This is a genomic window from Novosphingobium sp. BL-S-19 (assembly GCF_055521675.1).
On sequence record NZ_CM145497.1, the window covers coordinates 1,809,792 to 1,867,462 of the forward strand.

The following is a 57,671-nucleotide window of genomic DNA, read 5'->3' on the forward strand; positions in this document are numbered from 1 at the left end:
CTGGTTGCGAGTGCCCAGATAGTCGTTGTGGTAATAGCCCTTGTCCTCAAGGTGCGTGGCGGAAAGCTGCAAGGCGGCATCGGCACCCAGCGGCACATTGACGCGCGCGGCGACCTTCCAGTGGCCGAAGTTGCCGTACTCGCCCTCGAACTCTCCGTTGGCGTCGTGTGAGGGCTGGCGGGTGGTGATGCTGATCGCCCCCGCATCGGTATTCTTGCCGAAGAGCGTACCTTGTGGGCCGCGCAGCACATCCACCTGCTGGATGCCCAGCAGCGTCTGGTTCATCATCCATGATCGGCTGAGATAGACCCCGTCGATATAGAGGCCGACACGGGAATCGTAGCCCGCATTGCGCGAGTAATCGATCACCCCGCGAATGCCCGCACGCCCCTGTTCGCTGCCGTCGCCGAACGTGAGCGAAGGCGCGGCGATCTCGATATCCTGAAGCTTGGAAGCATTGATCTCGGCCAGCGTCGCGGCGCCGAAGGTCTGGATCGAGATCGGCACTTTCTGTGCACTCTCGGTCCGTTTTTGTGCCGTTACGGTAATCTCGCCGATACCGTCCTGCACGGCCTCGTCAGAAGCGGGTGCCTCTGCCGCCAGCGCCGGAAATGCGAGCGCCGAAGCACCCAGGAATACTACCACCCTCAAGCAAGGGCGAACCGACTTTTTCGTGAAACAATTCATTGCCATCACCCCCATGGAAAGTTTCTGGAGGCACCCTCACCCGGAGTTCCGGCATCCCCGCCGACCCGTTCGTTATGGGTCGATAATGCCGCACCACAGCACAAAGTCTTGGTCCAGTCGGCCACGAACGATAGTTCCAGAATTCGGTAAAATACAATAAAAACAAGGGCGTTCGTCATGCGAACGCCCTTGAAATATGTTGCGGTGCAAAATGGCCAGAAAGGCTATGCAGGCAGCGGCTGCCGCCTTCGAACCAGACCATAGCCGAGCGAGATGATCGCCAGACTTCCCGCCCCCATCAGGAGCGGCAGCTGCTGGTCGGGAATGAACGCCATCGCCGCCAGGATCGCGAGCATCCCCGCAATCGCCAAGTAAGTCAGCCAAGGGAACAGCCACATCCGCACGACCAGTCGCTCAGGGCTTTCAGCCTCCAGCCGCCGGCGCAAGCGCAATTGCGAGAAGGCAACCAGCAGATAGACGAAGAGCGCGACCGTCCCATAGGAATTGACCAGAAACGCGAAGACCGTGTCCGGCGACACATAGGACATGAACACCGCGACGAAGCCAAAACCGCTGCCCGCCAGCGTCGCCGCCACCGGCACGCCGTTCCCGCTCACCCGTGCCAGAAACGCCGGGGCATGGCCGTTGCGGGTCAGCGCGAAAAGCATGCGCGAGGAGGCATAGAGCCCCGAATTGAGCGCGGAAAGCACGGCCGTCAGGATGATCGCATTCATGATCTGCGCCGCCGCCGGAATTTTCATCGCGGATAAGGCGCTGACGTAAGGCGTGGCGATCGTCGCCGAGTTCCACGGGATGATCGCCACGACCAGCACGATGGAGCCGACATAGAACAGCAGCACGCGGCTGATCACCGAATTGGTCGCTTTCGCGACGGCCTTGGCAGGCTCGTCGGCTTCGGCGGCGGCGATGGTGACGATCTCGGCGCCGAAGTAAAACCCGGTCGCCGCAACGGCGCCGGTCAGCACCGGCAAGACCCCGTTCGGCGCGAAACCGCCATGTCCGGTCAGATTGGCGAGCCCCGGCCCCGGGGTGAACCACATGCCCGCAACGAACAGGGAGCCTAGCACCAGAAAAACCACAATGGCGGCCACCTTGATCGAGGCGAACCAGAACTCGAACTCGCCATAGGAGCGGACCGAAAACAGGTTGCTCGCTGTCAGGGCCAGCATGAGCGTCAGAGCCAGCAGCCATTGCGGCACTTCGGGCAGCCAGAAGCGGATAAGGTCCGCCCCCGCGATCGCCTCCAGCGCGACGACGATGACCCAGAAATACCAGTACATCCAACCGGTCAGGAACCCCGCCATGTCACCCAATGCGATCCGCGCGTATTCGTAGAACGAACCGATCGTCGGCATCGCCGTCGCCAACTCGCCCAGCATGCGCATGACCAGAATGACCAGCAGCCCGGTCAGCAGGAACGAAATGCTGGCCGCTGGCCCGGCCGACTGGATCACCACCCGGCTGCCAACGAACAGTCCCGCACCGATCACGCCCCCCAGCGCGATCATCGTCATGTGCCTTTGCTTGAGCGTGTGACGCAGGTCGGGCTGCGCCTCCGGAACAGGTACATCGTGTATCAAGGCAACCCCCATCTGCGCGGCCCGCGCCTGCATGACGATCAATCGGCGAGTTCGGTCAGCACATCGCGCAAGGTATCCACCAACCTATCGATCTGGCCGGTCTCCATCACGAAGGCCGGCGCAATGATCGCGGCATCACCTGTGGTCTTGAGGTGCAGGCCTGCATCGAACAGACGCTTCTGGACGATATGGCCGCGCAGCCCCGGCCGCTCCGATGGTGCCAGATCGACGCCTGCAAGCATGCCGTAACCACGCACGTCGGTGACCAGCGCGAGATCCTGCAAGGCCTCGATGCGGTCGAGGAAGTAGGCAGATGTCTGCCGCGCGCGATCGAACAGTCCCTCGTCGCGGTAGATATTGAGCGCGGCAAGGCTGGCGGCGCAGCTGGCCGGATGGGCGGAGAAGGTATAGCCGTGGAAGAACTCCACCTGCCCTTCCGGCGCCTTGTCGACGATAGTGTCGTGTATCTCGCGCGAGACTGCCACCGCCGCCATCGGCTGGGCCCCGTTGGTGATCGCCTTGGCCATGGTGATGATATCCGGCACGACGCCGAAAGCCTGCGCCGCATAGTTGTGGCCAAGCCGCCCGAAGCCGGTGATCACTTCGTCAAAGATCAGCAGGATGCCATGGCGCGTGCAGAGTTCGCGCAGCCGTTCGAGATAGCCCTGCGGCGGCACCAGCACCCCGGTCGAACCGGCAATCGGCTCCACCACGCAAGCCCCGATATTCTCGGCCCCGTGGAGCGCGACCAGACGTTCGAGATCGTCGGCCAGTTCGGCGCCATGCACCGGCTGTCCCATCGTACCGCGATTCTGCTCCAAAAAGGTGTGACGCATATGCACGACGCGCGGCCCTGCTGGACCGAACGCGCGCCGGTTCGGCACCATGCCCGACAGCGCCACGCCGCCGAAGTTCACGCCGTGATAGGCACGCTCCCGCGAGACGAACAGGTCCCGTCCGCCTTCGCCCCGTGCCCGGTGATAGGCCAGCGCGATCTTGAGTGCAGTCTCCACCGCTTCCGAGCCGGAATTGCCGAAGAAGATGCGGTCCATGCCTTCCGGCGTCAGCGAGGCGATGCGCGATGCCAGCCGGAACGATTGCGGATGGCCGCGCGTGAAGCTGGGCGCATAGTCGAGCGTCAGCAACTGCTCGCGCACGGCATCGGCGATCTCGGTCCGTCCGTGCCCGGCGGGCGTGGTGAACAGGCCCGAACAGCCGTCTAGGATCTGCTGGCCCTGCTCGCCGTAATAATGACAGCCCTCGGCGCGGCAGAGCATCTTGGGTTCGAGATGAAAATCCCTGTTCGCCGTGAACGGCATCCAGTGATGCGAAAGGTCCGGCCGGTCTCCGGAAAGCGGTGCTTGCGTATCCATGGCAATCATGATTGGTTGTGCAGCGCAGCATTTGTAGTTCCAGACGGCAACAAAACGATGGGTACAGATGCGACAGGGGACGCATCCACGTGCTTGACCAAACGGCCAAAAGACGACGCCAACGATCCGACCCGCTGATGTGGGCGCCGCTGTTGGGCATCCAGGACGACAGCGCCCGCACGCTGCAATTCCAGATCCGCAGTCGGATCGTTGATTCGATTCTCGACGGTACTCTGCCTGCGGGCACACCGCTGCCATCCAGCCGCAAACTGGCCACCGAGCTGAAAGTTTCGCGCAACACCGTCATCCTCTCGTACCAACAATTGGTCGACGACGGGTTCCTCCTCGCGCGCGAGCGCAGCGGATTCGTGGTATCCTCGCAGACGCAGGAAAGGCGCGTCGCGCCTCCAGTCGAAACGCGGCTCCGGCCGCCGCTCGCCGAGGACCTGAATTGGGAAACCCGGCTTCGTTCGCAGTCCTCTCGCTATCGCAGCATCGAGAAGCCCACCAACTGGCAGGCCTACAAATATCCATTCCTTTACGGCCAGTTCGATTCCTCGGTTTTCCCGATCAATGCCTGGCGCCAGTGCTGTCGTCAGGCGCTGGGCGTACTGGAACTGAGCGACTGGGGACGCGACACCATCGACGAGGATGATCCCCTACTCATCGAGCAGATCAGGACGCGTATCCTGCCCCGGCGCGGCATCTGGGCTGACAAATCGGAGATCATGATTACGCTTGGCGCGCAGCAAGCGCTGTTCCTGTTGTCCGAAGCACTGTTCTGCGAAAAGACTGTCATTGGCCTGGAAGATCCCGGCTATCCCGACATGCGCAATATCGCCCGGATCAAGGGCGCGCGCGTGCAGGCGCTGCCGGTGGATGGGCACGGGCTGATCCCTCAGCCGGACCTTTCGACCTGCGACTATGTCCATGTCACGCCTAGCCACCAGTGCCCGACCACGGTGACAATGCCGCAGGAAAGGCGGCGCGAGCTGCTGGACTATGCCCGTCAGAGCGGGGCAGTGCTGATCGAGGACGATTACGACAGCGAAACGAGCTTCGACAACGCGCCGCAGACCGCGCTCAAAGGCCTCGATGGCAGCGGACGGGTGATCTATGTGAGCAGCCTGTCGAAAATCCTTGCGCCCGGGCTGCGGCTGGGGTTCGTGGTGGCCGACGCGGCGCTGATCCGCGAACTGCGCGCCTTGCGCCGCCTGATGGTGCGCCACCCGCCGCTCAACAACCAACGGGCCATCGCGCTGTTTCTTTCGCTGGGGCACTACGAACCGCTGATCCGCCGATTGACCGGGCTCTACCGCCAACGCGCACGGGTTCTCGGCGATGCCCTCGGCCATCATATTCCTTCCGCGAAGTTCCGCCCGGCGACCGGCGGTTCGTGCATCTGGCTCGAAGCGCCAGAGGGGTTCAACGCTGCCGAATCCGCCCCCCAATGGCGCAGCGAGGGACTGCTGTTCGAACCCGGCGATGTCTTCTTCGACGATCGTAGCGCAGGCCGCTCGCACATTCGCCTCGGCTATTCAGTCATCCCCGAAGCGCGGATCGAAACCGGCGTGCGGCTGCTTGCACAAGCCATCGGAGGCTGACCGCCCGCAAGCGGCGTGGCTCACCGGAATGCGCTAACTGGCCCTACGCCACTGGAACTACCGCGAGGCAGTGAAGCGTAACCAACAGGAGGTTACGCCATGCTTGCCGACAATGCAGACCTGATCCAGCCCGCCCTTTCCAACGAAACTTATGCGGGCGGCCATTTCATCGCCGGACAGGTGGTTGCAGCAGCAGGCGGTGCAACGTTTTCCGTCATCAACCCCGCTTCGGGCCGCGAAGTAGGCCGTGCCGCGCTGGGCGATGCGCGCGATGCCGAAAAAGCCGTCGCCGCAGCAGCTGAGGCCCGCCAGCAATGGGCGGCCGTCCCCGTCCGCGAGCGCGGCGCGAAGCTCGCCCGAGGTGCCGCCCGCCTGCTCGAACAGGCCGAGGAGATCGCCCGCCTACTGGCGCTAGAAACCGGCAAGGCGATCCGTACGGAATGCCGCCCCGAAGTCCTGACCGCCGCCGATATCGGTACGTTCTACGCCGGGCTCGGCTCCGAACTGAAGGGCGAGACGCTGCCCTTCCGGCCGGACCTCCTCTCGCTCACCATCCGCGAACCGCTGGGCGTCGTCGCTGCGATCCTACCGTGGAACGTTCCGCTGGTGCTGATGATGCTCAAGATCGCGCCCGCCCTTGTCGCCGGCAACACAGTGGTCGTGAAAACTGCCGAGGAAGCCCCGCTCGCGACGCTCATGGCAGCCCGGATTCTGGCCGACGAACTACCCGCCGGCGTGCTCAACGTGATCCACGGCTTCGGCCCCGAATGCGGACAGCCGCTGGTCGAGCATCCGCTTGTCGCCAAGGTGACGTTTACCGGCTCGCAGCCGGTGGGCGAGATGATCTATGCCAGCGCAGCGCGCAAGCTGATCCCAGTATCGCTGGAACTGGGCGGCAAGAGCCCTATGATCGTCATGGCCGATGCCGATCTTCCCAAGGCGGTCGCAGGCGCAATCGCCGGCATGCGCTTCACCCGGCAAGGGCAGAGCTGCACCGCCGCCAGCCGCATCTATGTCCATGAGACGATCTACGAGGACTTTCTCACTCGTCTCGCAACCGAAACGCGCAAGCTGAAGATCGGCGATCCTCTCGACGAGACGACCGATATAGGCACCATCATCTCGCAGGATCAGATGGACCGCATCGCCCAGTTCATTGCCATCGGCCGCGCAACGCCAAACGTGCGTATGATCGTCTGCGGCACGGCGCCTGACGACGCCAACCTCGATACCGCCCTCTTCGCCCTGCCCACGCTCTTCGCCGACATTCCCGACGAGAGCCCGCTGATGCGTGAGGAGATCTTCGGCCCGGTCGCCTGCGTGGTGCCCTGGAGCGATTACGAAGACGTGCTGGAAGCCGCCAACGACAGCGAGTTCGGCCTTGCCGCCAGCGTCTGGACCAACGACCTCGCCAAGGCGCTCGACGCCACGCGCAGGCTCGACGCGGGCTATGTTCAGGTCAATCAGAACCTGACCATCCAGCCCAACCTCAGCTACGGCGGTTTCGGCAAGTCAGGGCTCGGTAAAGAGGCTTCGCTCGAAGCCATGCTGGAGCATTTCAGCCGCAAGAAAACCATCGTGTTCGCTGGATAAGTCAGAGCATCGACGATGGGCGGCCTCGACCTCCTCACCCTGCTAGCCACGAGCGCGATGGTTTTCGTCGCCGCCCTTCTGCGCGGGTTCACCGGCTTCGGCTTTGCTCTTGCGGCAACGCCGTTGCTGGCGCTCTTGCTGCCACCCGCGCAAGTGGTGCCGACGGTGCTTTTGCTGCAAGTCGGCTCCAGCCTGATTGGGCTGCCGGCAACCTTGCAGAATCACGATCACCGCTCGACATGGTGGATTGGCCTCGCAGCCTGCATCACGACGCCAATCGGCGTCAGCCTGCTGACCATTATCGCCGCGGACGACGCCCGTGTAGTAATTGCGCTCGTGTCTCTCGCCGGCCTGGCAACGCTCCGGGCAGGCTTCCAACTTGGGAACCCACCAAAACGGCGGATTGCCTTAGCGTCTGGGCTAATTGCGGGCCTACTGGGTGGGCTGTGCGCGATGTCGGGCCCGCCCATCATTTCCTATTACCTTTCCAGCTCTACGCAGTCGCAGCGCGCGCGAGCCTCAATGATCCTGATCTTTCTGATGACCGGTTTAGTGGGGCTCTTCTCGGCGGCAATTGCGGGACTGTTCACCATGGCAATCGTCGTTCAAGCAGTTCTCTTGGCTCCCTCAATGATGCTGGGCACTTGTCTGGGGGGCCTTATCTTCAACAAGGCACCGGACGTCGCCTTTCGCAAAGCAGCCTTCGCCGCTTTGGGTCTGATTGCCGTGATGAGCCTGCTCGCTGCTATCCGTTAGTGCGCTGCCCAAGCTCGCCGAACGGAGACGCAGAGATATCGGCAACAAGGCTCGGCAGATTTACCGCAGCCCGGCACACGACATGTGTTTAGGCGGCCCCATCCGTTCGGATGCAGACATGTCATCTGTTGCGCGATCAGTTCAGCTCGAGTCTCGCCGACGTAGCGGTCATAGACCACCTCATCTCGGCTCCCTGATAGCTGCCATCGGTTCACTGAGGTGCAAATGAACCTGAACAACTCGATTTGGGGCCTAGCCGGTAGGCGGCATTGGGAGAGAAAGCCAATGAAGCGGTCATTGCCCAGTCGCTACGCAGTCCGAGATCAGTGACCTGCCCGAGCCACTTCTCAGTGGCATCAACAGCGATGAGACTCGGGGGACTCTTGCACCTCAGGAAGATTGCACCGCCTCCCGGTTCAGTTCGCTTGCCCATAAGAGCGTGCGAGCGCCTGAATTGCATCAGCAATCGGCCCCTGAGCGGTCTCCTTGCCCTGTAGCTTGTGAAAGCTGTCGATCATCAGCTCCTGGAGTGAAAAATAGTTGTAGTGGTACGCTCCCTTCGCACTTCCGTTCTTGACCACGATCGAAACCAGATTGAACCCGGGACCCTGCACTGCGTACCGCTCTAAATGATCATCCCAGCAATCGAAATTGGGATGGACGAAGGCATAGTTCGCACCGGTATCGCTAGGCCCGGCGGCAGCCTCGTCGATCAGAAACGCAATGCAATCCTTTTTGAACTGCATGTTGCACCGCTTGCATGAAACCGAAAGGTTCCATGGCTCATACGTGAAGGGTTTGAACTTCTTTTTCGGCAGGATGTGCTCGCGGTCGATCATGAAGTAGCCGCCACCTTGCAGAATCGTACGGCAGTAACAGCACTGCTGGCCATGTCGCTCTAAATGGTATTCTAAGATACGCTTCTTCGCACTGCGGATAGCCGCCTTGTGAGATGGCGCCTCGTAACTCCACGGATCATCGTCGAGCATGGCCGCTGCGATCGCCGCGCTTTCTTCCAGCGTGAACACGAAATCAGCAAGCAGAGGCGTATAAGCATCCGTCATGCGCGCGGCCCATCCGAAGCGGACAGGCCATCCTCGATCTTAAGGACAAGCCGAGCCACGGCCTCGAAGAAGCCCTGCTGCTTCGGATCGAAACTGGCCGATTTCATATTCTCGATGAGGGCGAATACCTCAGCCCTCGTGCTCTTGCCCTTCTGAAAATCGGTAACGGCCGCGACGAGCTCTTCGCTAACGAAATGACTGGCCGGCGTGACCACCTCAAAAGCTTTCCACAATAACGCTTCGATGCTTTCGGTTGCCCCTGTTTCGTCGAGTTCGATACGGCTTGGTATGCCCTTCCGAACCTGAAACACGCCGACACTCCCTGGGTTCTGCGTCCTTGCCCCTGTCACGACCAAAGGGGAATGCGTGGCGATCACGACCGTCGAGCTGTGATAGCGCAACGTCGTCATGAGCGTATTGACGTACTCACGTTGCCACGCCGGATGAAGGCTGTTCTCTGGCTCATCTATGACCACCAACGCGTTGTCGCGAAGGTTCGCGACCAGAAAAAGCATGGTTGAGATCAGCGAGAGTTCTCCGGAGCTAGCCCGGTGAATCTCGATACGGTCCCCACTGTTCTTGATCGCCAGTTCGACATCGACGCTGCGCAGCACCTTGTCTTTCCTGAGCTGCGGCTCGAAGACAAGTAACTCGTGAAGGTTTATCCCTGGAGGCTGGCGCGGATAAGATGATGAGACATCGATCCAGATCATGGTTCCGTCCGGCATATTTTCGAGCCGGTCCACCAGTTCGCGATAGGTATCGTTTGAGAAGTACAGGTCGGAGAGCTTGCGTTCTCCGTTCTGCGCCAGCCGAACCACGAAAGCGAAACCGGGTGCATAATTGCAGTATTCGAGAACCGATCCCATCTGGAACGAGCGCGAGTCCTTTGCACCAAAACTTGCGCGTACTGCCCGCTTGATGACCGCGATGGGCGACTGATAACCTCGACCTGCGGATATGCGCTGGATACCTTTCATGCCTTTGAAGCGGTCGAAGGCGGTGTTACAGATGACCATTACCTCGCAATAGCCGTGATTGCGTTGGACCAGATTACGTAGCAGCGTGCTCTTACCAGCCCCATTGGGTCCGACGAGGATGGCGACCTCCTCGCCTCTGCGAAGGCCAGCCTCCAGACCAAGCTCCGAGCGAAGCATCTTGCAGTTCCTTTATCGAGGTGGGAAGAGCAGCCGTAATAATCGGCTGCGGGATCAGTCGTCCATGCCTTATCAGCATATCGCGGAGAAGCTCGTCAGGCATTAAGTCCTCGGTGACGCAGGGGCGCCTGCACTCGGCAATCTGTGGATTCCATGTTCGCAATTCTCGACACGATCTTTGGCCAAGAGCGAGCTTTCCCTTGGAGGCAACAGCGAATTGTTCACCCGGTTCGCGCCGTCTTCACGAAGAGGCGATCTCCCGCTGTTCCAGATAGACTTGGCTGAAGAGATCGCGGCCCAAGAAGCCGCTTCGCCAGCCGTTGCGTCCGTGCCTCTCGGAAGCTGCCACCTTGTTTATCTATTCAACCGCGAACTAGGCGTTTTGCGGAGTGTGATGTACTGAGAGCTTTTCGAGTGGCAGCGCTGGAAGGCCCCCATGACTGCTTCGCAGCGGCTGCGGCTTAAGAGGCAGTGGGCGACGACGAGCTATGCCCATCGACAGCAGCGATCTCCGCATCGATCTCAAGGACCGCCTGGATGAGAGCGGGCAAGGCCGTCGCTTGAAAGTCGGACCAAGCAAGTCCGACATTGGCTTCCTGCTGCTCAGCCGTGAGGGTTTCGGCAAGCTTGGCGGTCATGAGGTCGCGGCTGAAGATGGTTGACCATTTGACACCCATTGGCTTCACTAACCCGACGAACAGCTCCGGCCGTCTCTTTGCCCCCTCGTAGAGAGCCGACCGACCAGCAGCAACACCTGGCCCTATCACCAGCGAAAGCATAAGTCGTCCGGGTTTTGCGGAATCCCGCTTCACCTCGAATAAGAGTCCGCGCCCGGTGCGGCTCCAGTCCTTGGGATCGGTCTTGTGAGCCAACGTGCCCTCCCATTGCACGGGGAGAAATCGGAGCATTGATGGTCCATCCGTGTCGGGGATTAGTCCGTCCACCGAGCGCACCCGCTGTGAAATGAACTCTACGAGATTACCGGTCTGCGGGCGGCAATCAAAGATAAAGTCAAGAGCTTCCTTGTGTCGCTCATAGAGCTTGGCAGCTAGGTCACGCAGATGGTCATCGTCCACGATGTTCTTCCTCAGCATATCGACATAGTGTTCGATGATCAGGCGAGTGGCATCGCCAGCGGTGGGTTCGGCCGCGATTGCCTCCAGTGTTTGCGCGACGGCGGAATAGCTCAGCGGCCAATAAGCGTCGTCATCAGCCGGCGTACCGGCGGGGGTCAAATACAGATAGAGCTTTCGGTAGTCGGGATACTCGACAGCGACCCTCTCGCGGTAGCGGACAAGCTGACCGTTGCCCGGCTTGGCGTGAACCTTGTTTTCGATGACGACGACTAGTTTCAATTCCTCAACCTCGATCAAGAGATCGATAGCGTAACGCTCACGGTGCACGACGGCGTTGTCAAGATCGCCGACAATGAGAGCCAAAGTGCTGATCGGTCGGGCCTCTGCCGGGACCGCCTCCAGGGCGTGGCGCAGAATCCGTTCGAGTGGCTTGGAACCAAGACCATGCGGCCGACTTGGGGAGAGGAGATAGCCCAGGAAGTTGGAATGCTTGAGCTCGCCATGCACCGCTCCTAAGGCTTCGAAAAGGTTGAAGCGGCTCATCCGGCCCTGAATTTCGTGGAATTCCGGGGCGTCGAGCAGCGCACTCAATCGGTCATCAATCATGTATCGCCCCGCAATTCCCCGTGGGCCAACGATAGAGGGAACATCTGAGCCAAGGTCAACCAGGAAGAGAGAAGGCGCTGACAAAGTTCGCTGACATAGCCGACGCCTGTCACCTCATCTGTGCGGCCGGGAGGCTTTCCTCCGTTCACCGAGATTTGGGCGCCCGCTGAGGATCGCCGCCATCGTGACCATTCCAACGCTTGGCCCCCGAAAGCTACAGCAGCAACAGGCGACGTCCATGAGTTGCGAACCCGACCCCGCTCAATCTCTCGCGAGCTAGCGTTGAGGATGTTCTTGCAATTTTAGCAACGGTCTCGGTTTGATTGGAGGCTGAGATGCTCGGGAATCCGCTCGTGGGACCGATCGACATTTGCGACAAATTATGCATTTTTCACTTGCCATTATGCAATTTTTCAAGATATAGAAGCACTATATACAAAGGATATGCATAGCTGTGGAATATTTAGCGGTCGTTCAATCTCTCTGCCGGGTCGGACTGGCCACTGGGGATGAGAAGTTCCGCAAGCAAGTGGAGCGGTTACGCGACCGCTTGCGTAAGGCAAATGACGCCGAGGCGGCTGATGTGATCGAGAGTCTGCTTGCAACAGGGCTGCGAGCGACGACTCTTCAACCGAGCCGAATTGAACTGTCGCGGAGCCTTGCCGGTGAACGGTTGACCGCTGCAGTCAACCCCCCGTTCGATAAGGAGAGCGGCGCCCCGCTTGCCCAAATCTACATCACCCCTGGAGATGCGGCCCTGCCGCCGGTTTTGACCGACGAGCTTGAGAACGCATTGGAGTCGATGATTCGTGAATGGATCGACGATGACAAATTGCGCGCGCTCGGCATAACACCCACGCATAGTTGCCTAATCTTCGGCGCACCGGGCACCGGTAAGACGGTCACTGCCATGCATGTGGCCGCGCGGCTCGGTCTTCCGGTAGTGCTAGCTAGGCTCGACGGCATCATGAGCTCGTTTCTCGGCACGACCGCACGCAACATTGGCACTTTGTTCGAGTTCGCCAATCGTTACCGCTGTGTATTACTTCTCGATGAGTTTGACGCGTTGGCCAAGCTTCGCGACGACCCACAGGAAGTGGGCGAGATCAAGCGTGTCGTAAACACATTGCTGCAGTCCCTAGATGTGCGTGGGCCGCTGGGCTTGACGATCGCCATCACCAATCACCCCAATCTGCTTGATCCGGCAATCTGGCGCCGCTTTGAAGTCAAAATCGAAATGCCGCTTCCACCCACAACGGCCCGTGAGCGCTTGATAGTGGAATTCCTCGCGCCCGTAACGGTTCACGACAGCGCACTTCATCTGCTTTCCTGGGCTTCGGACGGGGCGAGCGGTTCGGATGTCCGTTCGATGGCCCATGCGGTTAAGCGCTATCTCGTGCTTGAGAAGGCTGGCTCTGAACAACTACAACTAGATGGTAGCGACGCGCTCGCCGCCCTGCGGCGCTATCATGTGACGAGTGCAAACCTAGAGGATCGTACACGTCTGGCAGCTTTGCGCGAGGAACCTCGATCGATCGCCCGGATGCTCCTCAAAAGCGAAGGCAGTTCATTCACACAGGCATCTGTAGCACAATTGCTTGGTCGAGATCAGTCAACCATCGGCCGCTGGGTCAAGGAGGAGGCGGCGTAGCCGCTTGTGAATTATGGCGAACAACCCGGTCCAAATTGTTCTGAATGATGGCGATTATGTCGTCGCACCGGAGGGAAAGACAGGCGGACCGCCGTACGACTTCTTCGCTGGCAAGGATGACGAGTTCATCAAACACAAGGCAAAGATCGCCGCTGGAGTACAGAAGGCCGCAGCTCTGCTTGCGGCCAAGCAGACAGGCGGCATGGGTTACGTTCGCGTACGCCTCCGCGAGCGAGCACTAGCAAAAACACACCGCCCGGTAAGGGCATTGTTCACTCCGGACAGTTTTCCCTGCGTCGGAGCCTCGGGTGTCGGAGAACTCTTCTATTTTGCGCAGGCCGATGTGCTGGCGAAGCTCGTTGATAGGATATCTGAAGCTGAGCGGGACACACATTGGGTGGAAAACAACAAGGGCGAGATGGAGGCGCGGCCGAGCGTTATTCGTTCAGATGTCGGAGCAATAGAGGAAATTTCGATCCCCGACCCGAGCGCGAAACGCCGGTTCGACGCACAAACCGCGGTGAGCTGGCTTTCCGATCCACGCACAGGCGGGTTTTACTTGCTCGAGTTGTTCGAAAACCCCGCGGCTGCTCAGCGGCGAATTGCCCAAAACGACGGAAGCCTTTCGGAAAGCCTTGATAACCTGATCAAGGAGCTCGGTACCGGTATTGTCGCCTGGAGATTGCCCGAAGCGGGTGGTGAAACACCGATCGCACTTCGGTTAACAGTCCGTCCCGCACCGGCCTTACTGATGAGCAGCCGTCCACCCGATACAACCGTCGCGCGAATTGATCCCGATGCGACCCGGCACGAAGCGGCACTCCAACGGCTGGCACAACATCCATCAGTGCGCCGCATTTCACTTCCGCTGCGGATTGAGCTTTCCGATGTGCCCGCCACTACGTCGAACACGGCCTTCACGCTTCCGCAACCATCTCAAAACTCACGTTACCCTCGTGTCGGAGTCGTTGACTCAGGACTTGGCACTGCTCTGGCATCATGGACTATCGGACGGCACGATTTTCTCGAGCCTGATGAAGTCGATGCCGAACATGGCTCATTCGTTGGAGGGTTGATCGTCGGTGCGGCGGGCCTCAATCCAGACCTGCCCGCGCTCGAACCCGATGGTTGCGAACTTATCGATCTAGCGCTTTTCCCGAAGGGGGATTTCCTAGACACCTATACCAATGGGTTTGACGATTTCCTCGCCGAGATGGATCAGGCAATTGGCGAGGCGGTGCAGCAGCACGGCGTGCGAGTAATTAATCTCAGCATAAATGCCGTCGCGGCGGTCGATGCCGATCATTACAGTTATTATGCTGCCCGCTTGGACCAAATCGCAGGGAAGCATGACGTCATCATCGTCAATTCCGCGGGCAATTTGGCCCCCGGTGCATTTCGCGCGCCGTGGCCAAAACGGCCTAGTGACGCCGTCAAATATTTCGCCGCTCGGGTGGAGCCGGACACCATTTTTGTGCCGACCGAAAGTCATCGCACCATTTCGGTCGGCGCGATCAACCCCCCGGGTTGCTCTACTCATCATGGCGGACTACCTACCACCTACACGCGCCGAGGCCCTGGCCTCAAGGTCGGATGCAAGCCTGACGTAGCTCATTTTGGAGGTAACGACGGAAGTGCGTCTGGTGCCAATCATCGCCTCGTATCAATTACACCTACTGGCGCCACTATTACCAGCTGCGGTACAAGTTTTGCCGCGCCATTGGTCGCAAAGTCACTCGCAACCCTCGAGAATGCGATCGATGGCCGGCTGCCCGCCCATACGTTGCGTGCGCTGATGATTCACGGCTGTTCACCGCCGGATGCGCTGACATCCCGTGGACTCTCGACACTGGCACGCCAATTTGTTGGCTTCGGTGTGCCAGTGCAAACTACTGAAATGCTAGTGACCGATGACAGTTCGATCACGCTAGTATTCTCGAGCTGCATCCCTGATGATGACAAGCGCCCTAAGGTCCTCCGCTTTGAGTTCGACTGGCCCCAAGCACTGGTCGATCCAGCAACCGGTGCGTGTCTGGGTGAAGCGACTGCCACGCTCGTGTATGATCCACCGGTGGACAACGCTTACGGTGCCGAATTTGTGCGGGTTAACCTCGACGCAAAGCTTCAACAGCGGCAACCGAAGGATCGCAAGGACGGACTTCCAAGCTACCTTGATCGATTCGAGCAGGCGTTCTTACCCAAGACCGCAAACCAACCGGTTCCCGAGAAAGAGCTGATAAAACAGGGCCTAAAATGGTGGCCCACAAAGCGTTACCGCACAAAAATTTCCGCGAGCGGCATCGGCGAGATGTCGCGCTGGCGGATCGAGGTTTCAGCTGTGAGGCGAGCCGAAGCACGCTTCCCCAAGGAAGGCATCCCGTTTAGCCTTGTGGTAACTATCCGCGATCCCGACGGTGTACAGCCTGTATTCCAGCAATTGCGACGCGCGCTTCAGACAGGGCGAGTGCAACTTGAGGAACTGCGCACGCACCAGCGTATTAGGGCCAGCGGAGGTTGACACGTACGCCGCTCGGTTTCGCAGTTCAAATATACTTCAAACTGCCCCCCCCCCCCGGCGTGCCCTCACCGGCTTCTCACCGAATCCCCTCGGCTGGCATTGATGGTATTTTTCGATTAGCGTGTCTTCGCAGGAAAATCGGTACACCATTCACGCGCCTGTAAAGCTACGCGGAGATCGGCTGAATGCAGACTTCACGCGAACGCGTGACATTGACACAAGCTTACCCTTCGCATCGCCCAGTAATTATGACAAAGTCGTATATAACCCGGCGACAATGCAGCGCGGCGGAAGACAGCTCACTCAAAAAAGATTATGCCCTCCCGCAACAAGGGGGATGAAGTACTACCGTGTATATCAAAACGCTGAAGCTTTGGAATTTCCGCGGATTCCATTCGACCGAACCGGGCCTCGAGATGTTCGGACACTATCCCGTTACCGTCGATCTTGCTGCCGATACGACCATTTTCATCGGACGCAATGGCGCGGGCAAAAGCGCACTTCTTCAGGCACTGCTTCGGCTTTTCGGGGAAACCCGTGAAGAGCGTACAATCCAGGCGGCCGACTTTTTCATTGCGCCCGGACAGCGGCTTGAAAGCCAGTCTGAACGCCAGCTCTTTCTCGAAGCCCTGATTGCCTTCCCAGAGCTCGAAACGCCAGGCGCCGATGCGGAGAAGACCATCCCCTCAGTCTTTCGTCACATGATCGTCACCGGCCCTGGCGAAACACCCCATGCGCGACTGCGGCTCGAAGCAACTTGGGAACAGGGCGGAACACTCGACGGCGTGATCGAGGAGAAGCTCTACTGGATCCTCACTATAGACAGTATTGGGTTGGGCGACCAGAATCCGGCGCTCAAGAAGCGGGTGACGCCGGCTGAGCGCAGCAACATCATGGTCCGTTACATTCCGGCTTCGCGCGATGTCACAGCTCTCACCCAACTTACCGTGAAGAGCCTCGGACGCTCGCTGATGAATGCGGTCGTATGGGAGCAAAAAGATGAAATCTCGAAGCTCATTCAGGATGCTGCCGACAAACTTGACACCGAGGCTGCGCTTGGACGCGTCAATGCCTCCATCAACAATTGCTGGAGCGAACTCAATACCGCCGAGACAGGGACAAGCGCCCGTCTTTCGGTCTTAACGCCGGATCTGCAGCAGATCATTCGCTCTGCCAGCATCCAGCTCACCCCATCTTCGCTTGGCCGCACAATGGGCATCGAGGAATTGAGCGACGGCCAGCGCTCACTATTCCATTTCGCGCTCGTCAAAGCCCTGCTCGATCTCAAGCTCGAACTCGAGGCCGAGGTTCGCGAGAAGAAGGAACCGCCATTCGAGCAGACCTTCGCGCGGGCGCCTGCACTGACGGTTTTCGCTTTCGAGGAGCCCGAGAACCATCTTGCCCCGTACTATCTCGCGCGCCTGCTGACCCAGCTCGAACGGCTGACCACCACTAACCGAGTTCAAGGCGTCATTACCAGCCATGCGCCGGCAATCGTTAGCCGCATCGAACCCAAGGCAATCAGGCACATCCGGCGTTCGCAGAAGACCGGTATCTCGACGATCTCGGCGCTTTGCCTTCCGACCGACGGCACCGAGGCCGCCAAGTTCGTTCGCGAGGCGGTTCGCGCACATCCGGAGATCTACTTCGCGCGACACGCCATCTTCGGCGAAGGCGCTTCGGAAGAGATCGTTATTCCTTGGGTTGCCGATAAGCTGGGCGTTCCGGTCGACCGTTCGTTCGTCGCCATCGTTCCGATCGGCGGGCGACACGTCCAGCATTTCTGGCGGCTCGTCGAGCAACTCGGTATTCCCCATACCACTCTGGTAGATCTCGACCTCGGACGAAGCAGCGGCGACGTCGTGACGTTCAAGACGCTAGCCTCTGCGCTGCTGGAGCGCGGCGGCCATGACGCGGCGACGATCGGCAACCTTCAGCGCGCCATTCATTTCACACGTGGGAAATGGGCCGAAGACGACTGGACACTGGAGTGCATCCGGCAATGGAAGGACTGGTTTGAACAGTTCGGAATTTTCATGTCGAGCGAAATCGACCTCGATATGCTGATGCTCCAAGCTTTCCCCAAGCATTACAAGATCCTTCCCGAGGGTGCCCTCGGTCCGCGCAAGCCCGATGATGCTGCAGCGGTTGAGAAAGCAGTCAAGATCGTTCTCGGCGACGACGGTTATGGGCCGGCCTGCTACGACGGGCTGGAAGTCCGAAAACTGTTCGTCTGGTATAAGTACCTGTTTCTCGGCGACCGCGGCAAGCCTGCCACGCATATGTTCGCGCTGTCGAAACTCGAGGAAGACAAGACAATCGATTTCGCGGCGCAGACACCACCCCTGTTGCGTAAGCTCATTGCCTATGTGCAAGGCAAGCTCGAGGAGGGTATGGTGTGATCTGCCCGGGAGATTGGCAGCCGATCGGGGTCGCTTCTCTCGAAGCAACCGCTCTTGCCGCTGTGAAAGCAAGCGGCAACACGCTGGTCACGGCCGGCCCCGGCACCGGGAAGACAGAACTGCTCGGTCAGCGCGCAGCGTATCTCCTACAGACAGGGATTTGCCCGTTCCCGCGCCGAATCCTCGCCATCAGTTTCAAGCGCGATGCTGCGACCAACCTGCGCGACCGCGTTGAGCGCCGCTGCGGTGGCGATGCTGTCCGGCAACTGGATTCGATGACCTTCGATGCCTTCGCCAAGCAGTTGCTCGATCGCTTCTGGCGTGCGCTTCCTCAGCGCTGGGCCCTCACCGGTGATTACCAGATCGGCTTTCCCCATCCGTCGCGTAATGGTTTCAGCCAGTTCCAGCACGAAGTCGCCAATACACTTCACCTTCCATTAGAGCCCGCCGGATGGGCCGCATCACTTTTTCCGACGCCTCCCCAGGCTCAAGACGTGTTCGGCATGACTTTCGACCAGTATACCGAAGGTCTCCAGCGGTTGAGACTCGAACCGTTACACGTCCCAGATGCAAAGTCCTTTCTTCAGCTTGTGGCCTTACGCCGCGGCATCGCACAATCCCCGCCCGAACTCACTTTCGGGCAAATCGGATGCCTTGCAAGCGCCATCATCGCCGCCAATCCGGCGATACGTGAGGCCATCCGTGCAACGTACAGCCATGTCTTCCTCGACGAGTTCCAGGATACGACTTCGGTCCAGTACGCGCTCGTCAAAGCAATTTTTGCCGGTTCGGCTTGTGTCCTAACCGCAGTGGGCGATGCCAAGCAGCGCATCATGGGCTGGGCCGGGGCCCAACGGAACGTGCTCGAAGCGTTCGAGCACGACTTTCTCGGTAGTCCCGACGCGCTTCCTCAGCTCACCCTAGCGCGCAATTATCGCAGCAACGAGCGGATCGTCTCCATTCTCAATGTGCTGAAGGCACGAATTGCGCCTACTGAACCCGATTTCGTTGCGGTTCGGCCACCCCCTGATTTGCCCGATGACGAAATCTTCTCACTGCTCGTCGCCAGCGACACGCGCGCAGAAGCACTAGGCATCGCGCAGATCGTCGGCCAATCGATTTCGTCAGGCACCGATCCCCGCAGCATTGGCTTGTTGGTCCGCCAACTTGCCGGCAATTGGGAAGAGCGGATCAAGGATGAGTTCTCCAGCGCCGGAATTGCCTTTCGCAACGAGGATCGCAAGATCGGCGGCGCCACGATCCAGGACCTGATGACGGAAGTCTATTCCCGGGTCGTTCTCGACCTCGTCGAGTTCTGCTCCCGCAAGCACGGCGGGTCGCTTTGGTCGGTTGCCATGGTCCATTTCGCTGCCGCACGCGGAATAGAACTGCGCGACGACGAAACCGCCGAGCGCGCGCTTGCGGAACATGTCGACGCTTTTCATCAGGCCAACCGGATTGATCCCGATATGCAGCCAGATGCCGCCGACGTGCGGCTTATTGTCTCCGCGATTGAGTCCGCAATCGGCCTTGATCGATTGCGCAGCCTAGCACCGCACTACGCAACGGGTGATCTCTTCGCCACTGTTCGCAGCGCAACGATCGAGTTCCTGGTGGAATGCGCTACGCTCACGACCTCTTGGAAACTGGCGATCGATCGATATCGGGGTGCCGGACAAGTTCCCTTGCTCACGATCACCAAGAGCAAGGGCCTGGAATACGACTTGGTCGTTCTCTTGGGACTGAACGACAACGAATGGTGGAGCTTCAACCGCGACGTTGAGGAAGGTCACTCGCTCTTTTTCGTCGCGGCCTCCCGCGCACGCGAGCGCTTGCTACTAACCCGTTGCAGCCACGACGGGACGAGCAGGATAGACGAGATATTCGCATTGCTGGCACAGGCCGGCATCAGCGAGAAGCGCATCTAACTTTTCCATGGCCAGCCCGACTTCAACGAAACCTGGCGGTCGGCATGGAATAGGTTGACCGTCTCCGCGTCCGCATGTTTTCCTTCGGTGCCCGCCAGTCACCACGCGGATCATGCCGAACCACCACGTCACGGCCCGGCCAGCTGAAGTGGGAATGCTGCTGTCCCCATTGCACAGCGATCACGCTCAGCGCGTCTCGATGAACGACTGACAGCTTTTCGTATGCTGCGTCCTGATAGGAGACTTTCCGGACTGTCCAACTCAGCAGTCATCAGCATGGCGCGGCGCGCGCGGTATTCGCCTTGAAATGACAAGATCGCGCAAGCTTGCAGCGATGACCACGGTCGATCGACCGACCTTTGCCACTTCCAGATCGCCACGAGAAATCATCTGGTAGATTCGTGTTCGGCTGAGCCCAGTCAATCGTACAGCGTCGGAAATTCGCACGCTGATCTGCTCGATTCCGCCAGAAGGCGATCGGATATCAAATTCGTGATCCATCATCACTTCCCCTTCCGGTGCTGCTGAAACCCACGATCCCCTTCCAGAAAGGCACTCAGGATCGCCGGGACCAGTTCCGCAATGGGCACGTCAATGCCGTAGGTGGCTGCATAGACAGCTGCGTAATCTTGCAAGCCCTGATGGAGATCGGGCGTTACCATGATTGGGAGCTTCACCGGGGTCTTGTCCGGCAGCCTCGCCAGCTTGATCGTGCTCATCGTGCCCCCTCCCCGTCCCATGGCGACAGCACCAAATCTTGCCTCACCACGAGGCGCACTGGCGCACCTGGTCGGATGTCGATAGTGGGCTGAACATCGAGATTGCGCTGGGTAATCTGATCCCCCGCGCGGGCCACGCTGGTCTGCGCGGATTCCCGGACCGCCTGCACCAGATCGCTCTCGCCGGTTATCGAAAGTTCCGTGCCAACGCCAAGAAGCGTTGCGATCGCCACACCCTTGAGCAGTCGTCCGGAATGGTAGTTCACCCGGTCAGAGAGCCCCGAGTAGCCCGACGGATCAGCCGCCGGCATGTTATCGAGCCGAACCGACTTGCCATCTGGCATCATGAGGCGCTGCCAGATGACCAGAGCTCGGCTCTGCCCATAGGCCACGACACTGTCATACTTGCCGACCAGCCTTGACCCTTGCGGAATGAGCAGGGTCTGACCGCTCGCGCTGTCGAAAACGTTCTGCGTGACCTGCGCAATCACCATCCCCGGCACATCAGAATTCACGCCCGTGACGAGGCTCGCCGCAATGACGCTGCCGGCCATAACCATGTAGGGCGAAAGCGGAGCCGCCAGATTGTGCGGGTTCACATCGCCGCGCTCGTCGAGCTTCTCGGCGAACTGGGTTTTGCGGTCGTCGGTCGCCGAACTCGATGCATCGGCAACCGCAGTCTGTCCCGAACCAATCGAAGGCTCAGGTGCAGTCGCCGCGGCGACGGCCGGTGTGCGGGTTTCCGTACGTGCGCCCTGAATTAGCAGCGACGACTGCCTCGCTGCCTTGAGTTCCGCAGCCTGACGTTGCCGCGCTTCGTCAACGTGAGAGGTGGCGGGCGCCTCCATACCAGCGCCCGCCAATTGGCGCTGCTGCGCCTTCAGGATCGGCCTCCCAAGATCTCCGGGCAACGGAGGCCCCAGGTTCGGCACATCGTCATAGCTCTTGGGGAGACCTGCCAGCGCGTCGTCCGAAGGCTTCCGATCCGGCTGGGACATTCCGCTGTCGGTAGCGATGCGGCTCATAACCCGCGGCTGAAGCGCAATCCACGCCACGCCGACAATTGCGATCGCAGCCAGAACGCTCCCGCCGATAATCACTTCCTTGCGGAAGCGGGTAACACGCGGCGTGCGGGCCCGGATCGCAAGCGTCTCGGGATCGAGCTTCGGCGTTGACGTCGGCGTCTCCCACGGCTCGGCCTGCACCTCCTGCGAGATCGCTACGAGGCGCGGAACCTGTACGGCATCGCCTGCTTCCAGCTCCTCGCTCATCGCCGCCCCCTCCCCTCGCCGCCTCGGGTGATGCGCACAACCTGCTGCTTCTTCGTCCCAAGCCGGAGCTCTGCGACGGTGAAGATGCGGTCGACCACATAGAAGCGGCCCTTCATCCGGTAATTCACCAGTTCGGCCGCCCCGTCGGCGCCGATCAGGAACAGCGGCGGGGCTTCGTCGACGCCGATCGACGCTGGAAACTCAATGAACGTCTGCCGCCCGTCATCGAAAGCCCTGAGCGGCCGCCAGGTCGGCGTATCGCCGGTAATTACGTAGCCAAAGTAAAGTTGGTCGACACCCAAGCCGGCGGCGATCGGCTTTGCGGCCTCCGCTGCGGCTTGTGCGACCTTAACCGCAACGAGTTCATCGAGCGGATAATTCCACGACAGTGCAGACATTCCCGCGCTCGGCCGACTGGTCAGCAGCAGATGGTAGGTGCGCCGATCGGTAGTGATGACGAGGTTGGTAGCGAGCCCGGTGCTGAACGGTTTCACCAGGACATGCGTGCGCTTGTCCTCGCCGCTTCCGCTGGAGGTATCGCCGATCACCCAGCGCGCGGTGTCACCGGCCGCAACCGCGATAAGTCCCTCACCTGGCTGCAATGCGATGTCGGTGATCATGCCGGGCTGCGTATAGGCGTGGTACACCGTGCCATCGGACCAGAGGTAGACCTGCCGGGCGTTGACCCAGGCATTCGGCGACGGCTCGACACTGGCGCGGCTCATGCCGCTGGTCGGCAGCTTCGCCCGCGCCGGCAAGTCCGCCGGATGAACGCCGACGGCAAAGGCCGCCGCAGCCAGTAACGACGTCTTCATGGCAGTACCTCCTTGGCTTGTTCGGAATTGGGAAGTGCGGACGCTTCTGACGTGAGCGCGTTGCCCGCAGGACTTGCCGGCGGACCTTCGGCGGTCGGAGCCGACGTTTCGAGCTCTCTGCTCCAGTCGATGGCATCGACATAGATCCCGAGCGGGTTCTTGCGCAGTGTCTCGCTGTCGCGCGGCGCCTGCTGAACGATGGTCAGAATCGCGGTCCAGTGGCTGGTTCCGGCCGCGCTTCCGCGCTCGAACGCGTTCTCGATCCATTTGACCTGAAAGCTTCTCTCCGAAGCCCGAACCACGCTGGTGACCTGCACCGAGACTGTCCGCTCCCCAACCCCCGTTAGCGCGCCCGAGCCCCTCGCGTATTCGCTGAGGAACCGGCTGCCGCGCTGGGTCGAGAAGTCATAGGCCTCGAGCCACCCATCGCGCATGATGACCGGATCGAGCGAAAGCCCGCGGACATGCCCGATGAACTTGGATAGAGCCCAAGCTATCTGCGGATCGGTCGGCTGATAACCGGCCTCGGCTTCGCTAACAGCGCGGGGCTCGCCTAGCCTGTCGACCGCGACGACATAGGGCACCACCCGGCTCTGCAGCGACTGCCAGATGAGTCCGGCCGCCATACCGCAGGAAAGCCCGAGGCAACCGAAGGCCATGATCCGCCAGTTCCGAGCCTGGACACGGGCGGAGCCAATCCGTTCGTCCCAAAGCTGCGCGGCCCGCTGAAAGGGCGTTTCGGGAAGTGGTGTTCGCCCATAAAGCTGGACGCTGCGTTTGAAGCGCATGGGTCAGTCATTCCTTTCGCTGATGTCGGGAGTGGTCGAGCCGCCGCCGCGATCGCCCTGCTGGACAGCGTGGATGGCAACGTCACGGCGATGACGAGCTGTCTGCTCGGCGCGCATGGCCTTGGCCCAGGCAGGCACGCCTTCTCCGCCTTTGGCGGACGCGTCCGGCGCGGAAGATGAAGGCGGCGAGGTATCGGATTGTGAGGAGGGTGCGGCTCCGCCGGAAGTAGCTGGCGAGGCGGAGCGCCCAGACGCTGAAGGACCGGCATGATCGCCGGCCGAGGCCGATGTCGCCGAATGGCGTACCGTCGAGCCTGCATGAGCCCCGCCGCCATGGCTGGCCGAACTTGCGGCGGCCGCACTGCTGCCCATTGAAGTTCCGGCACGAATACCGCCCAGCGCCGTGCCCGCAAGACGCACGCCGGCCATCGCCCCTCCTCCTGCCAACATGGCGATGCCGCCCGCACCAAGCGCCGTGCCTGCAGCCGCCCCTGCCCCCAGTTGCGGTGCGCCCGAAGCAAGGCCGCTGGCGACCGATGGCGCGAAGATGCCGAGACCGAACAGCGCCAGGCTCGCCAGCACCAGGCTCATGGCCTGGCCGATGTCGGGTTCCTGCCCCTGCAGCGCTTGGGTGAACTGATCGAAGAAGTTCGAGCCGATCCCAACGATCACGGCCAGCACCATGACCTTGATGCCAGAGCTCACCACGTGCCCCAGCACGCGCTCGGCGAGGAAACTGGTTCGGTTCCACAGCGCAAAGGGAACGAGAATGAAGCCGGCGAGTCCCACCAGCTTGAACTCGATGATGCAGACGAACATCTGCACCGCGAGAATAAAGAAGGCGAGGATCACCAGCAGCCAGGCGATCAGCAGCACGGCGATCGTCAGGAAATTCTTGAAGAAGCTGGTGAAGCCGAGGAGCTTCGAAGCCTGCTCAAGGAGCGGCCATGCTGCCGTGAACCCGGTGCCGGCCAGACGCCCGGGACGAAGCAGATCGTCCGCAGTGAGCGATCCTCCACCGGCCGTGATCCCGGCCTGCGCGAAGGAATGGAAGATGATGTCGGCCAGCGCCGAGAAGCTGTTGATGATGAAGGCGAAGGCGCCGACATAGAGCACCTTGCGGATGAACTTGGCGAGCACATTGTCCTCGCCGGCAAGCGACCAGAACAAACCGGCCAGCGTCACATCGATCGCGATCAGCGTTGCGGTAAGGAACCGCACATCGCCGCCAAGCAGCCCGAAGCCGCTGTCGATATAGCGGATGAAAGCGGTCATGAACTGATCGATGATGTTGAGGTCGTCCACGTGCGATCGTCCTGTCTGGGCGAGCGGGCCAAGCGCGCGACATCGCGCTCAGCGCAGCGCTGAGGTGGTGGGTGCCCGCGGGGCACGGCCGGGGCCGATTGCACGTGCCCCGCGGGCGCGGCGGCAGGAGAGGCGATCCGCCGCCGCTGTCGGGATGGGGTTGCGGTCTAGTTCGGCGTGTAGGCCGAGCCGGTGCCCAGGAACTTCCTGGTCGCCGCGTCGGCTTCGCTCTCGGACTGGGCGCTATTGGCGTCGCTCACGGCCTGCGCGCGGAACTGAGCGGCCAACATCTGCTGGATCTGGAACTGCTGCTTGGCCGTCAACGCGAGCAGCTGGTTGGTGACCTGCAGTGCCTGCAAGGTGCCCTCGGCGCCCTGGCTTCGCTGGACCAGTGCATTCATGGTCGTGGCGTCGGCCTCGACGTTCTCGGCGATCTGCGCCTGCATCGTCACCGTCTGGCGATAGGCGGCGACCTGCGTATCGAGCCGCGAACGCGCGGCAGTCACAGAATCGTCGAGTTTCAGCGACTGACCGAAGGCATCAGGATAGAGCTTGCTGAACTGCTGGTCGACGCTCGCGACCTTGAACTGGATGTTTTGGGCCTGCCCCATCAGCGTATCGATCTTCTGGAGCGTCTGGGTCAGCGCCTGAAGCTCCGGAAAACTGACCGTCGAGAGGTTCTTCGCCTCATTCGCGAGGCTCTGCGCTTCGTTCTGCAGCGACTTGATCTGATTGTTGACCTGCTGCAGCGCGCGCGCCGCCGTCAGGACGTTCTGGGCGTAGTTGGTGGGATCGTAGACCACCAGCGCATGCGCAGGTGGGCTGGTGATCATTGCGTCGAAGACGATGGCGCCGGCGGCCACCAAAGCGAGCATTCCGATGCCAGCACCCAGCTTCCGCGGCGGATTTGGAGCCTGTGGGCGAGACGAGATTTTCATCAGCATTCTCCTTCACGTTCGTGGTCACGAGAGTTCACTTCGCCCTGTCAGGTCAGTTCTCCGGACCTGGGTAGGTGCCGATCAGATCGGCCGCCCAGGCAGCGTGCGTTCCAGCGAGAAAGCGCGCGAAGAACTCGTCCTGGCCATGTTCGGCGAGCACGGCATCGATCCTCGCCTGAGTCATCGGGTCGGAACTGCCGCACAGTGCCAGCGCCACATCGCCCAGGCCCAGCTCGAACAGCCGGTTTCCGCGAGCCGATTGCAGGTAGTAGTGCCGCTTCGGGGTCGAGCGCGCGATCAGCTCGATCTGCCGCTCGCTGAGCCCGAAGCGCTCGTAGATCTCGCGGCTCTGCGGTTCGACCGCCCGATCGTTGGGCAGCAGAATGCGCTGCGGGCAGCTTTCGATCAGCGCGGGCGCAATCGGCGAGCCGGCAATATCGGCCAGACTCTGCGTCGCAAACAGAACCGAGACATTGCGCTTGCGCAGGACCTTGAGCCACTCGCGAATGCGCGCGGCGAAGAGCGGATGGTCGAGGAAGATCCAGGCCTCATCGAGCACCAGCAAGGTCGGACGACCGTCGAAGCGTTCCTCAAGCCGATGGAACAGATAGGTCAGCACCGGGCCGACGACGGAGCCATGCCCCATAAGTGCCTCGGTCTCGAAGCATTGGAGGTCGGCGAGATGGAGCGAACTCTCCGAGGCGTCCAGCAGGCCGCCATAGGGCCCATCGATCGTGTAAGGCCCCAGCGCGGTGCGCAGCGCCTTCGATTGCAGCAAGAGAGTAAGACCTGTGATCGTCCGTTCGGCCGGCGGCGCGCTCGCAAGGCTTCCAAGCGCCAGCCAGACCTGATCCTTCACTTCCGGTGTGACGGTGACGTTCTCCTGCGCCAGGATCGCGCCAATCCATTCCGCCGCCCAGGCGCGCTGCGCGGGATCATCAATGTCGCGCAGTGGCTGGAACGCCAGCGAACCGTTCTCGCCGCCAAGCCCGAGCGCGTGATGCGTGCCGCCGCAAGCCAGCACCGCCGCCCGCGCGGACAGCCCCTTGTCGAAGATGTAGACCTGCGCATTCGCATAGCGGCGGAACTGCAGGATCATCAACGCCAGCAGTACCGACTTGCCGGCCCCGGTCGGGCCCGCGACGAACATGTGCCCGACATCGCCGACATGCGTCGACAGCCGGAACGGTGTCGAGCCTGAGGTTTTGGCATGAAGCAGGACCGAGCCACCCAGATGATCGTTGCGTGCCGGTCCGGCCCAGACGGCCGAGAGCGGCATCAGGTGTGCAAGGTTCAGCGTATGAACGAGCGGCTGCCGGACATTGGCGTAGACGTGTCCAGGGATGGTGGAGAGCCAGGCCTCGACCGCGTTGACGCGTTCGCGGATCGTGGTGAAGCCGAGCCCGCCCAGCACGCGTTCGACCTGCCGCATCTTGGCGTCGACCGCGCTGCGTGTCGTGTCGCTGACGGTGATCGTCGTCGTCAGGTAGCCGAAGGCAACATGATCGCCGCCCAAGGCCTGAAGCGCTAGATCGGCATCGGCCACCTTGTTGTCGGCATCGCTGTCGAGAAGCTGCGCCGGCGTGTTGTACATCACCTCGCGCAGCATGGCGGTCAGCGATTTGCGTTTGTTGAACCACTGCCGGCGCAGGCTGGTCAGGACCTTGGTCGCCTCGGACTTGTCGAGCGCGATGAAGCGCGTGACCCAGCGGTAGGCAAAGTCCTGATGGTTGAGCGCATCGAGGATGCCGGGGCGGCTGACGTTCGGAAATCCGAGCACCGAGATTGTCCGGATATGGCGGTCGCCCAGCATCGGTTCGAGCCCGCCGACCAGCGGCGTGTCGACGAGGAGGCCATCGAGATACATCGGCGTCTCTGGGACCCGCACCGGATGGCGGCGATCCGAGATCGTCGTGTGCAGATAGGTCAGCAGTTCCCTGCTACCCAGCGCACGGATCTCGGGCATGAAGCCGTCGAAGAGATCGAGGGCGCGGTCGGTCTCGGCGATGAAGCCATCAAGCGAGGCTCGCCAGTCGCGGCCCTTCTCGTCATCAGCGCGTTCGACCAGTTGGCGGCCGGCGGCGTCCTCGCTGTCGGCAGGCGGCAGCCAGGTCAGCGTCAGGTAATAGGCGCTCTCGTAGTGCTTGCGCTCGGCAAGGAAAGCTGCCCGGCGTTCGCGGTCAACCAGCCAGCTTGCTGCATCGGGAAACGGATCGTCAGGGTAGCTGGCCGCTTCGCGCCGCTCGGCCTCGAAGAACAGCGCCCAGCCCGAGCCGAAGCGGCGCAGGACATTGTTGGCGCGCGCTGCGATCGAGACCAGTTCGGCCTCGGTCGCCGATTCCAGATCGGGCCCGCGAAATTCGAGGACGCGCAGGAAGCTGCCATCCTTGCTGAGCACCACGCCCGGCGCGACCAGCGCAGCCCAGGGCAGATGGTCGGCAAGGCGCCCAGCCTTGCTGCGATATTCGGCGAGGTTCAGCACGCGAGATATCCTTTCTGGCGCAAGTGGCGCAGAAGCACAGGCGCGAAGTCGGGATCGCGCCGGGCAGCGAGCACGGCGAGACTATGTCCCGCCGCCCAGATGAAGAGGCCGGCCAGCCACTGCTGAAGCCCGAGGCCGACGGCCATGGCGAGCGTTCCGTTGAGGATCGCGATCCCGCGCGGCGCACCGCCGAGAAGGATCGGAGCGCCAAGGCTCACATGGATCGGGACCTCGAAGCCCTCGATGTGCTGGCCGGCCCCATTCATGCGATCAGCGCTCCGCCGCCGAAGCTGAAGAACGAAAGAAAGAAACTCGAGGCGGCGAACGCGATCGAGAGGCCGAAGACGATCTGGATCAGCCGGCGAAAGCCGCCCGACGTCTCGCCGAAGGCCAGGGTCAGACCGGTCACGATGATGATGATGACCGCGACGATCTTGGCGACAGGACCCTGAACGGATTCGAGGATTTGTTCGAGCGGCTCCTCCCAGGGCATGCCCGAGCCGGCCGCCCAGGTCTGCGCGGTGACGGAGAGCGACGCTGCCATAGCGGCGGCGGCGAGCACGGCGGTCCGTGGATCGACACATAGGCCGAGGCGGTGAAGTCGTGACGTTTTCATGGGGTCATTCTCCTTGCTTGGTGGAAGGGAAGCGGACGGACGGGAAGCAGAGCTCGTGCAGGCGGTATTCGCCGCGGACGGGATCGAAGCCTTCCAGGCTGGCGATGGCCGAAATCCGGCGAGCCAGGCCGCGCCCGGAAATGACGACAATGAGGTCGATGGCCTCGGCGATGAGATGGCGCGGCACCGTGACAACGGCTTCCTGCACCAACCCCTCAAGCCGATGCAGTGCCGCCGATGCGCCGTTGGCATGGATTGTCGCGATCCCGCCGGGGTGACCTGTGTTCCAGGCCTTGAGCATGTCGAGCGCTTCGGGCCCGCGCACTTCACCGACGATGATACGATCGGGCCGCAGCCGCAGGGTCGAACGGACGAGGTCAGCGATGGTGGCGACGCCCTGCCGGGTGCGCAGGGCAACCGTATCGGGCGCTGGGCTTTGCAGTTCGCGGGTGTCCTCGATCAGTACCACGCGCTCGTCGAGCGCGGCCATCTCGGCGAGCAGCGCATTGGCGAGCGTGGTCTTGCCGGAGCTGGTGCCGCCGACGACGAGAATGCTGCGGTGATCGAGGACGGCGGCGCGCAGCATTTCCGCGGCTTCCATCGGCATGATGCCGTCCGCGATATAATCTGCGAGCGTGTGGATGCGTGCCGCCGGCTTGCGGATGGAAAAGCACGGCGCCAGCGACACTGGCGGCAGCACGCCTTCAAAGCGCTCGCCGGCGCCTTCACCGTGCGGCGGCAACTCGGCGGAAACGATCGGACTGTCGGCGTGGACTTCGGCGCGGGCATGGCTGGCGACAAGGCGGATGATACGTTCGACCTGTTCGGGCGCGATGCGCACATCGGTGTCCACCCTGCCCTCGCCAAGGACATCAACCCGGAGCGCGCCGTCTGGATTGACCATGATCTCGATGACGCGCGGATCGCCGAGCGCCGCCTCAATCGCCGGACCCATGGCCGTGCGCAGCATGGCGCGGCGACGCGCGGCGGTTTCTTCGCCGCTCATCGCCCACCCTCCTGGTCGAGCGTACGCTTGCCCCGCCCTACTTCTCGGGCAACCTGGGACAGGAACGCCTCGAAGCGCAGCGAAGCTGCCGCGCGGCCGGCAGCATCGTTTTCCGCGAGCGGTGGATTGATCGCGAGCTCGTAGCGGATGAACAACGCCAGCGTTTCGAGCTCGATGTGACTGTCGCGCAGGAGGCGCTCAAGCAGTTCGGCAATCCGATCCAGCCTCCGGCCGAACCGATCATCGAGTTCAATCTTGCCCCGCCTGTCAAACCACAGGGTCAGTGCCTGGACCAGGATATCCGACTTGGTGACGCCCGGTCGGTTTGCTTCCTCGACGAGACGAGCACTCAGCGGTTCGGGCAGGAACAGTTGATAGCGGACCTTGTTCGTCATGTTCAGAGCTCCAGGTCGAACTGGTCGGCGCGTTCGGCGGAGCCCAGCGCATACGTGACGCGTACGAGCCGCTGCTGGGCGGCCTGGTCGAGGACACGCTTGTCCGAGGCCGGATCGTCGTCATCGGCGGTGAGGCCCAGCGGGTCGGTGGCGACTTGCGGTTCCTGAGGAGGACCGTCGATTTCCGGGCCGGCTTCGACAGCAGGAGCCTGGTCCACGCCGCCGGTGACGACCTTTTTGACCTGTGGCTCTTCTTCCGCGAACTCACTGGCAGGCGGCGCCAATCTCTCGTCGATGTCCCGAACCTGCCCAGACCAGTCGTCCTTTCGTGCAGGCGGGGTGTCCGCATAACCATTGGTGCTGAGCTGCGGCGGCGCGACTACCCGCTGCGCAAAAGCGGGCTCCTCGAAATAGCGCAGCTTGCTGGCCCGGATCGGCGGCGTGCCAGAGGCAAGCACGAGTTCTTCACGCGGATCGAGCTGCATGACCTCGCCCGGCGTCAGTAGTGCCCGTGCCGTCTCCTGGCGACTGACCATGACGTGCGAGAGCCAGGGCGCGAGACGGTGCCCCGCGTAGTTGCGCATGGCGCGCTGCTCGGTCGCGGTTCCTAGGGCATCGGACAAGCGTTTGGCGGTACGCTCGTCGTTGGTCGCGAACGCAACGCGCACATGGCAGTTGTCCAGAATCGAGTTGTGCTCGCCGTAAGCCTTCTCGATCTGGTTGAGGCTCTGCGCGATCAGGAAGGCGCGGACGCCGTAGCCGGCAAGGAACGCGAGGCTCGTTTCGAAGAAGTCGAGGCGGCCGAGCGCGGGAAACTCGTCGAGCATCATGAGCAGCCGGTGCCGGCGGCTACCCTGGTGGTCGGAACCATGTTCGAAACGCAGTTCCTCGGTAAGCCGCCGACCAATCTGGTTGAGGATCAGCCGGATCAGCGGCTTGGTGCGGCTGATGTCCGAGGGCGGAACGACCAGATAGAGCGAGGCCGGGTATTTTCCATCGACGAGGTCGGCAATGCGCCAGTCGGAAGCTGCCGTCACCGCCGAGACTGTGGGGTCGCGGTACAACCCCAAGAACGACATGGCAGTCGAGAGCACGCCGGAGCGCTCATTGACCGACTTGTTGAGCACTTCACGGGCCGCCGAAGCCACGACCGGATGAACCTGCGGTGCTTCGAGCGTACCCAAGTGGTTGGTCGACATCATCGCGTGGAGTGTGCTCGCAAAGCTGCGCGCGGGATCGGAGAGGAAGGTCGCGACGCGCGCGAGCGTCTTCTCTTCTTCGGCGTAGAGCACGTGGAGGATGGCGCCGACCAGAAGGGAATGGCTGGTCTTTTCCCAGTGGCTACGCCGTTCGAGCGCACCTTCGGGATCCACGAGGATATCGGCGATGTTCTGGACATCGCGCACTTCGTGGATGCCGCGGCGAACTTCGAGCAGCGGGTTGTAGCGGGCCGAACGCGCATCGGTTGGATTGAACAGCAGGCAATGCGAAAAGCGCGCGCGCCAGCCAGCAGTCAGTTGCCAGTTCTCGCCCTTGATGTCGTGGATCACGGCAGACCCCGACCAACCCAGTAGCGTCGGAATGACAAGACCGATGCCTTTGCCCGACCGCGTCGGCGCAAAGGCCATGACATGTTCGGGGCCATCGTGACGCAGATAGTCAGCACCGACCCGACCGAGGAACACGCCCTCATCGGCCAAGAGCCCGGCCTTGCGGATATCCTTGCGATTGGCCCAGCGCGCTGATCCGTATGTGGTGACATTGCTGCGCTGCCGTGCGCGCCATACCGAACCGGCGATAGCCGCAGCGCAGCCGACGAGCCCGCTCGATGCCGCAATGCCACCGGCCTCGTCGAACACGACCGGCGCGTAGGCATCGAACTCGAACCACCAGATGAAGATCGTCCAAGGCGCATAGATCCGGCGCCCCAGCAGCACGAACCAAGGGCTCCCCAGTTCGGGCTGGTATGCAAGTTCGGCCGCTGTCCACTGGGTCGCTAACCAGACACCGGCAAGGACGATCGCGAACACGATCATCATCTGTCCGATGAGGAGTTTCGTGGGTGTCATGAAAGCCTCCGCACGCCGCGGATCGTATCCGTTGGCGTGGGGGCAAGACTCCCGGAAATCCACGAGAGATCACAGTGCCTGTCTGGTGCACCCAGGTGTCTTTCGAGTGCACTTCAGAACCGACAAGCGTTGTTTTGACCTGCTGTCGCGATGAGCGGGGCGACAAAGACGTCCAATTCCGCGCCGTATTGGATGATTGAATGATCCGCCGGTTGATTACTCGACATTAATCATGACAATGCCGCCCCACGAAGGCATGCGGCACATCATGACGAGCGATACTCAGAAGGTTACCAAGTACTGGCGCAATTCGCTGGCCGACGCAGAATTGGGCCGAGGCACCTTCAGCCAGAAGGACGCGGACGATTTTCTAATCGCCGACCACACCAGCCTCAACGCCGGCCGCCTCACCCTAGATCGAAACCATGAAGGACAGCTTGAGGAGGCGGGCGATCATCTGATCCATTCCGGGCCGAATGGACCGCTGTATTGTAACGAACAGGTCGAAGCCCGATTAGCTGTGCCTTATGCCCCCTGAAAATCGCCTTTACTTGATGCGGAATTGGGAAGACAAAGGCCTCCTCCAATAAACCTCCCAAGAGGGATCTTCCATGCCCGACACCGAGCAACCAGAGCTCGCCCGCCTGACAGTTGAACTGCTCAGCGCATTTGTTTCCAACAACACCATCTCCAGCGATGCGCTTCCCGCCCTGATCGAGGCGACGCGCAGCGCGCTCGCAGGAGACACCGGGAAGGGGCAGATCGAAGAACCGGAGTTCAAGCCGGCTGTGTCGGTTGAAGAGAGCCTTGCTTCCCCTGATCACATTCTCAGCCTGATCGATGGGAAGCCTTACAAGGCATTGAAGCGGCATCTTGCCAATAACGGCCTTACTCCTGAAGAGTACCGCGCGCGGTATAACCTTCCGGCCAACTATCCGATGGTTTCGGCAAGCTACTCCGAACAGCGCCGGGCCTTCGCTAAAGCGGCAGGACTTGGCGGCAGTAGAGCGGGTGCCAGCGCCGCCACAGCTGTGCCCGCCAAAGCCGCTTCTCCCGTAGCCGCGAAAGCCACCAAGGCAGCCGCGAAGAAGGCAGCTCCGAAGACCGCGGTGGCAGCCAAGCCGTCTAGCAAGGCAGCGCAGGCTCCTGCAGCTCCGTCTTCCGCAACGACGCCGGCAGCCAAGGCTTCCAGTGCGAAGCCGAAAAATGCCACAAAGGCAGCGGCGAAGTCAGTCAGCAAGCCTGTGCCCAAGGCTTCTGGCAACGCAGCCGTAGCCACGGAATCGAAGCCGGAAACAAAGAAGGTTGCCGCGGCGAAGAGTGAGCCGACTGCCGTTGCCGCAGCTGCCAGCAAGCCCGCTCGCCGGATGGCCCGGACGCCAGGCAAGGCTGCCGTCGATCCCGGTGCGACAGGCTCCGCGAAGCCAGCAACGGCTCCCAAGAAGGGGGCGAAGACAGTGAAGAAGGCTACCACTCCGGCGCCCTCGGCCTCGAAGCCTGCGCCTGCCGCAGTTGCAGGTGCGGAATCGAAAGCTGCAGCGCCTGCCGCAAAGACGGCGAAGCCTGCAGCACCGAAGCCGAAGGCCAAGGCTGCAGCGCCCGCCAAGTCGCTGGCCCCAAAGAAGAGCCGTGCAAAGCTGGGCATCGCAGTTCCCAGTGCAGAGAACGTAGCCTCGACAGCCGCCGGGTCGATATCTTCGGCGCCCGCTCTCGAAGCGCAGTCCAACCAAACTCCTGCAGAAACCAAGGCCTAAGCGTTTTGAGGCGGCCTTTCCGAAAGGAAGGCCGCCTCAATCTGGCAGATTGTCAAAATTCGTCGTCCTGCTCGAAATCGGCGCGCCGAGATGGCGCACCATTCCCAAAGTATAGAGCTGCAAACACCAAGGTCCGGGGCTGCCTTCTCCGAGGCTCGCTGACCGGCTATGGCATCCAGCATGCACGTTCCATCACCAGTCGACCTCAACCGCGCAGCTCAGTTTCTCGCCCAGAGCGCCGACTACAAGGTGCTTCGGCGCCTCGTCCCGGTCGTGCGCTTTCACGAACCGAGATCGGACGTCCCCAGCCGTATTGGCGTTGCCCTCGACGTCGAGACGACCGGTCTCGATCATGAAACGGACAAGATCATCGAACTGGCTATCCAACGCTTCCGGTTCGACAAGGCTGGTCGGATCGTCGAGGTTGGCCAACCGCGCGTGTGGCGGGAGGATCCGGGAGTTGCCCTCGATCCAAGGATCACGAAACTCACTGGACACACAAACGAGGGGCTCACAGGCCAGGCAATCGATAACGTGCTTGCCACAGAAATCCTCTCGTCTGCCGATATCATCGTTGCGCACAACGCGAGCTTCGACCGCCCGTTCGTTGACAAGCGGCTCCCGGCGATCGGCGGCAAGCCTTGGGCCTGCTCGATGGCAGAAGTGGATTGGCTCGAACTCGGCTTTGACGGCAAGGCGCTTGCCCACCTCGTCTCGCAATGCGGATGGTTTTACGAAGGACACCGCGCCGAGAACGACATCCTGGCACTGATCTATCTCCTGGCGCATGACCTGCCGGACGGAGAGACAGTTCTTGCCAAGCTGGCCGCAGCCTCAGATCGCCCGACTTATCGCTTCAACGCAATCGATGCCCCCTTCGAAGCCAAGGATCTCCTCAAGGCACGCGGCTACCGGTGGAATAGCAGCTTCCGATTTTGGTCGAAGGAAATTCCCGAAGCCGATCATGATGCAGAGCGCGATTGGTTGAAAAAGGAAATCTATACCGAATACGGGGAGGCTGGCATTTTTCCGGTTACTGCGAGCGAACGATACCGCAAAATGTAATGCAACCTGCCTGATGCCGTGCTGTGCGAAGCGTGCCAACTCCGCACTCCATCTCAGACAACACAATGCTTCAGTGCACGCAATGACGGCAGCTGCCCGGTGAGTTTCGAGGATAAATCCCTGCAAAGCAACCGGTCAGCAGACGCCCCCAAACCGGTCGTTCAGCAACCATTTGGGTGATCCTACAAGCTGACCTTCAGCTCTGGCGCGAACTGCTGCCAGGCGGCTTCTGAATTATATCCAAGAAAGTTGGCGCCCGACTTCCGTCCACTTCCAGTCGCTCCGGCGCCAATTCAATGTTCCAGCAAGCCGACAGTCCGACTTCATAGCATGCACGATCCGGGCACTTTCGGGTGGAGGGTATTCTTCCCAACCTCTGGCTGGGACGCCGCTTGTTTGATGCCAAGTTCCGTGCCTAGTATTAATCAACCCCATTGGGCATCGATGAATAAAACGTTTATTATAGGAAACATTGCATACCATTTTGCAGTTTTCACATCATGAATATACAAAAATCCATCATTGAATTCGGGCAATTTTTTGCCCTCTAAATAACGTGAATCAATTCCAATTTGACCCGTACGAATTGCAATCGAAGTGTAAACAATAACACCCTCGGGAGAATTCGCCTCTAACCCTCGTTCAGTCCGCCGAAATGGTATCAGATGTGAGAGTCGTTCATGGCAAGCTGCCCGGCGCGCCTGCTTGCGTGGACGGTCAGGCGCGGCGTCACGCAAAAGTGGCGCCGGGATTGGCTTTGCTGGAAACGACGAAAAATAGTATCCACCCGCAGCGAAATCTCGCCAGCATCGATATAGATCTTGGCGCGGGTCCATGTACATTAAATCTTGCGAAATGACTGCCGGATTGCGGGGTTCCTTAGCTTCATAAACAACAAAATCATCCGAAGCCGCGATAGGATCGTCCTCTAATAGAGATTCACCGTACTTTTTTTCGAGCGCCCTAATGTCCTCACTGGGGATGAGGGCGCTTCCAAACAATCGTCCGTCTTGGAACAAGCTTTGGCCAGTCCTCCGACTAAAATGCCCATCTGCGTTAGGATTGGTCGGGCCGGGAATGAAGGGGGGCTCATCTACCTGAGAAAGAACTTCGTTTTCATTCGCCAGCCCTGGCCCGCCATTCAGGAACTCGATCCGGCCTTTCGGATTACGAAAGCGCGCGTCTTTCCGAAGATAGTAAGCAGGCGCCAAATAGGCTTCGGCTAGCGTTGTGAACGGCTGCCGGTCATTCCATGCCACGAGCGGCAACACGTCGACGGGCGCAGTCAATAGCCAGCCCTTCCCATCGCCGTAATCGTTCATTCCAGGCTGAGAGCGGTTGAACCTACAAAAGTCCGGAATCTTGACAACGATATAGCTCCCATCATTCAAACGGCGTGAAACCGTCATTGGGTGGCCTCTTTGCTCGACAATTGGTGCGTCCGGGCGCCCACCAAGCGTAAGCGCTGGCATCCCGCACTTGACGTATTGTTCAATGAGAACCGGCTCGACCCCATATTCCATGCTAAACGTGAAACGGAACCAAAGAGAGCGCGGCACATTTTTGTGCTCTGACCATTGGCAGTTCGCGATCATCAGAGATGAGAGCGCTAAGAGAGATCTGCACCCAATTTTAAATTTACGCACCCTCAACCGACCTCTATAATTGGACCAGTCAACCCAACCTTATAAGTGTCCGACCGATGCCCGGATGGTGGTTTTATAAGATTTAACTTATTTAATATCAGTGAACATTTCAGCTCCCGTGTTGACGTGAGACAATACACACGATGTTGATCTGATCAATCAATTCGACCTTGCCTCGAGCCGGACAGAAACAACCGTTACTGAGAACTGCAGCCATATCGTGAATGTCTACAATATCATCGACCACCGTGCGGCCGGTTTCGGGTTAAATCCTTGAAAGGCGGTCAGCCTGCAAACGCCCCCATTCCAGACGTCTATTGCCGATAATTGTTTTCTGGAAAGCGGACATAAGTCCATCGGTCCAGTGCCTCGTAAATAGCTCGATCTCTTCACATCGTTTCCGGTGCCAAAGCCTCGATGATCCGACAATCGGCAACCACGCCGCCGCCGCAGGAATCGATGACCGACTTCAGCTCCCGACGCATTGCCGTGAGATCGGCCAGCTTGCGATCCACCTCCATCAGATGCTCGCGCGCGATGCGGTCAATCCCCGCGCAATCACAGTCGCGGTCGTCGGAGAGCCGCAGCAGCGCTCGGACCTGATCCAACGAGAAGCCGAGGTCCCGCGAGCGTCGGATGAAGGACAGCCTGCCAAGCTCCGCGTGCCCATATGCGCGATAGTTCCCGCCCGTCCGGGCAGGCTTGGGCAGCAATCCGATCCGCTCGTAGTAGCGGATCGTCTCGACTTTCGTGTTCGTAGATTTGCTCAGCTCGCCGATGCTCAGCGCCATGCTCTTGACCTTGTAGTTGCTACAGGGTCCATATAGGTCGCCGGCGAGCAAAAAGGGAATGCAAGATGGCCGGTGGCTGCTGTGGATGCGCAGAGACAACGCGCAAAGTTGAGGACCGCGCATGGCGGCGCGTGCTCTGGATTGCGCTCGTCATCAACGCCGCAATGTTCGCGGTAGAGATCGCGGCCGGTGTGACGGCGGGTTCTGCCGCACTCAAGGCTGATGCGCTCGACTTCCTCGGGGATTCGGCAAATTACGCGATCAGCCTTGGTGTGGCCGGCCTCGCTCTCAAGTGGCGCGCCCGCGCGGCGCTGGCCAAAGGGGCCTCCCTTTTGCTGCTCGGGCTATGGGTGATCGGCAGCACTATCTGGATGGCAACGACCGGGACGCTCCCCAAGGCTGAGACCATGGGGGTGATCGGCGTGCTCGCCCTTGCAGCCAACCTGCTGTGCGCACTGCTGCTGTGGCGCCATCGCGAGGGAGACGCCAACCGGCGATCGGTCTGGATCTGCTCACGCAACGACGCCATCGGCAATGTTGCCGTGGTCCTTGCCGCGCTCGGCGTGTTCGGCACTGGCACGGCCTGGCCGGATATAATCGTTGCTGGCGTGCTCGCGTTGCTCGGCGTGTCCGGTGGTTTGCAGATCATCCGCCAAGCATGGGGTGAGCTTGGAGACGGGGACGCCGCCAAATCAGCTGCTGCGCAAACTGCTGTGCTGAAATGACGACGTGGCCAACATGAGAGTAGTCGAGACGACGAGCTTCAACTCTCGGGCGCGATAGCGATCGCCGAGAGATCCTTGGTCGCATCGACCGGAATGCCCGCCTCCTTGCGCTCGGAGTAGCGGTCGACGAGTTGCGCCGCATGCGGCCGCATCAGCACCGTGAAGCGCACCAGTTCCTCCATCACATCGACGATGCGCTCGTAGTAGCTGGACGCCCGCATCCGGCCGTCCTCGTCGAACTCCTTGTAGGCCATCGCCACCGAGGACTGATTGGGGATTGTGAACATCCGCATCCAACGCCCCAGCAGGCGCAGCGAGTTAACCGCATTGAACGATTGCGAGCCGCCAGACACCTGCATGACCGCAAGCGTTCGCCCCTGCGTCGGCCGCATCCCGCGCATCTGGAGCGGCAGATGATCGATCTGCGTCTTCATGATGCCGCTGATCTGGCCGTGCCGCTCCGGGCTGCACCAGACCATGCCTTCCGACCACAGCGCATGCTCGCGCAGTTCATGCACAGCCGGGTGATCGTCTCCTGCCACCTGATCGGGTAGTGGCAAGTCGCTGGGATCGAAAATCCGCGTCTCGGCGCCGAAGAATTGCAGCAGGCGCGCCGCCTCTTCCACGGCGAGGCGAGAAAACGAGCGTTCCCGCAGCGAGCCGTAGAGCAGCAGAATGCGCGGAGGCGGTTGGTCCGGGCCAAGGCCAGCGGCGGGACGAGCCAACGCGAAAGCCTTGTCCAAGGCAGGAAGATGATCGGGGGCGGCGAGTTCGCGCAGTCTCATGCGGAAATACCTTTCTCGTACCAAGGGCGGGTCCGCTTCACCAAGGCGACGATCGACAGCATCACCGGCACTTCGACCAGCACGCCCACGACCGTTGCCAGCGCGGCGCCGGAACTGAGGCCAAAGAGACTGATGGCGGCGGCCACAGCCAGTTCGAAGAAGTTGGAGGCACCGATCAGAGCCGAAGGACCGGCGACGCACCATGCCACGCCGAAACGGCGGCTGAGCCAATAGGCGATGCCGGCATTGAGATAGACCTGAAACAGGATCGGCACGGCAATCAACGCGATCACCAGTGGCTGCCGGATGATCTGCTCGCCCTGAAAGCCGAACAGCAGCACCAGCGTCAGCAGCAGGCTGGCAAGGCTGATCGGACCAATAGCGGACAGGAAATGCTGCAACCGCTTCTCACCGCCGCGAAGGAGTGCGCGGCGGAGCAGTTGCGAGATGACGACCGGGGCGACGATGTAGAGCGCCACCGACAGCGCCAACGTGCTCCACGGCACGGTAATCGATGCCACGCCGAGCAACAGCCCGACGAGCGGCGCGAAGGCGAAGACCATGATCAGGTCGTTCAGCGCCACTTGGCTCAAGGTATAGTTCGCCTCACCGTCGACGAGGTTGGACCAGACGACGACCATCGCGGTGCAAGGCGCTGCAGCCAGCAGGATCAGCCCGGCAATGTAGGACGACGATGCGCCGTTAGGCAGCATTGGCGTGAATAAATAGCCGAGGAAGAACGTGCCGAGCAGCGCCATCGAAAATGGCTTGATCGCCCAGTTCACCACCAGAGTGACGCCGATGCCGCGCCAGTGCTGCCGAAGGCTATGGATTGCTCCGAAATCGACCCGCAGCAGCATCGGGATGATCATCAGCCAGATCAGGCCTGCCACCACGAGGTTGACGCTGGCGATCTCCAGCGCTGCGATCGCCTCGAAGGCGCCCGGCAGCAAGTGGCCGAGACCGATCCCGACTACGATGCACAGGGCGACCCACAGCGAGAGATAGCGCTCGAAAAGCGACATGGTCGTCAGTCCTTCCCAGGCGCGATAGGCGCGGTCGAAATACCGCTGCCCAAGGCGATCTGCATGTAAACCGTGTCGAGCCAGCGGCCGGCCTTCCAGCCCATGCCGGTCAAGCGCCCTGCGTGCTCAAAACCGCAGGAACCGTGGAGCGCTACCGAGGCAGGTTCCGCCCCGCCGATGACCGCAACCATGCGGCGGAAGCCGTGAGCCTCGGCGGCTTCCAGCAAGGCCTTGAGCAGCAATTTGCCGATGCCGCCACCGCGCCGGTCGTGCGCCACGTAGATGCTGTTCTCGCAGGCATAGGCGTAGGCGGGGCGATCCCGGAACTGCGTAGCGTAGGCATAGCCGACCACTTGATCGCCATCGCAGGCGACGAGGAACGGCCAGCCCCGGCCGGTCACCGTCAAGATCTTCTCGGCGGTCTGTTCTTCGGTCGGGGGTACGACTTCGTAGGTCGCCGTGCCGTGAAGAACGTGATGCGCATAGATGGCGGCAATGGCCCCAGCATCGCCGATCGTTGCGCTGCGAACCGAAAGGGTCATCGCCGGGTCGCTTCCACGACTTCGCCGTCTTCCTTGACGAAAGTGCCGTGCTGCTCGGCGGGCAGGAGGTCCAGCACTTCTTCGGAAGGGCGGCAGAGCTTCACGCCCAGCGGCGACACCACAAGCGGCCGGTTGATGAGGATGGGATGCTCCATCATCGCGTCAACCAAGGCCTCGTCCGTCAAGGTCTCGTCGCCGAGGCCCAGTTCGGCATAAGGCGTACCCTTCTCGCGCAGCAGAGCGCGCGGGGTGATGCCGGCCCGCGCGATGAGTTCCATCAACTGCGCGCGACTTGGCGGCGTCTTCAGATACTCGACGACATGAGGCTCTATGCCCGCATTGCGGATCATGGCCAGGGCATTACGAGAGGTCCCGCAAAGCGGGTTATGGTAGATCACGATATCGGTCATTGTTGCCTCTTCAGCAGCAGGTAAGTTCGGCCAGAAGCGGCTCGCACAGTTCGGCGCGCCCCTGGCAGCAATCCTTGGCCAGATAGACCATCAGTCCGCGCAGCGCGTCGAGGTTGGCACGCTGGATTTGTTGGCGGCCACGCTTCTCAGACAGCACCAGCCCGGCCTTCGCCATCACGGCCAGATGCGTCGAAAACGTGCTTTGCGTGAGCCCCGAGGCCTCGACCAGTTCGCCGGTCGACAGACCTTCAGGCTCGTGCCGGATCAGCAGGCGGAATGCATCGAGGCGCGTCGGATGGCCGAGAGCGGAGAGAATCGAGAGGGCATCGTCGGTGTTCATGTATCGAAATTATCCGATGTATTTTGGGCTGTCAATAACGCATCGGATATATCCGATACTTCTATAACTTTGACCAAACGAAGCAGCGCCCTCGCCGGCCCGGACTCAACCGGGTCAGATTGGTCGCCAAACGCCCCCATGCCGGTCGTTCGACGTGCATTTTAGCGATCCTGGAAGCCGCCTGTCCGCTTTCTCTTAGGCAGTGAAAGTGGTGAACGGGCCAACTGGCGCCTATGGCTGCGACGGCCAGAGGGCGGACGCGAGTCTTAGGGTGACATGCTAACGCGAAACGGATGAATAGTCGGTGCTTACGGCTGATCCCCAGGGCAGCGAACCACGTCAGAATCGGCGATCGCCGGCTGATCTGGCGCAATTCGGATGGCGCCATTTGAGGTTTCCTCTACCAGTACCCGTACGCAGGAGCCGAACAGAGCCATTCGCTCGGAGTTCGACGATGCCGACAGGCCAGCAGGTATGTAAAACACTGTCCCGGTGTAAGGCGAGCGCAGCCCAACCTCGCCGGCCTTAGTATAGGAAATAGCAAGTGCCACTTCGTGTCGCTGGACCTCTCCCTTGAAGAGCTGCGATACCGCCAGAGCTCGAAGCGAGCTTTCGAATGCGTAAAGCGCCAGCGCGAGAATGGTGAGGAAGACCAGTCTGCGCACTAAGCGATTGTTGATATGGGAAAAAGTAGTGTAGCCGATGAACCCGCCGATCGCCGCTCCTCCGAAAAAGGCAAGAAAAAACAGGTTTGTTTCAAGCTTAGTTAGAAGCAGATCGTCGATCGCGCGAGTGGAAATGTAAAGCACAGTCATGGCCGCAATCAGACCTGCGCTTATCCATTCCTTCATTCCAATAGACACAACACCAATCCCCCCGAAACAATGCCCCGAACTTTGCGCTCTAGCGATGTCAGCAGAACAGAAACGGCATGTTCTCCTGCATGAACCTGTCCGAGACCAGATCACCTTCACCTATGTCCGTGTAAGGCATCGACGCAGTTGGCTGGTCTAAAGCGTTTTGCAGAAATCGAAGCGGCATCTGTGCATTACGCGCCAACGATGACAACGCATCGAGTCTCGCCTGTTCCCACGCGGGATCCATGCCAATCCCGTTATCGGCAAGCGAATTAACCCCATCGAGCGCGCAGATGAGCGCAATCATTTCCTCTATCTGCTCTCGCCCCATCTGTACGTGCTCAATGGGGCTTCCATTGAGGTAACGGACGCCGTTGCCGCGATGCAGGAACAGTGCTGCGGCGGTCACTCTGTCGAGGGAAGCCTGCCGAACAAGCCACGCGATTAGGCCATGCTCATCTCCACGAAAGATCAGACAGGCCATTGCCGCTGTATGCCATACCAGGGGATCGTGGCTTTGCTTGATCCACTCCACGTCGTCAGCATTATTTACGTCGAGCGAGTCCGGCCATCCAGCCCAACGATTATCGCCGCCAGTTGGCTTCTTGCGTCCGAACAATCCCACTGTCTTCCTCCCATGTCGGCACCGCCAATATCCGGCCCGTGGCTTTGACGGCATTTCTTAAGACTGCCTGTGCGGCTCGCAGACGATTATCCGCTTTCAACCACCGAAGCGGATATAGCCTCTAGTGGCATTCCAAGCACATCTCGGTGTCGGAAAAGTCGCAGGCATCAAGCTTGTCCGGACTGATCCAGAAGTAATAGGCTCCCAAATCCCCCCAGCACCAGTCCATCGCATCATCCGACGCGACCTGCAGCAACAGCATTTTGCGGTCCGTGGACCCTTCCCGTTCCGGATAAGGCAGTGCGTCGCTCTGTACGCCGTCATGATATCCGCCCATTCGGTGCGGCCGGTCCGAGGTGAGTCCACGCGCCGCGGCCTCGATGCCTGGGTGGTATTCCGCCGGAACCAACGCTCGCTTGTCATTATCAAGCCAATCCAGAAGAGCCCATTCTTTCATGCCTGACGGCGGGGTAAGTGCCGCCTTATCAGTCCGTTCCCGCAGGGAAAGGCGCCGCTTTGTCGAGCGATCGAAGTCGAGACGCAATTCAAGTGTGTTGAATGCATGCCCCTCGAATTTCACCTGCATGTCACGCCACTCTGCATCCGACAGTGGAGCTTCACTGGCCATTGACTGAACTTGCTCGGCGAGGAGGTCAGCGGCCTGGGCCGCCACTGCTCGCCATTGCAGGTGGCTTGCATTCAGGTCTACAAGCTGTCCCTCGAGATCCTCCGGTGTGGCACATCGGTCGAGAAGAGCGAGGCAATGCTCAACCTGGAGTTGTAAACGCTTGCTGTGTTCGCTCTGCCCACGCGCGTCGATCTCAGCCTTCTGCTTTATCATTTCCTCGCGCAATCCAGTGAGACCGCCCTCGGCGTGAAGCGCAGCGCGAGCTGCTGCGTTCATCACCTGCCTGGGTTCCTGGCGCATTCGCCGTGCGAGCTCCCGCAGAGCCTCAACAGCATGGCTGTGGGAGTAAGGTCGTATCTCCTGCAAATCACGGAATGAGGAATACGCCGCCCCTTCGTAAAGTACTTCGGCGAAGCCCGGCGGCGTTGCGAAACTCCGCTGGCCATCGCGATGCACTTCGTTTGGAAACGCGACCAGATCTACCGGCCAGCGCCGCCAGAATGGTGGAATATCGGCAGGCTCGAGGCCGCGATAACTTCCGCCACAATAAACCCCATCGTGCACTGGACCTGTATCCGAAGGCGGCTCTCGCTCCACACCGAACTCAAGGTTGTGCAGAATCCGAAAGGCATCAGGCCCGTCGGGGCAGCCTTGATTGGGATCAATGAACACCAGCAACCAGCCCTCTCGCGGACCGAGACCCCGCCAAAGTTCCTCCGGCAAATCGGCACAGCAGATCTGCGCAAGGAAGTGCAATGGCCGCTCGCCTCTACCCGGATCTTCAGCGCTGACCGAACGAGGCCATGCGACATGGTCAGGCATGCTCGGGAGGCCGCCGAGCCATGAACGCGTCTCCGCCGTTCGCCTTGGCGGAATCTGTCGCCGCAAGACCACGCTGACACTTTCGGGCACTGCGCCGGCCGATTTCTCGTTCTCGCTCGGTGCGGGGCGATCCCGCCGAGCTACCGCTGAAGCAGTGCTTTGGGGCTGCAATTCTTGCTCGGCGGCTATCATATCAGGAGTTACGAGGGGCCTGCGTCGGACGTGCTCCGGCCCGACGGACTTTTGCGGCCGGTCGTTGCCGGACGCATGAGCCGCCTTACCTCTACCTCGGAGCAAGCGTGGCAATTTCACGAGAAGGAAATAGATAGCTCCGCCGTAAAGCAGCAGCGGTAGAAATCCCATAATTTCCCAGAACAATTTCATGGTATGTTTCGCCCCCGGGCCTTGCTCGCCGAAAGCTAACCCTGAACCACTCATGGAAAATATTGGGTTAATTGCGGATTATCACAATCCGCTCCTCGTGTCGCAATGACGCTTGCCGCCCGCATTCCGGTCGTTCAGCACAGGGAGGGGAGAACCTGAAAGCCGCCGACCGAGAGGCGGCCGCTAAATCCGGCGCCAGAAAGTGTATGCCCGTTATGCTTCCCTCAAGGAACCTAGTTGAGCCATTGTGCCATCCGGGGCCGCGAGCTTGATGAGGCGAGACAGCAGCTCGATCGCATCTTCATTTTCCTGCCGATGCGGGAGATAGCGCTCGGCAATCGATAAACCACGTACTGACCACACCATCAGCCTCATGACCGAGCGCGCAAGCATCTCGTCGCCGCCAAAAGCTCCCCGCATCACGACAAGAGCGGATTTCTCCACCTCTTCCTGCATTGGCACAACCAAGGCAGCCAATTCGGCATCACTGCGCGTGGCTTGTAGAATTTCCAGCACCGCCAAACCCGAGGGTCGGTTCAAAACTGCCCAAAGCACCTTTGGCCAATCATCGAGGCGATCCCCGAGTCCGGTTGCGATCCGGGTTTCCTCATACTCCGCCATTTCGCGTTCGAAGACGTGCCGCACCACCTCTGCCATAAGAGCAGCGCGCGTGCCGAAATGATGCAGCATCGCGCCGCGCGAAACCCCGGCACGCTCGGAAATGATCGCGGTGACTGCGCCGGTGTAACCCAGATCGTGAATGGTTGCGATCGCAGCCTCAATCAGTGCGAGGCGCGTCTGCGCCGTGCGCTCTTCCTGAGTGCGCCGTGATTTGGCGATGCCCGTCATTAGCTTTCGTGTTCGCCTTGCATTCCCGCCTCTCCAGCTTCGAGGGGGTATCCAACCGCGAAACCGATAGCCAGTGATTAAAAACATTCATGCTTGACTGTTTGTATGGTCGATCCTTATCCCGAGCGTCAAGCGCCGGCCAATCGGCGCATCCTTTGGGAGGGATTTTGAATGAGCAAGGCAGCACTGTTCGTGGGCGTCAGCCTCATCGCCGCAGCCACCCCGGCATGGGCCCAATCCGCGAGTGACAGCGTGGCTGCAGTGCAGGACGGCGGCGTTCCCGAAATCGTCGTTAGCGCGCAGCGCCGGACGGAACGGCTTCAGGACGTTCCCGTCAGCGTCACCGCACTGAGCGCCGACACGCTGCGCTCGCGCAACGTCAACGATCTGACACAAGTCGCTTTGGCGGCGCCCAGTCTTCAGGTGGGCAGTGACAACACCTTTGCCGTTCGCGGGGTCGGTACCCAGGCTTTCGCGACCACCATCGATTCCAGCGTCGCCACCTCTCTCGACGAGGTCAATCTCGGCCGGCCCTTCCTCGCGCAAGGCCTGTTCAACGACGTCGAGCGCGTAGAAGTGCTCAACGGCCCGCAGGGGCTACTGTTCGGCAAGAATGCCTCCGCAGGCCTGCTCAATGTCGTGTCCGTCCGACCAAAGCTGGGAATGCTGGAAAGCGAGACCAGCCTGGAACTGGACAACCGCGAAACCCCCGGAAGCGAGGCGGCATCCTGGTCGGCGATTGCGCGCCAGACGATCAACGTGCCCGTCGGCGAGAGCGGCGCCCTGCGTATCAACGGCACTTATTCGCACGAAGAGCCCGGTACCTCTTTCGTGGGCCTGCGCGGGGTTCGCAACGATCTTGATCGCGAACAGTATGGCGTACGGGCCAAGTACCTGCAGGAGGTCACCCCCTCGCTCGAACTCTACGTGATCGGCGACTATGCGGAATCCCATGGGATCGCCGGGATCTACGACCGGACCTACCGTTCGCTCGGAGCCGGCAGCGCAAACGCTGCGCCGTTGGCTGCTTCAGGCATCGTGCCGGGTGACGACAACTTTACATTTGCGGGCGATGGCGGGTTCTGGCGCGATCTCAAGCTCGGCGGCGCACAGGCCTCGCTGGCATGGACCAGCCCTAGCGGGGTCGTCATCAGCGACATCGCGGCGTGGAAATTCTACAACTACGATGCCCAGCTGGACACGGACTTCACCAGCAGCAACGGCGCCAGCCGCAACTGGTCTCACGCCGATTACGACCAGTTCTCCAACGAACTGCGCGTTGCCCTGCCGGCCAACAACCCACTCTCCGGGCAGGCCGGCCTCTATTACTTCCATTCGACCATCGATCAGCAGGGCCAGATCGCGGGCAACAACTATCTGCCCGACTTCCTTCTGCCCAGTTTCCCATTCTGTGTGGGAGGAAGTGCGGCGACGGGCTGCGCGACGAGCAACAGCTATTTTCTCGGCCGCGACAACAGCTATCGCATGACGACGGACAGCTACGCGGCGTTCGGGCAACTGACTTATGCCGTTACGGACGCGCTCAAGGTCTTCGCCGGCGGCCGCGTCACACGTGACGAGATATCGATCGATCTCGTCCAGATCCAGGATGCCTACTTCGTGCCTCTGGGCGTTCCGGGCAGTTTCGCCCAGAACTATGGTCATACGAACTTCAGCTGGCGCGCCGGGGGCCAATTCGAGGTGACCCGAGACGCAATGGTCTACGCGTCCTATGGTCGCGGCTACAAGGGGCCAGGCTTCAATGATACGGCGGCCTCCGCCGATGCAGATCTGCTGGTTCGCGGCGAAACGTCCGACACGGCCGAAATCGGCTTCAAGACCAGCTGGTTCCAGCGCAAGCTGGTGTTCAACGTCTCGGCATTCCACACCAAGTTCAAAAACTACCAGGTGCAATCGCTCGACACGGCGTTGCAGGCTTTCGTGGTTCAAAACGCGGCCTCGATCACCAGTAAGGGCATTGAGGCGAGCATCAATGCGGCCCCGCTGCCTGGCCTGACAATCAATGCCTCGGCTACGCTGCTCGATTCCAAATTCGGCGATTTTGCCGGCGCCGAATGCTATCCGGGCCAGAGCGATGCCAGCTGCGTGGCAACGGGATCGTTCAACGCCAAGGGCTATCGCACGCCCACCGCGCCGAAATTCACCTCCTCGCTTCAAGGTATGTACGAGTTCCAGACTTCGGGCAGCTGGCACCCCTTTATCGAGGCGAACTGGTACCACCGTTCCTCGATCAACTACCTGATTAACCGCGCGCCCGGCGCCAGCGTGCCCACGCTTGACCTGATCGGTGCCAGCGCCGGCGTCCGCCTTGATAATGGCATGCGCATCTCGGTGTTCTGCAAGAACTGCACAAGCCGGTACAATCCGAACTTCATCGGACTCGATTCCGGCGATTCCGTCGCAGGCATAGCCACTTATCAGCAGCAGTTCGGTTTCGATTCCGTGCGCACCATCGGCGCCTCCATTCAGTTCCGTTTCTGAAGGGAGGGCAGCGTGATCGATCGCATGTCGCGTCGTAGCCTGTTGCAATCCGCGGGCGCGGGGGTGGTTGCCGCCACTGCCGCGCCCCTGCTTGGCGCCTCAATCAACCGCGGCCGCTTGCCTCCTGATTTTCTCTGGGGGGCGGCCACGGCGGGGCATCAGGTGGAGGGCGGCAACGTCAATTCGGACAGTTGGGTTTCGGAGCACCTTACGCCCAGCGCTTTCGCCGAACCATCGGGCGATGCCTGCGACAGTTGGAACCGCTGGCAAGAGGATATCGATATCGTCAAGCGCATCGGCCTCAACACCTATCGCTTCGGCATCGAATGGTCGCGGATAGAGCCCGAACGCGGAGAATGGTCACTCGCCGCGCTCGCGCACTATCGCCGGATGCTGGATTATTGCGCGCAGCTCGGGCTGCGCGCGATGGTCACGTATTCGCATTTCACTGTTCCCCGCTGGTTTGCCGCAGCCGGTGGCTGGGAAGAGCCCGCCAACATCGATCTTTTCGTCCGGTTCTGCGAAAAAGCGGCGCGGGCACTGGGCCCAGGGTATAGTCACGCCCTGACGTTCAACGAACCCAACCTTGCCGCGCAGCTTTCCTGGCAACCCGATTTCCGCCAGGCCATGTCGCTATTCGCGATGGGCAATGCGGCTGCTGCAAAACAGGTGGGATCCGATCGCTTTTCTTCGACGCTGACTGCCGCCCCGGCGCGCGTCGTTCCCAACCAGATTGCCGCACATCATCGCGCTACGGAGGCGATCAAGTCGATCCGGCCTGACCTGCAATTGGGGTTGAGCCTCGCCATGGCGGATGAACAAGCGGCGGAGGACCAGGCGTTGAATGGCAGCAGCGCATTGCAGCGCAAGATTGCGGAAGTCTACGCGCCGTGGTTCGCTGCCGTCGCGCAAGACGACTTCGTCGGCGTCCAGACTTATGGCCGCAATATCGTTGGGAGCGACGCCGATGTCCCGCCCCCAGCCAATGTCGAACGCACCCAGACCGGAATGGAGTTCTACCCCGAAGCACTGGAAGCCACGGTGAAATGGGTTGCCAAGGCAACAGGACGCCCCGTGATCGTCACCGAAAACGGCGTTGCCACCGACGACGACAGCCGCCGCATCGTCTACATCGATCGCGCCCTCGCCGGTCTCGGCCGAGCAATGGCGGCCGGCGCCGATGTGCGCGGGTACATTCATTGGTCGCTGCTCGACAATTTCGAATGGAACCGCGCTTACACCGCGCGCTTCGGCCTCGTCGCCGTCGATCGGAAGAGCTTTGCCCGAACCGTCAAGCCCAGCGCCTTGCATCTGGGAAGGTACGCAGCGGGCAATCGGCTCTGAGCTTTCGCATACGAGAGGGCACCCGCGCGCGCGATGGGGCGGGTGCCGGTTCTCATCATGCGTCTTCTTCCTCGCGCAGCAGGCGTGCGATGAACTGCCGCGTGCGCCGGCCACCGGTATCGCTGGCGATATCGATCATCGCATGCCCCGGATCAGCAGAAATTCGCAGCTGCTGCAATTCCAGCACGTCCTGGTCTTCACGGAACGTCCGCGCAGTCTGTTCGAACACCTCGTCAGGGATTCCGTCGCGCAGGATGTTTGTGGCCATCGACCAGAAATAGTGCGTGGTCGTGGCAGTCTCGGGGGTGATCCCGTGAAACCCGCGCATGGAGAAACCGTGTTCGCGCCTGCCCTCGAACGCGCCGGTGCCGGCATCGCAGGCACCAGTATGGATGCGGATCAGCACCGGCTCGAACTCGATTTCCTGCCAGCGATCGATGCGCCCCGCAAAGCCTGCGGCATCGACATACGTGGGCGGAGGATCCGAATCCGGCATGTGACGCGTCACCCGGACGCCGTTGGCGAGCTTTTCGGAATGGGTTCTGGTCTTGAAGTGAAGCTCCGGATTTCCGCCAATCGTGTTGGCGTGGATGTAGGGCAAGTGGGAAAGATCCATCAGGTTGTCGACCAGCAGTTGCCAGTTGCCATTCACCGGGAAATGGGCGCTGCGCCACGCGTAATCCGGGTCTTCATGGATCGGATAGTTGGGAACGGGCACGGATAGGGCCTGCTCGGCGTCGCCCATCCATATCCACAGTAGGCCCTGTTGCTCCACCAGCGGATAGGCCCTGACCCGGGCCGTATCGGGAATCCTGTCCTGCGCCGGGATGCGCGAGCAGCGACCGTCTCCGGCGAATTCGAGCCCGTGATAGGGACACCGCAGGATGATCCCATCCACTACGCCTGCCGACAGCGGCATGGCGCGATGTATGCAGCGATCTTCCAGCGCCGAAGCAACACCGTCTGCCGCCCGCCACAGCACCACCGGCCGTTCGAGAAAGGTGCGCCCAATGCGGCCGCCCGGCTGAAGTTCGCTGCTCCAGCCGGCCACATACCAGGCATTTTCAATGTACAGCCTCTCGCCCATCCGGCCTCTCCTTATCGTCTTTGTCTACGCAGGGTAGCGCGCACCGGCTTGATCGGCAGGAGTGTTTGTTGTGATATAGCTTATCAGAAACAGGAATATGCTGGCGTGGACTACCGTCGTTTCGACCTGAACCTCCTGGTCGTCCTGGATGCGCTGCTTGACGAACGCGGCGTCAATGCAACCGCGCGCCGTTTGGGGATGAGCCAACCCAATGTCAGCTTTGCGCTCAGCAAGTTGCGAGCGCAATTCGGCGACGAACTGCTGGTTCGCAGCGGTAACACCATGCAGCCGACCGCTCTCGGCGCGGCCTTGCGGCACCCCATTCGGCAGATGTTGTCGAGCATCGAAGGAGAAATCTTTGCGACGCGCAGTTTCGATCCATCGACGGCCAAGCGAAAGTTCGTCATCAGCACATCGGATATCGGCGAACTGGTTTTTCTCCCTAGACTGATGGCCGAAATGGCGTCCCGCGCACCGGACGTAACCCTTGAATCTCGTTCGATGAGTCCTGACGAATTGGCAGGGGCCATGGCCGATGGCGCTGTCGACTTGGCACTGGGGTATTTCCCCGATCTGGTCGGAAGCAATTTCCTGACCCAGAAACTGTTCGATCATCCCTTTACCTGCATCGCGCGGGATGGGCATCCGCAGGCTTGCAGCGGGTGGTCGCTGGAAACTTTCCTTGGGCAGGGGCACATCGTCGTGGCGCAGCGCGGACGCAGCCAGGAACTGTTCGAGGCGCGTCTCGCTGAGATGGGCCTTTCCCGGCGCGTCCAATTGCAATCACCCCATTTCATGAGCGTGCCGCTGCTGGTGGCGGGATCAGACCTTATCAGCACGGTACCCGCTGCGGTGGGCGCCATCTTCGCGACGATGGCACCCTTGCGCCTGATCGCGCCGCCGCTGCCGCTTCCCATAATCAGCTTGCAGCAATTCTGGCACCGCCGCGTCCATGACGATCCGGCCGTGCAATGGCTTCGCGGTCTTATCGCACATCTGTTTCTCGGTCGAGATCCGTCACCGCAGGCATAGTCATTGGCCAATCGCGGCGGAGCAATTCATAGCAGTTCCCGCCCCCTTCGCAGACGTTGATTGCGTTGTCAGCCAATCCAAAAACCAGCCATTCGATTTGGCTACAGGTCCGGAGTCGCGTGTTCCCAGTTTCGTACTTCGAGCATAGGCAGAGCCTATGCTTCTGCAAAAAATACCTATTTTACATGATGTTTTGAATGGGTAACAAAACGCGAGAAAACAAACAGGAGAGGTAGATTGCCCCATAAAATGGGTCGCCGAAGCTTTGTCGGGTCGACGATGGCGCTCGCTAGCGCTCTCGCCATGCCCGGAAGTGTATTCGGCAAACAGCCTGCCTTGGCGCGTGTAATCCTCGACAACGACTTCGCCGGCGACCCGGACGGGTTGTTCCAACTTGCCCATCACGTACTGTGCTCGTCGGTAAAGATTCCGCTGATCATCGGATCGCACCTTCCTGCCAAGTTCGGAAGTGGACACGATGCCCAGGATGCCGTTGGTCGGGTTGGCGAAGTTCTGGATCTCATGAACCTTGCCGACAAGTACAAGGTCATGGCCGGATCCGAGAGGCCGATCCCGTCGCGCACGACCTGGAAACCCAGTGCGGCATCGGCTGCAATTGTCCGCGAGGCCATGCGCGAAGACGCCACCGAGCCTCTGATCTATGCGGCCGGCGCAGGGCTAACCGATCTCGCGCTCGCCTGGTTGTCTGAGCCGCGCATTGGTCGCCATATGAAATTGATCTGGATCGGCGGAAACACTCACGCCGGCTTTGGAAATCCCGGGGCCAAGCCGGGCGAGCCGGAATTCAATTTCTCGATCGATCCGATAGCGGCGCAAGTGCTGTTCAACGAATCCGATATCGAGATCTGGCAAGTGCCCTCGGATGCTTACTGCCAGATGCTGTTCAGCACAGCCGAGCTTGAAGAACTCGGCGCGCAGAGCCGTCTGGGCGCCTACCTGAAAGCCAGGGTCGATGCGATACCGGAGATGTTCGCCAAGATACCGGGCGTCCCCCCAGTGGCCATGACCGACGCCTACGTCCTGGGCGACAGTCCGCTGGTGACATTGACCGCGCTGGTTCCGCCAATGCAGCCAGATCCTACTTCGAGCCGGTACAAGTTGCTGCCAACGCCAAGGCTGCTCGACAACGGAAGCTATGAAGAACGTCCGGGTGGACGTCCCATGCGGGTTTATACCTATCTCGATGCGGGGCTGACATTCAGGGACATGCTGGCGCGTTTCAGGCTTCATTCTGCCGCATAAGCTCCGGAACAAATGCCTATCTGATTTCATGGCTGGGCATGCCCGCCCGCCTTTTCACCAAGGACTCCCTATGATCGACCGACGTTCACTCATCGCCGGTGCTGCCGCTTTCGCCGCGGCGCCTACGCTTGCCGGAAAGGCCGCCGCCGCTCCCGCCCAGAGGCGAGCCTTGTCAGGATCGTCCAGCTTCCCTTCCGGCTTTCTGTGGGGGGCGGCCACTGCCGGCCACCAGATCGAGGGTAACAACACGAATTCAGACCAGTGGCTTCTCGAGAATGTGCAACCCACCATCACCGGCGCGCCCTCGGGGGATGCCGTCAACAGTTTCGAGCTGTGGCGAGACGATCTCGATCTCGTGAAAGGCATGGGGCTCAATGCCTTTCGCTTCAGCCTCGAATGGCCGCGCATCGAGCCGGAGCCGGGGATGTTCTCGCGCGCCATGCTCGATCACTACAAAGCCATCATCGATGGCTGCCGGGAACGCGGCATTGCGCCGGTCGTCTCCTTCAACCACTACACCACGCCGCGCTGGTTCGCCGCCCAGGGCGGATGGTTGCATCCCAATGCGAGCGACCTGTTCACCCGCTTCTGCGAACGGGCGGCCAAGCATCTGGCAGGCGGGATCGCCATCGCGACGACCTTGAACGAGCCGAACCTGCCCCGGCTTCTGCCCTTCGTTCTGCCCCCGCAGTTCATGGGTGGCTTGCGAGCCAATCTGGCGGCAGCCGCAAAGGCGGCAGGCGTGCCGCGCTATCTGGTGGCCAATACCGTCTTGCCGGAGGACGTCCCCGCCCTGACCGCGGCGATGATCAAGGGCCACAAAAGTGCGCGCGCCGCGATCAAGGCCGTCCGCCCCGATCTTCCCGTCGGCTTCACCCTGTCGATCGCCGACGACCAGGCCGTCGGCGCGAATTCGATCCGAGACCGGATGCGGGCCGAACTCTACGGAGACTGGCTGGCCGTGGCGCGGGACGACGATTTCGTGGCCATCCAGAATTACGAACGGATCCTGTGGGGCAAGGATGGCCGCTTGCCGGCGCCTGCCGGCACGCCGCGCAATTTTCGCGGTGCCGAAGTATACGCTCCTTCCTTGGCCGGTGCGGCCCGATACGCCCACCAGGCGACCGGCAAGCCGGTCCTGGTGACCGAGCACGGTGTCGGAACCGACGACGATACGATCCGCGCCAACCTTATCCGCGACGGCTTACGGGAACTTCGCGAGGCGATGGCCGAAGGGGTCCCGGTACAGGGCTATATCCATTGGACGCTGATGGACAATTACGAATGGGGAGCGGGAGTCGGGCATGGCGCATTTGGGCTTGCCAGCGTCGATCCGGTTACGTTCAAGCGGTCTCCCAAGCCGAGCGCCCTGGTTTTGAAGGCGATCGCTCAGCCGAATTCGCTTTGAATATCCAAGCGAGATAGATTGAATGAATAAAGGGGGGTAGCAAAGACTTCGGTTCTCGCTACCCCTGTATTTGAACGAAGCATCGGCCAATCGGCCAATGCTTCCGTTTGCGCCGGCAAACTAAGGTGTCACGTCGAGCGAAGACGCTCCGTTCCCTTGATGCCGCATTTTCCAAAATCGTAGACAGTCATTGGAAGGTCGGCACCGTGCCAACCTTTATGACAGCGGGATGGATTTCGAGATCCTGGTCATTCCGGAATCACCACGCTCTCGCTGATGTCGAACGCAGCGCTCTGGAATGGCACCCCGGTTTCCGGCTGGCCGGAGCCGACGCTTACCCGGTAGTGTCCGGCCAGCATTTCCCGAACACCTTCCGGCGTCACGCTGCTGAGGTCCCGCGGGGAAAGCGCAAAGGAAATCTCTTTGGCTTCCCCCGGTCGGAGTTCGATGCGCCGGAAGCCGCGGAGAGCCAGCCTGGGGGTCCCTTTCGCCTCCGGGAAGTTCAGATAGAGCTGAGCAACCTCGCCGCCCGCGACACGGCCGGTGTTCCGGACTTGCGTCGTGATCGTGACGGCGTCGCCCTGGTTCGAGCGCGTCACCACGAGCGGCGCATAATCGAAAGTGGTGTAGCTCAGGCCATAGCCGAACGGGTAGACCGGCTTGCCCGGAAAGTAGCGATAGGTGCGCCCCTCCATCCGATAATCGTCAAAGGGCGGCAGATCGTCGACACTGCGATAGAATGTGAGCGGCAGGCGGCCCGACGGGTTCGCCTTGCCCACCATCGCATCGGCGACTGCCCGGCCACCCGACTGCCCTGGATACCAGGCTTCAAGGATCGCCGCGGCATGGTCCTTGGGCCATTCGAGATTGATGGGACTGCCATTCATGGCGATCACGATCAGCGGCTTGCCGGTCCGACGGGCCTGTTCGAGCATCGCCAATTGGTCTTGCGGCAGATCGAGCGTGGTCTTGTCGCCGCCCTTGAAGCCGGGGATCTGCACCCGGCTTTCCTCTGCCTCCATATCCGAAGTCAGCCCGACGACCGCGACGAGCACATCAGCATTGGCTGCGGCGGCTTTCAGATCACCTTCAGGATCGTCGGAAATGCGCTTCCAGACCAGGTCGAGCCCGCCCATCTTGCGCGATTGTCCCGTGACCGTGAGCGGGTATTTCTGTCCGGCGACGAGCTTGACCGTCTGCAATTTCGGCAGGGCACCAAACGAATCCGGCCCCAGTTCGACGAAGGTCTTGCCCTGAAAAGTCATGGAACCGTTGAAGCCCGACAGGCCGAGACGATAGGTTCCGCTGACGGGCGGAACGAGGAACCCCGACCATTCGACCTTGTGATAATTCGTGACGCTCGCCAGATCGAGGCTGCGGCCGGCGACATCCGGTTCGATCCGGGTTGCGGCGGGCTTCGCCTGAACGATCAGCGGTTTCAAGAACTCGGGCATGCCGTCGGGCTTCACCGCTTTCGAAGCGGCTTCGTCGACATTGTAGTACCGCGCGAGCAGCCCCGGCTTGCCATCCGGCGTGCGCAGCGCCGAAGTCGGAACACGGTCGCCATCGGTGTAGCTCTCGCCGAACGGGGCAAGCGACACGTTCGCCGAGCCGAGTTGCTCCTTGAGGCCTTCGGCGACGGAAATCGGCCGTTTCGAGAGACTGGACGAATAGTTGCCGCGCAGAACCCGCGTCGCATCGGCGAGAGGCCCGATGAGGGCGACCCGCGTCCCCGCCTTCAGGGGCAATATTCCGTCATTCTTGAGGAGCACGAGACTTTCTGCCGCTGCCTTGAGCGCAAGCTCCTGACTGGGCGTGCTGTTGACTTCCGACAAGGGGACATCGGGCTGCGCGCGAAGTCCGCCGAGATCACCGACCCGGTATCTTGCCGAGAAAAGCCGGATCAACGCCTGGTCGATATCGTTCTCGCTGATCAGATCGCGTTGAAGTGCATCGCGATATCGTGCGGCAAGGTCGGGCAGATTGACCACGGTTCCATTCGCGCATTCGCTGTCGACACCGGCGTGCAGCGCCACGGCACCGGCCGTCGCAGCATCGGGCGCATATTTATGCGTGTCCGCGATATCCTTCACACCGTCGCAGTCCGAAACGACATAGCCCTTGAACCCCCAGGCGCCGCGCAGACGTTCCTTGAGCAGGAAATCGCTCCCGCACGCCGGCTGTCCGTCGATGCGGTTGTAGGCGCACATGATCGAGCCCGCCCGCCCTTCGACGATGGCCGCACGAAATGCAGGCAGATAGGTGTCTTCCATATCATGCCGCGAAACAAAGACGTTGGCGCTATGGCGGGTAGATTCCGGACCACTGTGAACGGCAAAGTGCTTGGGCGTCGCGATGACATTGGGACGGTCCGGATCCGGTCCCTGAATGCCCGTAACGAACGCCACGCCCATGCGCGCGGTCAAGAACGGGTCCTCGCCGTACGTCTCCTGCCCCCGGCCCCAGCGCGGGTCGCGGAAGATGTTGATGTTGGGAGACCAGGTGTTGAGCCCGGTACCGATCCTGTCCATGCGCCCGGTCTTGCGTGCGAGCGTATGAAGGGCGCGAAGTTCGACGCTGATGTGGCCGGCCACATCCTTGACGAGCCGATCGTCAAACGTCGCGGCCAGGCCTATAGGTTCCGGGAAGTTGGTCGTGGGGACTGTGCCCAGCGCACCATGCAGGGACTCCGTCCACCAGTTGTATTCCGGGACAGCGAGACGGGGAATGGCCGGCGCGGCATTGATCAGTTGCTCGACTTTCTCGTCGATCGTCATGCGCTCGACGAGAGCCGCTGCCATCGAGTTTGCCCTGTCTGACGATTGCTCGCCGCTCGACCGGGAGACTTCGGAGTGAGCCTCCAGCACTCCGGAGTTCGCCATGAGCGCAATGGTGAGCCAAATGGCAGATGTCCCGTGGGAACCTATCTTTCTCTTCATGCTCTCTCCCTCGTTGCGTATCAAGCGAGGCTCCGGCGAACGGAGAGATCGCTTGGTAGCGCTATCTATTTAGGGAATCGGCATATTGCCGGTGAGCCATTAAAACAAATCGCAATTTTTGTAGACAGTATAGGCTCTAGCTATGGAAAATCGCCCGCCTGATTACGAGTTAAGTAGCACTGTGGCGGTCTTGCTTTCTGTGTAGTGAAGGACATCGTCCTCACTCGCTTCCCGCCCCATGCTGCCTCCTTCACGCCGCCCAATGGAGCCGAAGGATCATTCATGCCGTGCGTGTTGACCCAAACAACGCCCGCAATTCAGCCATACGGCGACCTCTTCGACGATCCCCAAAGCCGACCGTCAGTCTTGGCTGACCGTCCGCACCAAACAGGCGTTACGATCGTGGTCGTAGCCAGGGTGCTTTCGAC

The 57,671-nt window shown here is 61.0% G+C and carries 49 protein-coding genes (2 of these 49 cut by a window edge); 16 read left to right on the top strand and 33 right to left on the bottom strand.

Annotated features, from left to right (window positions below):
- The 3 genes from ACZ1JV_RS07615 to aptA all read right to left on the bottom strand — a co-directional run.
- Positions 1 to 645: the 5' portion of a TonB-dependent receptor gene (locus tag ACZ1JV_RS07615; protein ID WP_465140302.1), read on the bottom strand. Its footprint begins 1,542 nt before the window's first position; only the first 645 of its 2,187 coding nucleotides appear in the window; the start codon lies at positions 643 to 645; the stop codon falls past the left edge of the window.
- A 266-nt stretch (positions 646 to 911) separates the two neighbouring features.
- Positions 912 to 2,222, bottom strand: coding sequence for an amino acid permease (locus ACZ1JV_RS07620; protein WP_465139189.1), 1,311 nt, complete (start codon positions 2,220 to 2,222; stop codon positions 912 to 914).
- 104 nt (positions 2,223 to 2,326) lie between these two features.
- Complete coding sequence (gene aptA / locus ACZ1JV_RS07625; protein ID WP_465149049.1) at positions 2,327 to 3,670, bottom strand: omega-aminotransferase AptA; 1,344 nt, start codon at positions 3,668 to 3,670, stop codon at positions 2,327 to 2,329.
- An 8-nt stretch (positions 3,671 to 3,678) separates the two neighbouring features.
- Between aptA and pdxR the strand changes: the two genes are divergently transcribed.
- The 3 genes from pdxR (at position 3,679) to ACZ1JV_RS07640 (ending at position 7,614) form a co-directional block, all read left to right on the top strand.
- Positions 3,679 to 5,265 carry a MocR-like pyridoxine biosynthesis transcription factor PdxR gene (gene pdxR / locus ACZ1JV_RS07630; RefSeq protein ID WP_465139187.1) on the top strand — a complete coding sequence of 529 codons (1,587 nt, stop codon included), beginning with the start codon at positions 3,679 to 3,681 and terminating at the stop codon, positions 5,263 to 5,265.
- Between the two features lie 99 nt (positions 5,266 to 5,364).
- Positions 5,365 to 6,858: an aldehyde dehydrogenase family protein gene (locus ACZ1JV_RS07635; RefSeq protein ID WP_465139186.1), complete on the top strand. Its 1,494-nt coding sequence runs from the start codon at positions 5,365 to 5,367 to the stop codon at positions 6,856 to 6,858.
- A gap of 15 nt (positions 6,859 to 6,873) precedes the next feature.
- On the top strand, positions 6,874 to 7,614 hold the full coding sequence (locus ACZ1JV_RS07640; RefSeq protein WP_465139185.1) for a sulfite exporter TauE/SafE family protein: 741 nt from the start codon (positions 6,874 to 6,876) through the stop codon (positions 7,612 to 7,614).
- A gap of 416 nt (positions 7,615 to 8,030) precedes the next feature.
- On the opposite strand, the gene ACZ1JV_RS07645 is transcribed toward ACZ1JV_RS07640, so the two are convergent.
- The 3 genes from ACZ1JV_RS07645 to ACZ1JV_RS07655 all read right to left on the bottom strand — a co-directional run bounded on the left by ACZ1JV_RS07645 (position 8,031) and on the right by ACZ1JV_RS07655 (position 11,517).
- On the bottom strand, positions 8,031 to 8,678 hold the full coding sequence (locus tag ACZ1JV_RS07645) for an HNH endonuclease (protein WP_465139184.1): 648 nt from the start codon (positions 8,676 to 8,678) through the stop codon (positions 8,031 to 8,033).
- A complete protein-coding gene (locus ACZ1JV_RS07650; RefSeq protein ID WP_465139183.1) occupies positions 8,675 to 9,835 on the bottom strand; it encodes an AAA family ATPase in 1,161 nt (386 codons plus the stop codon). Before ACZ1JV_RS07650 ends, ACZ1JV_RS07645 begins: the two co-directional genes overlap by 4 nt.
- 461 nt (positions 9,836 to 10,296) lie before the next feature.
- On the bottom strand, positions 10,297 to 11,517 hold the full coding sequence (locus ACZ1JV_RS07655) for a PDDEXK-like family protein (RefSeq protein WP_465139182.1): 1,221 nt from the start codon (positions 11,515 to 11,517) through the stop codon (positions 10,297 to 10,299).
- Between the two features lie 454 nt (positions 11,518 to 11,971).
- On the opposite strand from ACZ1JV_RS07655, the gene ACZ1JV_RS07660 reads away from it, so the two are divergent.
- From ACZ1JV_RS07660 to ACZ1JV_RS07675, 4 genes are all read left to right on the top strand, one after another.
- The gene (locus ACZ1JV_RS07660) at positions 11,972 to 13,168 is read left to right on the top strand and encodes an AAA family ATPase (RefSeq protein ID WP_465139181.1); all 1,197 of its coding nucleotides are present in this window, start codon (positions 11,972 to 11,974) and stop codon (positions 13,166 to 13,168) included.
- A gap of 13 nt (positions 13,169 to 13,181) precedes the next feature.
- Positions 13,182 to 15,686 (top strand): S8 family peptidase, encoded by a 2,505-nt coding sequence (locus ACZ1JV_RS07665; protein ID WP_465139180.1) that lies wholly within the window; start codon positions 13,182 to 13,184, stop codon positions 15,684 to 15,686.
- 350 nt (positions 15,687 to 16,036) lie between these two features.
- Complete coding sequence (locus ACZ1JV_RS07670; RefSeq protein ID WP_465139179.1) at positions 16,037 to 18,088, top strand: ATP-dependent nuclease; 2,052 nt, start codon at positions 16,037 to 16,039, stop codon at positions 18,086 to 18,088.
- Positions 18,085 to 20,016 carry a UvrD-helicase domain-containing protein gene (locus ACZ1JV_RS07675; protein WP_465139178.1) on the top strand — a complete coding sequence of 644 codons (1,932 nt, stop codon included), beginning with the start codon at positions 18,085 to 18,087 and terminating at the stop codon, positions 20,014 to 20,016. Before ACZ1JV_RS07670 ends, ACZ1JV_RS07675 begins: the two co-directional genes overlap by 4 nt.
- Positions 20,017 to 20,277: 261 nt before the next feature.
- Here ACZ1JV_RS07675 and ACZ1JV_RS07680 read toward each other — a convergent pair whose 3' ends face one another.
- The 13 genes from ACZ1JV_RS07680 to ACZ1JV_RS07740 form a co-directional block, all read right to left on the bottom strand.
- A complete protein-coding gene (locus ACZ1JV_RS07680) occupies positions 20,278 to 20,520 on the bottom strand; it encodes a helix-turn-helix domain-containing protein (RefSeq protein ID WP_465139177.1) in 243 nt (80 codons plus the stop codon).
- On the bottom strand, positions 20,520 to 20,735 hold the full coding sequence (locus ACZ1JV_RS07685) for a DUF2274 domain-containing protein (protein ID WP_465139176.1): 216 nt from the start codon (positions 20,733 to 20,735) through the stop codon (positions 20,520 to 20,522). The genes ACZ1JV_RS07680 and ACZ1JV_RS07685 overlap by 1 nt, the downstream gene beginning before the upstream one ends.
- Positions 20,732 to 22,006 (bottom strand): TraB/TrbI/VirB10 family type IV secretion system protein, encoded by a 1,275-nt coding sequence (locus ACZ1JV_RS07690; protein WP_465139175.1) that lies wholly within the window; start codon positions 22,004 to 22,006, stop codon positions 20,732 to 20,734. Before ACZ1JV_RS07690 ends, ACZ1JV_RS07685 begins: the two co-directional genes overlap by 4 nt.
- Positions 22,003 to 22,821 carry a P-type conjugative transfer protein TrbG gene (gene trbG, locus ACZ1JV_RS07695; RefSeq protein WP_465139174.1) on the bottom strand — a complete coding sequence of 273 codons (819 nt, stop codon included), beginning with the start codon at positions 22,819 to 22,821 and terminating at the stop codon, positions 22,003 to 22,005. The genes ACZ1JV_RS07690 and trbG overlap by 4 nt, the downstream gene beginning before the upstream one ends.
- Positions 22,818 to 23,609: a conjugal transfer protein TrbF gene (gene trbF / locus ACZ1JV_RS07700; protein WP_465139173.1), complete on the bottom strand. Its 792-nt coding sequence runs from the start codon at positions 23,607 to 23,609 to the stop codon at positions 22,818 to 22,820. Before trbF ends, trbG begins: the two co-directional genes overlap by 4 nt.
- Positions 23,610 to 23,612: 3 nt before the next feature.
- Positions 23,613 to 24,914, bottom strand: coding sequence for a P-type conjugative transfer protein TrbL (trbL, locus tag ACZ1JV_RS07705; RefSeq protein ID WP_465139172.1), 1,302 nt, complete (start codon positions 24,912 to 24,914; stop codon positions 23,613 to 23,615).
- Positions 24,915 to 25,081: 167 nt separating this feature from the next.
- Positions 25,082 to 25,858 carry a P-type conjugative transfer protein TrbJ gene (trbJ, locus tag ACZ1JV_RS07710; protein ID WP_465139171.1) on the bottom strand — a complete coding sequence of 259 codons (777 nt, stop codon included), beginning with the start codon at positions 25,856 to 25,858 and terminating at the stop codon, positions 25,082 to 25,084.
- 46 nt (positions 25,859 to 25,904) lie between these two features.
- Positions 25,905 to 28,334 (bottom strand): conjugal transfer protein TrbE, encoded by a 2,430-nt coding sequence (trbE, locus tag ACZ1JV_RS07715; protein ID WP_465139170.1) that lies wholly within the window; start codon positions 28,332 to 28,334, stop codon positions 25,905 to 25,907.
- On the bottom strand, positions 28,328 to 28,600 hold the full coding sequence (locus ACZ1JV_RS07720) for a VirB3 family type IV secretion system protein (RefSeq protein WP_454798652.1): 273 nt from the start codon (positions 28,598 to 28,600) through the stop codon (positions 28,328 to 28,330). The genes trbE and ACZ1JV_RS07720 overlap by 7 nt, the downstream gene beginning before the upstream one ends.
- The gene (locus ACZ1JV_RS07725; protein WP_465149792.1) at positions 28,597 to 28,878 is read right to left on the bottom strand and encodes a TrbC/VirB2 family type IV secretion system protein; all 282 of its coding nucleotides are present in this window, start codon (positions 28,876 to 28,878) and stop codon (positions 28,597 to 28,599) included. Before ACZ1JV_RS07725 ends, ACZ1JV_RS07720 begins: the two co-directional genes overlap by 4 nt.
- A gap of 76 nt (positions 28,879 to 28,954) precedes the next feature.
- Positions 28,955 to 29,956 (bottom strand): P-type conjugative transfer ATPase TrbB, encoded by a 1,002-nt coding sequence (gene trbB, locus ACZ1JV_RS07730; protein WP_465149050.1) that lies wholly within the window; start codon positions 29,954 to 29,956, stop codon positions 28,955 to 28,957.
- Complete coding sequence (locus ACZ1JV_RS07735; protein WP_465139167.1) at positions 29,953 to 30,351, bottom strand: CopG family transcriptional regulator; 399 nt, start codon at positions 30,349 to 30,351, stop codon at positions 29,953 to 29,955. The genes trbB and ACZ1JV_RS07735 overlap by 4 nt, the downstream gene beginning before the upstream one ends.
- A 2-nt stretch (positions 30,352 to 30,353) precedes the next feature.
- Positions 30,354 to 32,420: a conjugal transfer protein TraG gene (locus tag ACZ1JV_RS07740; protein WP_465139166.1), complete on the bottom strand. Its 2,067-nt coding sequence runs from the start codon at positions 32,418 to 32,420 to the stop codon at positions 30,354 to 30,356.
- A 196-nt stretch (positions 32,421 to 32,616) separates the two neighbouring features.
- Here ACZ1JV_RS07740 and ACZ1JV_RS07745 point away from each other — a divergent pair, with 196 nt between their 5' ends.
- From ACZ1JV_RS07745 to ACZ1JV_RS07755, 3 genes are all read left to right on the top strand, one after another.
- Positions 32,617 to 32,958 carry a hypothetical protein gene (locus ACZ1JV_RS07745; RefSeq protein ID WP_465139165.1) on the top strand — a complete coding sequence of 114 codons (342 nt, stop codon included), beginning with the start codon at positions 32,617 to 32,619 and terminating at the stop codon, positions 32,956 to 32,958.
- Between the two features lie 73 nt (positions 32,959 to 33,031).
- Complete coding sequence (locus tag ACZ1JV_RS07750) at positions 33,032 to 34,174, top strand: Ros/MucR family transcriptional regulator (RefSeq protein WP_465139164.1); 1,143 nt, start codon at positions 33,032 to 33,034, stop codon at positions 34,172 to 34,174.
- 168 nt (positions 34,175 to 34,342) lie between these two features.
- Positions 34,343 to 35,239: a 3'-5' exonuclease gene (locus tag ACZ1JV_RS07755; protein ID WP_465139163.1), complete on the top strand. Its 897-nt coding sequence runs from the start codon at positions 34,343 to 34,345 to the stop codon at positions 35,237 to 35,239.
- Positions 35,240 to 35,664: 425 nt separating this feature from the next.
- Here ACZ1JV_RS07755 and ACZ1JV_RS07760 read toward each other — a convergent pair whose 3' ends face one another.
- Complete coding sequence (locus ACZ1JV_RS07760; protein ID WP_465139162.1) at positions 35,665 to 36,648, bottom strand: hypothetical protein; 984 nt, start codon at positions 36,646 to 36,648, stop codon at positions 35,665 to 35,667.
- Between the two features lie 626 nt (positions 36,649 to 37,274).
- Positions 37,275 to 37,676, bottom strand: a complete 402-nt coding sequence (locus tag ACZ1JV_RS07765; RefSeq protein WP_465139161.1) for a MerR family transcriptional regulator — start codon at positions 37,674 to 37,676, stop codon at positions 37,275 to 37,277.
- 65 nt (positions 37,677 to 37,741) lie between these two features.
- Here ACZ1JV_RS07765 and ACZ1JV_RS07770 point away from each other — a divergent pair, with 65 nt between their 5' ends.
- Positions 37,742 to 38,401, top strand: coding sequence for a cation efflux transmembrane domain-containing protein (locus ACZ1JV_RS07770; protein WP_465139160.1), 660 nt, complete (start codon positions 37,742 to 37,744; stop codon positions 38,399 to 38,401).
- Positions 38,402 to 38,439: 38 nt separating this feature from the next.
- Here the strand turns inward: ACZ1JV_RS07770 and arsH are convergent, their stop codons facing one another.
- From arsH to ACZ1JV_RS07815, 9 genes are all read right to left on the bottom strand, one after another.
- Entirely contained in the window at positions 38,440 to 39,186 is a 747-nt protein-coding gene (gene arsH, locus ACZ1JV_RS07775) for an arsenical resistance protein ArsH (RefSeq protein ID WP_465149051.1), read from the bottom strand.
- Positions 39,183 to 40,211: an ACR3 family arsenite efflux transporter gene (arsB, locus tag ACZ1JV_RS07780; RefSeq protein ID WP_465149052.1), complete on the bottom strand. Its 1,029-nt coding sequence runs from the start codon at positions 40,209 to 40,211 to the stop codon at positions 39,183 to 39,185. The genes arsH and arsB overlap by 4 nt, the downstream gene beginning before the upstream one ends.
- Positions 40,212 to 40,216: 5 nt before the next feature.
- The gene (locus tag ACZ1JV_RS07785; RefSeq protein WP_465149053.1) at positions 40,217 to 40,753 is read right to left on the bottom strand and encodes an N-acetyltransferase family protein; all 537 of its coding nucleotides are present in this window, start codon (positions 40,751 to 40,753) and stop codon (positions 40,217 to 40,219) included.
- Positions 40,750 to 41,163: an arsenate reductase (glutaredoxin) gene (arsC, locus tag ACZ1JV_RS07790; RefSeq protein ID WP_465149054.1), complete on the bottom strand. Its 414-nt coding sequence runs from the start codon at positions 41,161 to 41,163 to the stop codon at positions 40,750 to 40,752. Before arsC ends, ACZ1JV_RS07785 begins: the two co-directional genes overlap by 4 nt.
- A 10-nt stretch (positions 41,164 to 41,173) precedes the next feature.
- The gene (locus ACZ1JV_RS07795) at positions 41,174 to 41,503 is read right to left on the bottom strand and encodes an ArsR/SmtB family transcription factor (protein ID WP_465139158.1); all 330 of its coding nucleotides are present in this window, start codon (positions 41,501 to 41,503) and stop codon (positions 41,174 to 41,176) included.
- Positions 41,504 to 41,811: 308 nt separating this feature from the next.
- Positions 41,812 to 42,366, bottom strand: a complete 555-nt coding sequence (locus tag ACZ1JV_RS07800) for a hypothetical protein (RefSeq protein ID WP_465139157.1) — start codon at positions 42,364 to 42,366, stop codon at positions 41,812 to 41,814.
- Between the two features lie 49 nt (positions 42,367 to 42,415).
- Complete coding sequence (locus ACZ1JV_RS07805; protein WP_465139156.1) at positions 42,416 to 42,979, bottom strand: hypothetical protein; 564 nt, start codon at positions 42,977 to 42,979, stop codon at positions 42,416 to 42,418.
- A 127-nt stretch (positions 42,980 to 43,106) separates the two neighbouring features.
- Positions 43,107 to 44,873: a DUF1963 domain-containing protein gene (locus ACZ1JV_RS07810; RefSeq protein ID WP_465149055.1), complete on the bottom strand. Its 1,767-nt coding sequence runs from the start codon at positions 44,871 to 44,873 to the stop codon at positions 43,107 to 43,109.
- Between the two features lie 159 nt (positions 44,874 to 45,032).
- A complete protein-coding gene (locus tag ACZ1JV_RS07815; protein WP_465139155.1) occupies positions 45,033 to 45,668 on the bottom strand; it encodes a TetR/AcrR family transcriptional regulator in 636 nt (211 codons plus the stop codon).
- Between the two features lie 171 nt (positions 45,669 to 45,839).
- Between ACZ1JV_RS07815 and ACZ1JV_RS07820 the strand changes: the two genes are divergently transcribed.
- Entirely contained in the window at positions 45,840 to 48,170 is a 2,331-nt protein-coding gene (locus ACZ1JV_RS07820; protein WP_465139154.1) for a TonB-dependent receptor, read from the top strand.
- Between the two features lie 12 nt (positions 48,171 to 48,182).
- Positions 48,183 to 49,514 (top strand): glycoside hydrolase family 1 protein, encoded by a 1,332-nt coding sequence (locus tag ACZ1JV_RS07825; protein WP_465139153.1) that lies wholly within the window; start codon positions 48,183 to 48,185, stop codon positions 49,512 to 49,514.
- 55 nt (positions 49,515 to 49,569) lie between these two features.
- On the opposite strand, the gene ACZ1JV_RS07830 is transcribed toward ACZ1JV_RS07825, so the two are convergent.
- Positions 49,570 to 50,601, bottom strand: coding sequence for a Rieske 2Fe-2S domain-containing protein (locus ACZ1JV_RS07830; RefSeq protein ID WP_465139152.1), 1,032 nt, complete (start codon positions 50,599 to 50,601; stop codon positions 49,570 to 49,572).
- Between the two features lie 105 nt (positions 50,602 to 50,706).
- Between ACZ1JV_RS07830 and ACZ1JV_RS07835 the strand changes: the two genes are divergently transcribed.
- The 3 genes from ACZ1JV_RS07835 (at position 50,707) to ACZ1JV_RS07845 (ending at position 54,304) form a co-directional block, all read left to right on the top strand.
- Complete coding sequence (locus ACZ1JV_RS07835) at positions 50,707 to 51,633, top strand: LysR family transcriptional regulator (protein ID WP_465139151.1); 927 nt, start codon at positions 50,707 to 50,709, stop codon at positions 51,631 to 51,633.
- Between the two features lie 237 nt (positions 51,634 to 51,870).
- Complete coding sequence (locus ACZ1JV_RS07840) at positions 51,871 to 52,896, top strand: nucleoside hydrolase (RefSeq protein WP_465139150.1); 1,026 nt, start codon at positions 51,871 to 51,873, stop codon at positions 52,894 to 52,896.
- Between the two features lie 70 nt (positions 52,897 to 52,966).
- The gene (locus tag ACZ1JV_RS07845; RefSeq protein WP_465140300.1) at positions 52,967 to 54,304 is read left to right on the top strand and encodes a family 1 glycosylhydrolase; all 1,338 of its coding nucleotides are present in this window, start codon (positions 52,967 to 52,969) and stop codon (positions 54,302 to 54,304) included.
- Between the two features lie 248 nt (positions 54,305 to 54,552).
- On the opposite strand, the gene ACZ1JV_RS07850 is transcribed toward ACZ1JV_RS07845, so the two are convergent.
- Complete coding sequence (locus ACZ1JV_RS07850; RefSeq protein ID WP_465139149.1) at positions 54,553 to 57,243, bottom strand: glycoside hydrolase family 3 C-terminal domain-containing protein; 2,691 nt, start codon at positions 57,241 to 57,243, stop codon at positions 54,553 to 54,555.
- Between the two features lie 317 nt (positions 57,244 to 57,560).
- A protein-coding gene (locus ACZ1JV_RS07855; RefSeq protein ID WP_465149056.1) for a hemagglutinin repeat-containing protein crosses the window boundary here: on the bottom strand, positions 57,561 to 57,671 show its final stretch. 492 nt of this gene lie beyond the right edge of the window; the window shows 111 of its 603 coding nt (coding positions 493-603); its start codon lies off the right edge, out of view; the stop codon is at positions 57,561 to 57,563.

What these genes read in the sequence shown, in the direction of transcription:
- ACZ1JV_RS07620 (WP_465139189.1), bottom strand. Translation starts at nt 2,222, where the DNA reads ATGACGATGATCGCGCTGGGGGGCGTGATCGGTGCGGGACTGTTCGTT.
- aptA (WP_465149049.1), bottom strand. Translation starts at nt 3,670, where the DNA reads ATGATTGCCATGGATACGCAAGCACCGCTTTCCGGAGACCGGCCGGAC.
- ACZ1JV_RS07635 (WP_465139186.1), top strand. Translation starts at nt 5,365, where the DNA reads ATGCTTGCCGACAATGCAGACCTGATCCAGCCCGCCCTTTCCAACGAA.
- ACZ1JV_RS07640 (WP_465139185.1), top strand. Translation starts at nt 6,874, where the DNA reads ATGGGCGGCCTCGACCTCCTCACCCTGCTAGCCACGAGCGCGATGGTT.
- ACZ1JV_RS07645 (WP_465139184.1), bottom strand. Translation starts at nt 8,678, where the DNA reads ATGACGGATGCTTATACGCCTCTGCTTGCTGATTTCGTGTTCACGCTG.
- ACZ1JV_RS07650 (WP_465139183.1), bottom strand. Translation starts at nt 9,835, where the DNA reads ATGCTTCGCTCGGAGCTTGGTCTGGAGGCTGGCCTTCGCAGAGGCGAG.
- ACZ1JV_RS07655 (WP_465139182.1), bottom strand. Translation starts at nt 11,517, where the DNA reads ATGATTGATGACCGATTGAGTGCGCTGCTCGACGCCCCGGAATTCCAC.
- ACZ1JV_RS07665 (WP_465139180.1), top strand. Translation starts at nt 13,182, where the DNA reads ATGGCGAACAACCCGGTCCAAATTGTTCTGAATGATGGCGATTATGTC.
- ACZ1JV_RS07680 (WP_465139177.1), bottom strand. Translation starts at nt 20,520, where the DNA reads ATGATGGATCACGAATTTGATATCCGATCGCCTTCTGGCGGAATCGAG.
- ACZ1JV_RS07685 (WP_465139176.1), bottom strand. Translation starts at nt 20,735, where the DNA reads ATGAGCACGATCAAGCTGGCGAGGCTGCCGGACAAGACCCCGGTGAAG.
- ACZ1JV_RS07690 (WP_465139175.1), bottom strand. Translation starts at nt 22,006, where the DNA reads ATGAGCGAGGAGCTGGAAGCAGGCGATGCCGTACAGGTTCCGCGCCTC.
- trbG (WP_465139174.1), bottom strand. Translation starts at nt 22,821, where the DNA reads ATGAAGACGTCGTTACTGGCTGCGGCGGCCTTTGCCGTCGGCGTTCAT.
- trbF (WP_465139173.1), bottom strand. Translation starts at nt 23,609, where the DNA reads ATGCGCTTCAAACGCAGCGTCCAGCTTTATGGGCGAACACCACTTCCC.
- trbJ (WP_465139171.1), bottom strand. Translation starts at nt 25,858, where the DNA reads ATGCTGATGAAAATCTCGTCTCGCCCACAGGCTCCAAATCCGCCGCGG.
- ACZ1JV_RS07720 (WP_454798652.1), bottom strand. Translation starts at nt 28,600, where the DNA reads ATGAATGGGGCCGGCCAGCACATCGAGGGCTTCGAGGTCCCGATCCAT.
- ACZ1JV_RS07725 (WP_465149792.1), bottom strand. Translation starts at nt 28,878, where the DNA reads ATGGCAGCGTCGCTCTCCGTCACCGCGCAGACCTGGGCGGCCGGCTCG.
- trbB (WP_465149050.1), bottom strand. Translation starts at nt 29,956, where the DNA reads ATGAGCGGCGAAGAAACCGCCGCGCGTCGCCGCGCCATGCTGCGCACG.
- ACZ1JV_RS07735 (WP_465139167.1), bottom strand. Translation starts at nt 30,351, where the DNA reads ATGACGAACAAGGTCCGCTATCAACTGTTCCTGCCCGAACCGCTGAGT.
- ACZ1JV_RS07740 (WP_465139166.1), bottom strand. Translation starts at nt 32,420, where the DNA reads ATGACACCCACGAAACTCCTCATCGGACAGATGATGATCGTGTTCGCG.
- ACZ1JV_RS07750 (WP_465139164.1), top strand. Translation starts at nt 33,032, where the DNA reads ATGCCCGACACCGAGCAACCAGAGCTCGCCCGCCTGACAGTTGAACTG.
- ACZ1JV_RS07755 (WP_465139163.1), top strand. Translation starts at nt 34,343, where the DNA reads ATGGCATCCAGCATGCACGTTCCATCACCAGTCGACCTCAACCGCGCA.
- ACZ1JV_RS07760 (WP_465139162.1), bottom strand. Translation starts at nt 36,648, where the DNA reads ATGACGGTTTCACGCCGTTTGAATGATGGGAGCTATATCGTTGTCAAG.
- ACZ1JV_RS07765 (WP_465139161.1), bottom strand. Translation starts at nt 37,676, where the DNA reads ATGGCGCTGAGCATCGGCGAGCTGAGCAAATCTACGAACACGAAAGTC.
- ACZ1JV_RS07770 (WP_465139160.1), top strand. Translation starts at nt 37,742, where the DNA reads ATGGCCGGTGGCTGCTGTGGATGCGCAGAGACAACGCGCAAAGTTGAG.
- arsH (WP_465149051.1), bottom strand. Translation starts at nt 39,186, where the DNA reads ATGAGACTGCGCGAACTCGCCGCCCCCGATCATCTTCCTGCCTTGGAC.
- arsB (WP_465149052.1), bottom strand. Translation starts at nt 40,211, where the DNA reads ATGTCGCTTTTCGAGCGCTATCTCTCGCTGTGGGTCGCCCTGTGCATC.
- ACZ1JV_RS07785 (WP_465149053.1), bottom strand. Translation starts at nt 40,753, where the DNA reads ATGACCCTTTCGGTTCGCAGCGCAACGATCGGCGATGCTGGGGCCATT.
- arsC (WP_465149054.1), bottom strand. Translation starts at nt 41,163, where the DNA reads ATGACCGATATCGTGATCTACCATAACCCGCTTTGCGGGACCTCTCGT.
- ACZ1JV_RS07795 (WP_465139158.1), bottom strand. Translation starts at nt 41,503, where the DNA reads ATGAACACCGACGATGCCCTCTCGATTCTCTCCGCTCTCGGCCATCCG.
- ACZ1JV_RS07810 (WP_465149055.1), bottom strand. Translation starts at nt 44,873, where the DNA reads ATGAGTGGTTCAGGGTTAGCTTTCGGCGAGCAAGGCCCGGGGGCGAAA.
- ACZ1JV_RS07815 (WP_465139155.1), bottom strand. Translation starts at nt 45,668, where the DNA reads ATGACGGGCATCGCCAAATCACGGCGCACTCAGGAAGAGCGCACGGCG.
- ACZ1JV_RS07820 (WP_465139154.1), top strand. Translation starts at nt 45,840, where the DNA reads ATGAGCAAGGCAGCACTGTTCGTGGGCGTCAGCCTCATCGCCGCAGCC.
- ACZ1JV_RS07830 (WP_465139152.1), bottom strand. Translation starts at nt 50,601, where the DNA reads ATGGGCGAGAGGCTGTACATTGAAAATGCCTGGTATGTGGCCGGCTGG.
- ACZ1JV_RS07845 (WP_465140300.1), top strand. Translation starts at nt 52,967, where the DNA reads ATGATCGACCGACGTTCACTCATCGCCGGTGCTGCCGCTTTCGCCGCG.
- ACZ1JV_RS07850 (WP_465139149.1), bottom strand. Translation starts at nt 57,243, where the DNA reads ATGAAGAGAAAGATAGGTTCCCACGGGACATCTGCCATTTGGCTCACC.